This is a genomic window from Kitasatospora sp. NPDC005751, assembly GCF_040630835.1.
Lineage (GTDB): Bacteria > Actinomycetota > Actinomycetes > Streptomycetales > Streptomycetaceae > Kitasatospora.
On sequence record NZ_JBEXYC010000044.1, the window covers coordinates 1 to 55,457 of the forward strand.

A 55,457-nucleotide genomic window follows, 5' to 3' on the forward strand; every position below is an offset into this window, starting at 1 on the left:
CTCGGTCAGCCCGAGCTGGCGACGGCGGTCATCGATCCGCCGGGCGACGAGGGCCGGATCCACCCGCTGGGCGGCGTCAGGTCCGGAGTTCTGGTCCACATCGACTCCTCGGTGCCAAGGGTCACGCTCCGTGGTCATCAGCGACCTGGTCGCCCCCGTCGGGCGTGGGTGCCGGGTGGTTCCCCGCCCGGCCTTCCCCTCCAGCGTTGCCCCGACGGCGGGCAGCCGCCACAGGGGCCGCCCGGCCCGGCTGGCGTGGCGTGCCCGAATCACTGATGGTGGCAGGGGGAGTGCCACAGCTGTCGGAGGCATGCGATGGACCAGGAACTCGACCGGCGGAGCCGGTCCGTCACGGGCTGCCACGGCCGCGGCGGGTCCATCGGAGCCCTCCTCGGACGGGTGGGCCGGGAGGCTGACGGCTCCGCACCCGGCCCCCGTGCGGAGCCATGAGCCTCCCGGCCGTCGACTACCGCGCGGTGTTCCAGGCCCTGCCCGGCATGGTCGCCCTCCTCACCCCGGACCTGGTGTACGTCGACGTCAACGAGGACTTCGTACGGATGTCCGGCCGTACCCGCGAGCAGCTCGTCGGCCGGTACCTCTTCGACGTCTTCCCCGACAATCCGAACGATCCGGACGCCACCGGCAGCCGCAACCTAGGGGTCTCCCTGCAGCGGGTCCTGGCGAGCGGCGAACGCGACACCATGGCCCTCCAGCGCTACGACGTGCAGTCCGCCGGCAGAGCCGACGAGTGGGAGGAGCGCTACTGGAGCCCGGTCAACGCTCCCGTCCTGGCCCCGGGCGGCGAAGTGGTGCTGCTCGTCCACCGGGTGGAGGAGATCACCGAACTCATCCGGGCCCACGGTATGCCCGAGGGCAACCGCGCCCGCGTCCTGGAGGCGGAGCTCTACACCCGCGCGCGCGAACTGCAGGAGGTCAACGAGCGCCTGCGCGAGGCCCACGACCGCGAACGGGAGGTCGCGCTCGCGCTCCAGGAGGCCATGCTCCCGGGCCCCCGACCGCTTGAGCACCACCTCGCCGCGGTCCGCTACCGGCCCGCCGTCGGGGCGCTGAACGTATGCGGCGACTGGTACGACCTCGTCGAGCTGCCGGCCAACCGCGTGGCGGTCGCCGTCGGCGACGTGGTGGGCCACGGCCTCACCGCGGCGGGCGTCATGGGCCAGCTCCGCAGCGCCCTCAGCGCGGCCTCCCGGGTCGCCGTCGGGCCCGCCCAGGCGCTGGAGGTCCTGGGCCTCTACGCCCGCTTCGTCGACGGCGCCGAATCCACCACCGTCGCCACGGCCTTCATCGACTGCGACGCCCACACCGTCACCTACAGCAGCGCGGGCCACCCGCCGCCCGTCCTGCTGCACGGCGAGGGCACCGTCGAGTTCCTCGACCGGGCCACCGACCCGCCGCTCGGCGCCCGCCCCGAGCACCAGGCCCGGCCCCAGGCCGTCGCCGGCTTCACCCACGGCGACACGCTCGTCCTCTACACCGACGGCCTCGTCGAACGGCGGCGCGAGGACATCGACACCGGCCTGAACCGGCTCGCCGACGCGCTCATCCGCCACCGCCGGTTCGATCCCGACGCCCTCGCCGACCTCGTCCTCACCGAGCTGCTCCCGCCCGGCGGCGCGACCGACGACACAGCGCTCGTGATCGTCCGCCTCTGACCCCCGGCCCGGGGTGGATGCGCGGCACTCCACACCGGGCCCGGCCATCGACCCGCTGCCGCGCCAGCGCGTTCCGCCGCGGGAACGCGGTCACCGGCCGGGGACCGGCTCGCACTACAGTCTGATCCGCCGGGCGGACCCGGCACTCACGAGGGGGAACGGACTTGAGGCTTCATCACCATGGCCGGCGGCCGGGCGGCGGCGCGTTCCGGCGGCGGGCCCGCGCCGTCGTCGTGGCGCTCGCGCTGGTCGGCGGGCTGCAGGGGGCACTGGCCGGAGCGGCCGCGGCGAGCCCGGCGGTCGCGCTGTGCAGCTCCACCACCGGGCCGTTCGGCTCGGCGCTGGTGGGCGACGGCCGCTACCGGATCATGCCGGACGAGTGGAACTCCTCCGCCGAGGTCTGCATGAGCAGTGACGGCAGCGCGAACTTCACCGTCACCTCCAGCGCGCTCACCAACGCCACCAACACCAGCCCGGGCGCCCCGGGCGCGTACACCCGGATCGAGTACGTACCGCGGCCCGGTGAACTCCCCGCACCGGTGGCCACCCTGGGCGACACCCTGACCACCTGGAAGACCACCACCCATGTCGCGGGCCAGTACAACGCCGCCTACGACCTCTGGTACGCGGACACGGCCGGCGGGTGCGGTCCGGCCACCTCGCACGAGCTGATGATCTGGCTCGACCGGCAGGGCGGTCCCGTCCCCCTCGGCACCGCCGCCCAGCAGGTCACCCTCGGCGGCCGGACGTACCAGGTCTACCAGTACCAGAACGCCACCAACGGCAAGCAGGTCATCAGCTACCTGCTCGCCGGTTCGAGCAACTACGCCTACGCCCTGAACCTGCGCACGATCACCGCCGACGCCGTGGTGCGCGGCTACGTCCCCGCCGACGGGCAGCTCTGCTCCGTACAGGCGGGCTTCGAGATCTGGAACGGCGGCGCCGGGCTGGCCACCAACTCCTTCTCCTACCAGCCGGCCACCGGCCTACCGACCGGGAACGTGACCTCGGGCCTGCCCGGCAAGTGCCTCGACGCCGGGAACAACGCGGCCGACCCCACCGGCTACAGCATGCCCGTGGACATCTGGGACTGCGCCACCACGCCGGGGCAGAGCTGGACGGTCGGCAACGACGGCACGGTCAAGGCGCTCGGCAAGTGCCTCGACGTGACCGGCGGCGGACGCACCGACGGGACGCCCGTCCAGCTCTACCCCTGCAACGGCACCGGCTCCCAGGTCTGGACCCAGAACGCCAAGGGCCTGCTCAACCCGCAGTCCGGCAAGTGCCTGGCCGACCCCGGGGCGTCGACCGCCAACGGCACCCAGCTGGTCCTCTGGAGCTGCGGCGCGGGCGGCCAGGACTGGCGGTACCCGTACAGCGGGCAGCCGATCTGGAGCGCCTTCACCAACAAGGCGACCACCTACTGCCTGAGCGGCGGGGCGGAGAACAGCACCTCGGTCAGTCTCCGCACGTGCGCCGCCACCCCGCAGCAGAACTGGCAGCTGGTCAAGGACGGCACGCTCCGGGTCTCCACCGGCGCCTGCCTGGACGCGGGCACCGCCGGGACCGCCGGCAGCGCGGTCCTGCTCGCGCCGTGCTCGGGTTCCACGGCGCAGCAGTGGCTGCCGTCGCCGACCGGCTACCTGCTGAACCCCGCGTCCGGGAAGTGCCTGGACGACCCGCAGTCCACCGCCGTCCAGGGCGTTCCGCTGAACCTGTGGACCTGCAACGGGACCGGCGCCCAGGTCTGGTACTCGGCGGTCTGACCCGGCCGGGCCACGTTCGGCACGGGCCGGACGCCGATCCGGCTCACCGCGAGCCGGATCGGCCCGGGGCGGCCATGATCGGAGCAGGGCCGCCACGCCTGCCTCCCTCCCCCGGGGGGGCAGGCCGGCGCTCCTCCGCAGGTGGGCGGCCGGGAGCGCGGCCGCGGTCGGACAGGAGGACCGGATGGGCCAGGACCAGGCGCGTCCCGTGCGGCGCGCGACCCCCGAGGAGCGGGCGGCGGCCGGTCGGGCGGCACGCCGGACGACACCGCGTTCCGCCCACGCCGAGTACCGGCCGGGCCCGGAGCGGCCCGACCCGCTCACGATCCTGGCGGCCCAGTCGGCGCTGCGCGTGCCGGAGCTGGTGCCGATCCGGTACGCCCGGATGGCCGAGTCCCCGTTCCGTTTCTACCGGGGCGCGGCCGCGGTCATGGCGTCCGACCTCGCGGGCACCCCCGACTCGGGCATCCGGGTCCAGCTCTGCGGCGACGCCCACATGCTGAACTTCCGGCTGCTCGCCTCGCCGGAGCGGCGGCTGGTCTTCGACATCAACGACTTCGACGAGACGCTGCCCGGCCCGTGGGAGTGGGACGTGAAGCGGCTGGCGTCGAGCCTGGTGATCGCGGGCCGGGCGAACGACTTCGACGGGGCGCAGCGCGCCGACATCGTCGCCACGGCGGTCCGCTCGTACCGGGAGGCGATGCGGCGGTTCGCGGGGATGCGCAACCTGGATGTCTGGTACGCCCAGCTGGACTCGCAGCGGCTGCGGGAGCTGGCGGTGGGCCGGGTCTCCAAACGGGCCCGCCGGGGGCTCGACGAGGCGATGTCGAAGGCCCGCACCCGCGACAGCCTCCAGGCCTTCGGCAAGCTCACCGAGGTGACGGACGGCCTGGTCCGGATCGCCGCCGACCCGCCGCTGCTCGTCCCGATCGCCGACCTCCTGCCGGAGGTGGAGCGGACCGCGCTGATGGAGCTGTTCCACGGCCTGGTGCGGCGTTACGCGAGCACCATGCCCGCCGACCGGCGCACCCTGCTCTCGGCGTTCCGGCTGGTGGACGCGGCCCGCAAGGTCGTCGGTGTCGGCAGCGTCGGCACCCGGTGCTGGATCTTCCTGCTGCTCGGCCGGGACGGCGAGGACCCGCTGTTCCTCCAGGCCAAGGAGGCCGGCGAATCGGTGCTGGCGCCGTACGTCGGCGCGAGCCGGTACGACAACCAGGGCGAGCGGGTGGTCTCCGGCCAGCGGCTGATGCAGGCCACCAGCGACATCTTCCTGGGCTGGGAGCGGGTCGAGGGCATCGACGGCAGGCGGCGGGACTTCTACATCCGTCAGCTCCGCGACTGGAAGGGCATCGTCGTGGCCGAGCGGATGGTGCCGCGCGGCATGCGGGCCTTCGGCGAACTGTGCGGCGCCACGCTGGCCCGGGCGCACGCCCGGTCGGGCGACCGCATCGCCATCGCCGCCTACCTGGGGAAGCGGGACGCCTTCGACCGGGCCCTGGTGGAGTTCGCCGAGGCGTACGCGGACCGGAACGAGCGGGACCACCGGGCGCTGGTCGAGGCGGTCGCGGCGGGCCGGCTCCCGGCCGAGGCCGGCTGAGCCGTCGCGGCCCGCCGGGTCGCGCCGCCCGGGGCCCGCTGATCAGCCCTCGGCCGCCCGCGAACGGCCGTCGGCCCGGAGCCCCTCCCCGATGGCGCGCAGGAGCGCCTCCCGGTCCACCGCGACCGGCTCGGGGCCCGGCCGGGCGGGATCACCGACCCGGTGGACCGGCATCCGGGCCCGGACGAGGGTCCGGCCGTCACCCGTCGGGGGGAGCTGGACGATCTCCAGCTCGGCCGCGACGACCTCCTCCCCCTCCCGCCCGGGCCGTAGTCCGACACAGAGGTGGAAGTCGAGCGACTCGTCGTCGGCGATGTCGACGGCGTACTCGGTGACCCCGGGGCCGACGGGCTGCCCGCGCTCCGACAGGTCCTCGAACTGCGGGGAGACCTGCTTGAGGTAACGCACCCCGCCACCGTCGTACGTGGTGATCCGCAGGGCGAGGTCGCGCAGCCCGGCCCGACGGGTCCGGTCCACCAGGGAGGCCAGCTCCCGCTGGAGGCCCGGTGTCCCCGTGGGCGACGCGGGGGCGGGCACGATGTCGAGGGTGCCTCCCAACGCGGAGGTGACGGACCGGACCTGGGCCACCGACCACCGCTCGCCGATGCCCCGGGCGTGGCACGGGAAGCGGCCCGCGCAGGAGGCGAGGGCGGCGGCCAGGTCGTCGGCGCTCTCGGCCGCCGCCTCCAGGTCGGTCAGCAGGATCGCGGTGCGCGCCGCGTCGGCGTGGCCGGCGAACAGGCGGTCGGCCAGCCGGATCCAGCGGCCGAACGCCGCCGCGCCGACCGGCTCCAGCCCGGCCAGCGCCGCCCGCGCCCCGGCCTTGGCGGCCGCGGTCGCCCGGACCAGCCGCTGGGTGTCGGGGTAGAGCATCCGCGCGTACGCCGACCCCGCGACGACGGCGAAGGAGGCGTCCTCGTCCAGGCCGTCGATGACGGCCGCGACCGCCGCCCCGACCGCCCGGAAGTCCGCCTCGGGCAGCTCCGGCGACAGTCCGACCAGGAGGACGAGCGCGCGGGGCACGCCGGCCGCCGCACGGTCGGCGGCCCCGCTCGGGCCGGTCACCGTCAGGATCGTGTGCGCCTCCGTGGCGCCCGGGGCGAGGAACTCGTTGCGGTGCAGCTCCAGCCCGAGACCGCCGGAGTGCACCACGGCGGGAACAGCGGTGGGTACTGCGGCCGGAACGGCGGGCGTCCGCGGCTCCGGCGCGGACGGGCGGCGGCCGACCGCCCGGAGCCGCGCCACGACGGCTCCCGCGTCGGCCGGGCGGTCCGCCGGATCCTTGGCGAGCAGCTCCGCGACCAGCTCGTCGAGCTCGTCGGGGACCTCCGGCCGCAGCGGGGCGAGACGCGGGGCCGGGGTCTGGAGGTGCTGGACCATCAGGGTCCAGATGCCGCCGCGCGCCGGGAACGGCGGCCGTCCGGTGAGCAGCGCGAAGAGCACACAGCCCAGCGCGTAGAGATCGGCCCGTCCGTCGACCCGGGGACTGCGCCACTGCTCGGGGGCCATGTACTCGGGCGTGCCCATCACGCTGCCCTCCCGGGTGAGACCCGAGTCGGCCCGGACGTACCCGGCGAGTCCGAAGTCGCACACCTTGAGCGTGCCGTCGGGGAGCAGCATGAGGTTGGCGGGTTTGACGTCCCGGTGGACGATGCCCAGCCGGTGCGCGTAGGACAGGGCGCCCGCGAGTTGCGCGGTCAGCTCCACCGCCTCGTCGACGGGCAGCCCCGATGGCCGCCCGTGCAGGACCTCCCCGAGGTCGCGGCCCCGGAGCAGTTCCATCACCAGGTAGAGCCGGCCGCCCTGTTCGCCGCTGTCGAAGATCTGGGTGATGCCCGGGTGCTGGAACCGCGCGGTGACCTGTGCTTCCCGGTGGAACCGCTGCGCGGCCACCGCGCCGGCCGCCGACTGCGGGGCGAGGAACTTGATCGCGACCCCGCGGTCCAGTCGGGGATCGTGGGCCCGCCAGACCTCGCCCATCCCGCCGCGCCCGAGCAGTACCTCCAACCGGTACCGGTCGGCGATCCGCGTCCCCTCAGCGTTCAAGGCGCCTCGCAATCCCCCGTGTCGCACGGCCCCCGCCGCTTCCGCCACTCTACGAGACCGGTCCGACGGCTGTGCATTCCACGGGGCCCCGCGTCGGGGCCGTCCCGGCCGGCGGCCGACCGGCGGCGGCGCCCGCGCGGGTAGCATCCGAGCCGAGGCCGTCCGGCCACGACCGGTAGCCCAGCAGTGCGCCACCTCCGACACCGTCCGCTCCGTCGCCGCCGCCCGGCGGCGGCCCGCTCGACACCGCCCAGGGACCGACATGGCCTCCCCCTTCGCCGATCCGGCGTTCTACCGCGACCGCTACCCCACCTACGCCGCCCTGCGCGAGGCCGCACCGGTCCTGCGCATCCCGATGGAGGGCGGCGGCCCCGGCACCGCGACCGTCGTCACCGGCTACCACGCGGCCCGCCAGGCCCTCACCGCCCCGCTGTCGAAGGACACCGGCGCGTACTTCGCCGACAAGCCGTCCGAGCGGTCCCTGCACCCGGCCGTCGCCCGCACCATGCTCGCCACCGATCCCCCGGAGCACACCCGGCTCCGCCGCCTGGTCACCAGGGCGTTCACCACCGCCGTGGTCGACGGACTCCGCCCGTACGTCCGCTCACTCGCCGAAGAACTCGTCGACCGCTGGGCACCCGGTAGCGAGGTCGACCTCGTCGAGGACCTCGCCGGGCCCCTCCCGGTCACCGTCATCTGCCAACTCCTGGGCGTCCCACCGGAGGACCGCCCGGCCGTCCGCGGCTGGTCCACCGACCTGTTCGCCACCGGCGACCACGAGCGGATCGACTCGGCCTCGCACGCGCTGGCCGACTACCTGGCGGAGCTGATCGCCACCAAGCGGTCCGGGCCGGACGGTTCGCTGCTCTCCGAGCTGATCGCGGTCCGCGACAGCGACGCCGGCCGCCTCGGCGAGGAGGAGTTGCTGTCGCTGGCCGTGCTGCTGCTGGTGGCCGGTCACGAGACCACCACCGCGGCGATCGGCAACGCCGTCCTCGCGCTGCTCCGGCACCCGGACGACCTGCGACGCCTGGTGGCCGACCCGCACCGCATCCCGGCCGCGGTCGACGAACTGCTGCGCTACGACGCGCCGGTCAGCATCGCGACCTGGCGCTGGGCCCCCGAGGCGGTGCGCCTGGGCGACAGCGAAGTCCCCGCCGGCTCCCCGGTGTTCGTCTGCCCCGGCGCGGCCAACCGCGACCCCGCGCGGTTCGCCGACCCCGACCGGCTCGACCTCGACCGGCCCGACGCGGCCGGCCACCTGGCCTTCGGGCACGGGATCCACCGCTGCGTCGGCGCACCGCTCGCCCACGCCGAGATCGAGATCGTCCTGCGGGTCCTCCTGGAACGCTTCCCGACCCTGCGGCCGGCCGTCCCGCCCGACCGACTCACCTGGCGCCACTCCCGGCTGGTGCGCGGCCTCGTCGCCCTGCCGATCCGCCTGTAGGCGGCACCGCCGCGCTGTCCGCCACTGCGGTGTGCCGGGGGCGCACGGCACCGCGCACGCCGGGTCACCGGCGCGGGGCCGGGAAGTCGCGAACGCTCTGTGTTCATCCCAAGGTGGGGTTTGGCTCAACTCCCCTGTCCGGTAGCACCGATAGCCCTGGTGGCGAAGGTTCCGCCGCCGGCGGGCCCGCCACCACCGAAGGGGAGACGACCATGGTGCGTAGGACGCACGTGCTGGGAGCCGGACTGCTGGCGGTCGCGCTGGCGGCGGGCACGGGGTGGGTCGCGCAGGCGAACGACGACGGCGCCGCCGGGCAGGAGCGCCAGGCATCGGTGAAGGCCGTCGATGCCATCGACGGCTACCAGGTGGTCAAGCTGGGCAACGCCAACGTCGGCAACTTCCAGCGCCGGACGGTCAATTGTCCCGCCGGCAAGCGGGCGATCGGCGGTGGCGCGGAGGCCCAGGGCAACGAGGCGGTCCTGGTCGGCAGCTTCCCGACGGACGGCGCCAACGGCTGGGTAGGCATCGGCCGCCAGTCCGGCAGCAGCAGCGTGGGCATCAGCGTCTACGTGATCTGCGCGAACGGCTGACCTGCGGCACCCGACAGCGGACCGGCGGACCGGCCGGTCCGCCGCGGCACGTGGCTCCGGCCCCCGGGAATCGTCCCGGAGGCCGGAGCCTCGCCGTCGGTGCCGGCCGGTACACCGGCGGGCGTCAGCCGCCGGGCACCCGTCCGTCGGACCGCCGGGGATGAACCCCGTTGCGAGCCCGGGGCGTTGGGAGTTCGCCGTCAGTCGCCGGACGGCGGAGCCGGGGCCGCCGTCAGTCCGTCCAGGGTGAGGTCGAGGAGGCGTTCGGCCTGCTCGCGCTGGTCCGGCCCGGCCGAGGTGAGGGCGATGCCGGCGAGCGCGGCGAACATGTCGCTCGCGCTGATGTCGGACCGGATCGTTCCGGCCGCGTTACCGGCGTCCATCAGGGCGGCGAGGGCGCCCTGGATCAGCTCGCGGCTGTCAGCATAGGGGTTGCTGCCCGAAGCGACCACCGCCCGCAGGGCGTCGGCCAAGCCGAGCTTGGCGGTGGCGTAGTCGATGAAGCGGCGGGTCCACGCGCGCAGGGCCTCGGCGGGCGGCATGGTCGCGAGGAGTCCGGGGGCGGCGTCGCAGAGCCGGGCCACCTCGTTGCGGTACGCCGCCTCGACCAGCGCCTCCCTGGTCGGGAAGTTGCGGTACAGGGTGCCGGTTCCGACACCCGCCTCCGCGGCGATCCGCTCGAAGGTCGCGTCGAGCCCCTCCTCGGTGAACATGCGCACCGCGGTGGCCAGGATCCTGTCCCGGTTCCGCTGCGCGTCGGCCCTCAGCGGGCGCCCTGAAGCTCGGGTCATCGGCGGCCTCTTCCTCCTCCGTTGCTAAGTGGAGGATCCTCCGCTTAGTCTGGGCGAAGTGGCGGACCCTCCACTTTCAACTCTAGGGCACGGCCCGGCCTGCCCCCGCCCCCTGTTCCCCTGTTCCCCTGTTCCCCTGTTCCGGAAGGACGGTCCCGTATGTCGGGAATCGAAGGCAAGGTCGTGGCGATCACTGGCGCCGGCAGCGGCATCGGCGAGGCGACCGCACTCCTGCTGGCCGCGCGCGGCGCGAAGGTGGTCCTCGGGGCACGCCGCACAGAGCGCCTGGAGGCCCTGGCCGCCCGTATCGAACAGGCCGGCGGCGAGGCCGCCTGGATCCGCACGGACGTGACGCGGCAGGGCGACCTCACCGGCCTCGTCCAGCTGGCCCGCGACCGGTACGGCAGGCTCGACGTCCTCGTCGGCAACGCCGGGGTCGGGCTGATCTCCCGCCTGGACGACCTGCGCGTCGAGGACTGGGAGCAGATGATCGACGTCAACCTCAAGGGCGTCCTGTACGGGATCGCCGCGGCCCTGCCGGTCTTCCGGGAGCAGGGCTCCGGACACTTCGTCAACACCGTGTCCACCGCCGGCCTGCGCATCGTGCCGCTCCAGTCGGTGTACGCGGCGACGAAGAACGCCGTACGGACCGTCTCGGAGGGCCTGCGCCAGGAGGCCGGCGACAGCCTGCGCGTCACCGTCGTCTCGCCCGGCGCCGTCCGCACGGACTTCGCGGAGCACATGGACCCGTCGGTGAAGCCCCAGATCGACAAGCTGATGGAGATCGCCCTCCCGCCGGACGCGGTGGCCCGCGCCATCGCCTTCGCCATCGAGCAGCCGGACGGGGTCGATGTGGGCGACATCGTCGTCCGCCCCACCGCCCAGGGGTAGGTCCGCGCAGCCGGTGCGGCCGGCCCGGCCGGGGCCCGGGAAACACCTCGCCGACCGGTGCGAGCGGCGCACCGGTCGGCGAGAGGGGTGGATCAGGCCTGCGAGCGGCGGCGCGAGGCGACGACCGCGCCGGCGCCCAGGAGGACGGCCGCGCCGGCGGCGGCGGTGAGCTCCCCGAGCGGAGCGGTCGAGCCGGTGGCGGCCAGCGTGCCGGTACCGGTGCCCCGGACGGCCGCGGTGGCCGAGGTGGCCGAGGTGGCCGTCGTGGCCGTCGTACCGGAGGTGACCGCGGCGGGAACCACCGCGGGGACCGGCTGGGTGGTGCCGGAGGTGCTCTGCACCGCCCCGGTGGCGGGCTTCGCGGCGGCCTCGGCGGCGGCCTTCGCGGCGGCCTCGTCCTTGGCACGAGCCGTGAACCGGCCCTCGGCCAGGAAGGCCCGGACGTCCGCGGCGGTGCCTTCGAGCGCGGCGAGGCCGGCCTTCCGGACCTCGGGCGTCCCGGTCTCGACGATCTGGGAGACGCGGATCCGGTCGTCGCTCTCCCGCAGCGGCTCCAGCTGCGCCTTCAGGAAGCGCTCGACGTCCGCCGCGCTGCCGGCGAGCGCCTTCTCGGCCGCCTCCCGGACGTGACGGCCGGTACCCGCGTCGTCGAGGATCCGCCGGACCTCGGCGCGGTTCTCGTCCTCGGCCCGGGCGACGAACTGGCCGACCTTGAGGAAGGCACGGACGTCGTCGATGGTGCCGTCGAGCGCGGCGCCGGCGGCGGCCCGCACCGCCGGGCCACCGACGGCCATGATCTGGCCGAGCAGGACCCGGTCGTCGTCCTCACCGGCCTTCTTGAGGCCTACCGTGAGGAACTGCTCGACATCCGCGGCCGTCCCCGCGAGCGCCTTCCGGGCGCCCTCGCGCACACCCGGCCCACTCTTCGGGTCGTCGAGGATCCGCTGCACCTCGGCGCGCTTCTCGTCCTCGGCCCGGGCCTCGTACTGGCCCTGGTTCAGGAAGGCGCGGAACACCTCGATGTCGTCCACGTCGAGCACGGCGTTGGCGGCCTGCTTCACGGCCGGACCGCCGGCGCTCATGATCCGCAGGATCGCGATCCGCGCGTCGTCCCGGCGGATGCGGTCCACCTCCGACGCGAGGAAGCGCGCCCGGTCCTCGGGGGTGCCCGCGAGGGCCGCCGCCGCGTGCTCGCGCAGGTAGCTGCTCGGCGCCGTCAGCAGGTAGCTGTTCGGGTAGACGAGCAGCTTCTCGATCGCCGCCCGGTTCTCGTCGTCCGTCTTCGTCTCCGCCGGGTCCGTCTGCTCCTGCCCCGCCGGGGCACTGTCGGCGAACGCCGGGGTGCTGCCCAGGGCGACGGGCGCGGCGGCCGTGGCGAGGAGGACGGCGGTAGCGAGCGAACGACGGATCTTCAACGGTCACCTCAGGATCTGAATACGGACGACCCCGACGCGGCTGCGCGGTGGTCGGCCGGGTGATCGTATCCCGACACCACCCCTCACACGCGAACACATTTCCGTCACGTCCCGGACCTTGGGTCTCCGACGACCATCGCCCGCGACCACGGCCCGCGTCCGCAGCGGCGGCTGACGGACGGAGGGGAGGTCCGGAGCGGCCATGAACCGCTCTCCGGGCCTCCCCCACCACGATCCGGACGTGCCGGTACCGGCCGTTCCTAGTTGTGCCAGCCGTTCCAATTCCCGTTCTGGTCACGGTCGCGGGACCACAGGCGGTTGTCGTCGCCGCGCGCGGTAATGGTGAAGGCGCCGCCGAGGGTCTGCCGGGTGATCTCGACCTTGCTCGTGAAGGAGCCGCCCAGGGAGGTCCAGGAGCTCAGCTTGCCGGAGCTGTTGGTCGTCCAGCGCGTCCACACGGCGTGGTCGGTCCCGATCACGAAGATCTCGCTGGTGCCGTCCCGGAAACCGAAGTACGTCACGCCGTCGCCGTAGGCGCCGCCGCACAGGTAGGTGCCGCCGAACTGCCGGTCGCTGCAGTGTCCGGGGACACCGATGTCACCCGCCGACGCGGGAGCCGCGCCCAACCCGACTCCGGCGAGGGCGGCGGCGGCCACGACCGCGGCCTTGATCTTGTTCATGCGTCTGCTCCTGACTGGTCGGGACCGGGCCTCGTCGGCGCACCGGTCCACCCGGGCCGCAGCCCACCCGGCGCCCACCCGCCGGGCCCTCACCGGTACCAACGGGAGCCGCACCCCGTCGAGTTCACCGGAAGGTGCCGTCGACCCGGAACAGAACCGGACTCCCCTGTCAGACCGGCGCGCGTCCTTCCGGCCTGGTCGGCAGCGCCGGAGCCCGCGATTGCCGACGACAGTCGCGTTCCAGGGCTGACACGACTGGGTCTGGTCCTCACCGGCGCCCGGCCTCAGGGGCTGACCGACGCCACCGGCGTCAGGCTGGACGACGCCGTCCTCCGCGACCTCGAGCTCGACCAGGTCATCGGCTGGCCCGTCACCGGGTAGATCGGCCGAATTGCCCCACCTGGGGGGAGCGTTCACCGGAAGATCCGCTGTCCGGCCGCGGGAAGAGGCAGCAGCGCCTGGCAACGCCGCCCGGGAGCCGGGCGACTCCGGCGAACTTGGCGTCCGGCCGCTGTCACATCTTCCCGCCGCCGTCCGTCGAAGCAGCAGTGACCGTGTGAAAGCCCCGAGGAGGCACTTATGGAAACGCGATCGATCACGGCAGAGGTCCGGATGGCGCCGCGGATGACCGAGGACCCGGCGCAGCTCGTGCCCGAGCTGGCGGAGGTGTCGGCCGCGCTGTTCAGGGCCACCGGCAACGGTTCGGTGCCGCGCACCACCATCAGCCTGGTCCAGCTGCGGGCCGGCCAGATCGTCGGCAGCACCTACCTGACCGTGCTGCACACCGGCTTCCTGCGCAAGGCCGGGGAGTCCGAGGAGCGCATCACCTCGGTGGCGTCCTGGGCGGACTCGCCGTACTTCACCGGTGCGGAGCGGGCCGCGCTGGCGCTGGTGGAGGCCGTGCTCCAGCCGTCCGTCCACGGCGAGCGGGTCTCCGACGAGCTGTACGGCCGGGCGACCGAGCACTACGACGCCCGGGCGCTCGCCACCCTGATGTTCGCGATCGGCCAGGTGAACTTCTTCATCGCGGTGGCGCTCATCGCCAAGCCGGTACCGGGGCGGTCGTTCACCGACCCGTGGCAGTAGGCCCCACCGGGGCGCCCGGCCACGCGTGCGGCGTGGATCCGGGCGCCCTGCCCCGCCGTTCACCGCGCAAGCGCCGCCCGGGTGGTCGTGCGGCCCGGCGCCGGGGCGCCCGGGCGTGCCCCGCCCGGCGCCGGGGCGCCGACGCCGATACTGCGGCCATGACGGTTCACCGCGGACAGCTCGCACGACGCCCCCTGCTCAGGGCCGCCACCCTGGCGTTCGCCACGGCCTGCGGCGCGGGCGCCACCGTCGGCGCGGCGGGGCCGCGTCCGCGCCGGTCGCCCGGCGCGGAGACCGCGACCACAGGCGGGGCCCCGGGCGAGAGCACGGACGCGGACCCGGGCGCCCTCTCCGGGCCGCAGGAGTACGTGGACGCCGCACCGATGGCCATGGCGCTGACCTTCGACGACGGCCCCGGCCCCTACGCCACGGCCGAACTCCTCACCGTCCTACGGCAGTACGGCGTCACCGCGACCTTCTTCGTGATCGGCGCCAACGTGGAGAAGTACCCCCGTCTGGCCCGCCGCGTCGCCGAGGCGGGCCACGTCCTGGGCAACCACACCTGGTCCCATCCCCGCCTCGACGATCTGTCCGAGCCCCAGATCCGGGCGGAGATCGAGCGCACCACCGAGCTCGTCGTCGGCGTCACCGGCCGACGGCCGACGCTGTTCCGGGCCCCCGGCGGCCACTTCACCCCGGCCACCGTGGCCGTCTGCGCGGACCTCGGACTGCGGCCGGTCTCCTGGTCGGTGGACCCGGAGGACTGGTCGAACCCCGGTGCCGACGTCATCGTGGACCGGGTGCTCGCCGAGGCCCGGACCGGTTCGATCGTCCTCAACCACGACGGCTGCCTCACCCCCGGGTTCCTGCCCGCCCGGGGCGGGCCGGCCGACCGCTCGCAGACCGTCGCCGCCGTCCGGCACTACCTGCCCCGGCTCGTCGACGCCGGGTACCGGTTCACCGTCCCGACTGCCTGACCGGCGGCCGTCACCCGGACTCCGCCGTGGGCGGGACGACGCGCACGTCGCTCGACCGCACGAAGGCGAGCCGGTGGTCGAAGCGGATCGCGTAGTAGGTGTCGCGGCCGACCACCAGGATCCGGCTGTCGGGCGTGTCGGTACGGATCGTCCGCTGCTGGAAGAAGTCGGCCGGCCGGGGTGACCCGTCCGCCGCGACGTACACCTGGCCCGCCGGGAGGGTGGCCCGCAGGGCGACCACCGGCGGCGGGTCGACGGCCGGGTGGTCGGCGTAGGCGGAGGCCTCCGGATAGGCGCGGCCGTACACCGGGACCGAGGCCGGTCCGGGGCGCGGGGTGAGCAGCGTACGGCCGGCCGCTCCCACGCGGCGGGTGCTCAGGCCCGCGGGGTCGGGGAACCAGCACTTCTGCCCGTCGTACCAGATCGCCGTCCAGTCGCCCTCGCGCCCGGCCACCACGTAGCGGGCGCCGGTAACGGCGGTGTCGCTCCAGTCGTCGGGCCTGGTGGACCCGTCGTTGACGAGCGGCGCGTCGGCGGCCGGACCGGTGCGCAGCAGGACGGCGTTGCGCGCCTGCAGCTCCCGGGCCTGCGGCGGCAGCGGCCCGGTCGCCACGAGCGGCGCGACGACGGCCACCGTGTCACCCGGCCGCGGCGGACCGTCGGCCGGCCCGGGCGGCGCCCCCAGCAGTTCGAAGTAGTGCTCCCAGTCCCAGTACGGGCCCGGGTCCCAGTGCATGTCGGACACCGCCGCCTGGGTCGGCGCCGGGACTTCGTCGTGGCCGATGACGTGCTCGCGGTCCAGCGGCACGGCGAACCGGGCCGCGAGGTGGCGCACCAGCTCCGCGGAGGACCGGTACAACTGCTCGGAGTACCAGGTGGGCCGGTCGGTGGGGAGCGCGAAGCCCTCGTGCTCGATCCCGATGCTGTGCATGTTGACGGTCTTGTTGCCGGAGTGCCAGGCGATGTCGTGCGTGGCCACCAGCTGGGTGACGTGGCCGTCGGAGGCACGGACGAGGTAGTGCGCGCTGGCCTGGGCCCGGGGGTCCTGGAAGTACTCGATCGCCCCGTCGAAGCCGCCCTCGGTGTCGTGCAGCACGAGGGTGCGGATCCGCAGGCCGTCGGCGGGGCGGTCGGCCGGGTTGTAGTTCCCCCATGACGTCGGGTCCGCGGCGTCGGCCAGGGCGTACGCGGCGGGCACGAAGTCGCACCCGAGCTCGTCCGGGCACTCGGCGACCGGCCCGTCGGCCCGGCGCGAAGGCCGCGCCGAAGGCTGCTCGGCGGGCCGGTGCGGCCGGGCGGCGGGCGGCACGAGGTCCGGTTCGGCGGCGAGCCTCACCCGCGCCCCCTCGGAGGTGGTCCGCTCCGCGCCCACGCGCAGGGTCTCGAAGACCCGGTCCGCGAACCGACGGCCCGGCTCGTCCTCACCCGCCCCGCGCCCGAAGCGCGTCACCGCTTCGTACCAGCCGCCGGCGCCGTCGCGGACCGGTCCCGGCAGCGCGTTCCGGTATCCCGCCAACAGGGCCGCGCCGCCGCGGAGGTTCTGCAGCGTGTCCCGCTTCACCTCCTCGGCCGGGCGGTGGATCAGGGCGGCCGCCGCGCGGAGCGTGTGGAGCGCCGGGGAGTCCGTGACCCGGGGTTTCGCGGCGCCCGCCGCGCCGCGCCGGGCCGGGTGGTCGGCGTTGGCGGCGTTGGCGGCGTTGACGGCGGCGACGTCGACGTCGGTCAGCCCCAGCACGCCGTGGTTCCCGGTGGTACTCGGCCTGCCCTGGTGGGACTCCCAGCGGCTCTCCTGGTAGGCGAGTGCCAGGAGTACTCCGACCGGCACGCCGAACTCCCCGGCGGCGGAGATGAATTGCCGCTGCAGGAGGCGCTCCCGCGCGGGCCCGCCGTCGGCGCGGGCGGCGGCCGGACAGACCACGCAGGCCGCGGTGGCCAGGGCGGTCAGCACGGCCGCGCCCCGGTGCCGGGCCGGACCTCCGGAGCGCGGAGGACGGCCCGGCGGCGCCGGGGCGGCGGACCCGGCCGTGGCCGCCCACCGGCCGGTCGCGAGCGCCACCAGCCGCCGGGAGAGGGAGTCGTGGCCCATCGGGCTCAGAGGACCCGGACGCTGTACAGCTCGCCGACGATCTCCTCGCCCGGGGTGACGGTCCCGGTCCGACGGGTGCAGTCCGGCCGGTCGTGCAGCTCGATGTCGTGACCGGTGAGATTGCGCACGGCGTACGCGGGCGGACCGGGCGACACGAGGGTGCGGCACTCGCCGGGGCGCAGGCCGCTCTCCACGGTCTCCGCCTCGGCCGCTCTGTCCGGCGCGCCGGTGGGGTGCTGCCAGACGAGGGTGCCGGCGACCGCGTCGGCGGAGTCCTATTCCTTGCTCGCCGGCGCGGTGTCCCAAAGCTGCGGGTGCTCGACGGGGCGGACGGCGGAGGCCCGGTCGCGGTAGGCGCCGCCGGGCACGAGCGTGGCCGGGGCGAAGAGTTCGGGCACGGTGACCAGGGTGTAGCCGGCCCCGCGCAGACGGCGGACCAGCTCGGGCACCACGGCGAGCGTCTCGCGCTGGTTCTCGGTGTCGTGCATCAGGATGACCGACCCCGGTCGCGCACCGGCCTCGACCCGGGCGAGGACCTGCGCCGGATCGTGGTGGTCCCAGTCCCGCGTGTCGATGTCCCACAGCACCAGCGGGTGCCCGAACCTGCGGACCTCGGCGCTGAAGGAGCCGTACGGCGGTCGCACCAACTCCGGCCGCTCACCGAGGACTTCGGCGATCGCCTGCTCGCCGCCCGCCAGTTCGGCGCGCACCTGCGCGGGCGTCGACGCCCCGAGACGCGGATGGGTCAGGCTGTGGTTGCCGATCACATGGCCCTCCGCCGCCTCACGCCTCAACCGGTCGGGCCACCACCGCACTTGATCCCCGACGGCGAAGAACGTCGCCTTCGCCCGGGCGGCGGCCAGATCGTCGAGCAGCTCCGCCGTCGCCGCGGAGGGCCCGTCGTCGAAGGTCAGCGCCACACAGGCCAGGCGCTCGCAGTCCGGCCCCGCCGGCGCCGAACCGCCGGTCGGCGCGGTCGGTGCCGGCGGGGTGGGCATCGCGGACACCGGCCCCGGCGCCAGCAGCGCCGCACACACCCCCAGAACCACCGGCCACATCCGCACACCTCGTCGCATGCGCTCACCGTAGCCAGCACCACTCGCGCAGCGGCGCAGCGCGGACGAACCGCCATCCGATCGGCTCAACCACCGGAGCCGCCCCGCACGGACGCTCCGTCGACCGGGCCGGGGCGAGGGACCCCCACAGACGTGCGAGCGGGGCGACCCCGTCCGTGGCCGCCCGTTCGGGCCACCAGCCCGTGGCGGGGCCGCGGCCTGCTACTCCTCGGGGTCGGCGACGTTCAGCGTCAGCTCCGCGGTGTGGAGTTGCCCGGCGGTCTGGAACTGCAGGAAGACCCGCCAGTTCCCGGGCGCCCCGAGCAGGGCCATGAAGGTCAGCGTCGGCCCGCCGTGTTCGCCGTCGACCCGGTCCGTCGGGTGGAGGTGGGCCAGCGCCCGGTCGCCCTGGTGGAAGGCGGTGAGGTGGGCGTAGCTGTCCAGGTACGGCTGGAGGTCGGTGACCGGCCGGCCGTCCCGGCTGACGGTGGCGGTCAGCCGGTGCGCGCCGGCCATCGGCTCGCTCCGGAGGTCGACGGTGTAGCCGTCCACGGTGGTGCTGCCCGCCGGAGCGGGCAACGGCACCGCCGGGGCCGCGCCGGGCACGGTCACGGTGCGGCTGAGCACGAGTTCGCCGGCGCGCGGGCCGGTGTTCGGCAGGAACGACGTGTACAGCCGCCAGTCGCCGGGGGCGAGGGCGGACAGGTCGGCGGTCCAGGTGCCGTCGGCGGCCATCGTCGGGTGCAGGTGCTGGAAGCCGGTGAGGTCGGAGCGGATCGCGTAGAAGTGCAGCGTCTTGCTCTGGTGCTCGGCGAAGTCGGTGACCGGCCCGCCGTCCGGTCCGGTGATGGTGAACGAGCAGGCCGTTGCCCGGCCGGCGGGCAGCTCCGCGCTGCTGAGGTCCAGGCGGTAGCCGTCCTGTTCGGCGGCGAGGCCCCGCGCGGGCGCGGGCGTCCCGGGCACCCCCGGCATCGCGGCGGGCCCGGCGGGCATCGCTCCGTGGTCCATCCCGAGCATCCCGGGCATCCCGGGCATCCCGGGCATCCCGGCTGCGCCCGAGGTGTCCGAGGTGCCGGAGGCCACCGCCGGCCCGGCCTGCGCGGCGGGGCCGCACGCGACGAGCCCGACGAGCCCGGCGACCAGCAGCGCGGGCACGCAGGACGCCAGTGCCCAACCAGGGGAGAACGAACGAACAGCAGCGGACATCGGCGGGTCTTTCCGGGTGAGCGCGGGACGGCGCTTGGACGAGCGGGTGCGGGGCGGGTTCGGTCGGGCCTGGGCGGCGGACACCGGGGCGTCCGGGTCGCGCTCCGCGCCGCCGACGGTGCGGCCTCTCACGGGGCGCTCCCTCCTCCTCTCCGGCCGACGACACGGTGCCGTGCGAGCCGAGGGAACCGGCCGCACTGAACAGGAGACCGGCGAGGGGCGCCGGGATAACCGAAAGTTCGACCCGGGCGCGGAGGCCGGCCGGGACGAGCGGGCGGGCTCGTAGGGCCACGCAGCGCGAGCCCGACAGCACCGCGGGCCGTACCCGCCGATCGGCGGGTACGGCCCGGGTCCCGGACTGCTCGTCTGCGGGGAGGTGCTACGCGTCCCGCCCCGCCCGGGCGGTGGCGCGGACGCCGGAGAGCGGGGTGCGGAGCAGCTCCCTGAGCGCCTCGTCCCACGTTCCGCCGGTGACCACCTCGACGATCCGGCCGAAGACGTTCCAGGCGGTGGTGGAGTAGGACCTGGTGACGCCGGGCGGGTTGGTCAGGCCGGTCGTCCGGGTCACGTCGCGGTCGGTCGCTTCGAAATCCTGGCCACCTGGTGGTCGACGAGCTTCGACACGTCCCGGCGCAGGTCTTCCGACTCGCTCTCTCGCTCGTGGTCACGGTGGCCCGGCGCGCGGGGCGGTGTCGGCGCGCTAACCCGCCTTCCCGGCCCGGCGGCCGACGAGGCCGGTCAGCGCGCCGACGGTGCTGCGCGGCGCCTGCCGCAGGTCGCGGTCCGGGTGGAGCACCGTGCGGAACGCGGCCCAGGCGAGCGCCCCCAGGACGAAGCCGTAAGCGGAGACCAGCCCGTGGCCGTTCTCCTGGGCGAACCACATCGCCAGCCCCAGCGCGGGCACACCGAAGGCGAGCAGCCGGTCGATGCGGACGGCCTTGGCGGCCGCGGCCCGGTCGCCCTCACCACCGGCCCGGCCGAGGCGCTGGTCGGCCCCGCCGTGCAGCAGCAGGGCCGCGGCCAGCGTCGCGCCGAGGAAGTAGGTGGCGCCCGAGCTGCCGGCGAAGTTGCGCGGGTCGGTGCTGTGCGAGGTCTGGCCCCACAGCTTGTCGATCTGCTCGGGCAGCAGGATGCCCGCGGCGAACAGGCCGAGCGTCAGCGGCGCGCCCCAGAACCAGTCGGCGAAGGCCGCGACGACGGCGAGGGTCGCGATGTTCCAGGCCGCGCCGCCGATGCCGCCGTTCTGCATGAAGACCGAGGTGACCACGCGCCACCAGCCGGACTTCGCCGGGTCGGCGTCGAACGCTCCCATCGCCCCCGACCAGCAGAGCTGGAGGGCGACGCCACCGAGCGCGATCGCGGTCAGCGCGACCGCCGCCCAGGGGATCCGCCGCGCGGTCAGCGTGTTCTGGCCGACCAGGGCGAGACCGCCCTTGAACATCAGCACCATCAGTGCCGCCGTGGTCACGTTGAACAGAACGATGTCCATCGTCACCACCCCCCTCCGAGCCGTGTGCGATTTACTGATCATGACAATAGCGCGACCCAGGCCGGTTTCAAACACTGTTTGAAACCGGCGGCCCGGGCCACGGATGGACCGTTGCCCGGGCCGCCGCGCTCGCCGCCGAGGTCACCCCTCGATCGCGTCCGGGATCCACGAGCCGTGCAGCCCGGCGCTCACCCGGTGCGGCAGGTGGACGGTGGCGATCCGGTCCAGGCCGGAGGCGTCCAGGACCAGCAGCTGGGACGCGTCCTGCTTGAGGTCGGACACGACCGTCAGCAGGTAGCCGTCGTCCTCGCGGGTGGCACCGACGGCGGGCACGAAGACCGCCTCGCTCGGCAGCCGGGCGTCGCCGACCTGGTGGATCCGCCGGGCACCGGTGGTGCGGTCGTACTTGACGACGCCGTAGCCGCCGAAGCCCTGCTCGTCGGGGAAGGAGATGGCGTACTGGTAGCGGTTCTCGGCGCCGAGGTACCGCTCGTTGAGGGTCGGGAACTCCACCGCGAGGTCGTCGATGATCTGCTCGTCGACCGTACCGGCGGCCAGGTCGACCACCCAGCGGCGGGTGAGCGAGCGGGCGACCGGCTCGGTGCCGCGCCCGGGCGCGCCCACCCACCAGTTCCAGGAGAGCCGGAAGCCCTCGCGGTCCACCGTGGGACCCTCCAGGACGACGCGGCCCCGGCCGTCCTCGTAGGCGTTGCCGACGTGCAGCATGTTGCCCGGCTCGATGGAGAACCAGCGGACGTGGCGGGCCCCGTCGGCGCCGCGCGGCATGATGCCGATGCGGGAGAGCTGGGTGTCGCTCCAGCTGTAGGGGATGCCGGAGTGCTCGGCGGGGTCGAAGGTGACGTTGCCCTCGACGAAGACCACATGGCCGCTGGTGAGCGCGAAGTCGTGCTTGAGGGCGGCACTCGCGCCCGGGACCTCGGCGGTGTGGACGATCTCGCCCTTGGCGTCGGCGACGTGGTACGTCAGGAACGGCGGGAACGGCGAGGAGCCGAAGAAGTGCAGTTCCCCGGTGACCGGGTCCTCCTTGGGGTGCGCGGTCATCGCGGACGTCAGCTTGCCGCCGAAGTCGTAGGCGCCCACGGTGTCGAGCTCCGGGGTGAGTTCGAAGGGCAGGTTGGCCTCGCAGAGCGCGAGGAGGCGCCCGGCGTGCTCGATGATGTGGGTGCCGGCGGCGCTGGCGGTCAGGTCCGGGCCGTGCTCCGTCAGGTAGGGGGCACCCTCCAGGGCGGGGGTCCGCACCCAGCGGTTGCGGTACCACTCGGCGCGGCCGTCCCGCAGCCGGATGCCGTGCACCATGCCGCTGCCCTTGAACCAGTGGGTGGGGGTGACGCCGGGCTTGGGGTTGTGGCCGTTGCGGAGCAGCCGGCCGGTCAGCTCGGGCGGCAGGTGGCCCTCCACGGTCAGGCCGGTGGCGGTGACCTCGTCGACGACGGGGGTGAAGTGACCGGTCAGGTAGGGCTTCTCGGTGCTCATGGCGGGGTTCCTTCTCGGTGGTGGCGGGTGGTCGGGGGCTGTGCGGTGGTCAGCGACCGGTCAGCGGGAACGGGACGGCCGTGGCCGCCGGGGCGCGGACCGGGCGGCGGGCCAGGTACCCGGCGAGCGCCGCGCTGACGGCGAGGACGAGGGCGGAGACGAGGAAGGCGGCCCGGTACCCGCTGGTGAGGGCTGCCGCGTGCGACGCGTGGCCGGCGGCGCCGGCGGTGACCGAACCGGCCAGGGTGGCCAGGGCGGCGAGGCCGATCGCGCCGCCGACCTGTCGGGTGGTGTTGACCAGGCCGCCGGCCAGGCCCGCGTCCTGCGGCGGGACGCCGTCCACGGCGAGCGCGGTGAGCTGGACGAAGGCGACGCTCAGACCGAGGCCGACCAGGACGCTCGGGCCGAGGATGTCGGCGAGGTAGCTTCCGTCCGCATTGATCCGTGACAGCCACAGCAGCCCGGCGGCCTCGGTGAGCAGCGCCGCGGTGACGGTCGCGGTGGCGCCGAGCCGCCGGGCGATCGGGGGCGCCAGCGACGCACCGATCATATTGGCTGCCGCGAGCGGGAGTTGGCCCGCGCCGGTGACCAGCGGCCCGGATCCGAGCACCTGTTGCTGGTAGAGCGGCAGGAAGAAGAACAGCGCGATCCACACCGATCCCAGCAGCGCCATCAGCAGGTTGCCCGCGGCGACCCGGCCGGTGGTGAGCAGTCGGCGCGGCACCAGCGCGTCGGGGCGGCCGCGTTCGACCACGACGAAGGCCGCGAACAGCGCCGCGGCCGCGCCGAGCGCGCCCAGCACCCGGGTGTCCGTCCAGCCGGCGCCGCGTGCGGTGGTCAGGCCCCAGACGAGGCAGGTCAGCGAGAGGGTGACGGTGGCGGTGCCCAGCAGGTCGAACCGCCCGGTCCGCGCGCCGGCCTCCGACGGCACGAGCACGGCGACGGCGGCCAGGACCAGCGCCGTGCCGAGCGCGACCGAGTGGAAGATCCAGGGCCAGCCCCAGGCCTGGGTGAGGACACCGCCCAGCAGGACGCCGCCCGCTCCCCCCGCGCCGGAGACCGCGCCCCACACGCCCAGCGCCCGGCCGCGCCCGGGTCCGGAGGGGAACTGGCCCATCGCCAGGGCGAGCGCGGCCGGCGCGATCGCGGCGGCGGCGAGGCCCTGCGCCGCGCGGGCGGCGATCAGTACGCCCGGGGTGCCGGCCAGGCCGGCCGCCAGCGAGGCCGCCACGAACAGCCCGAGGCCGGACATCAGCACCCGGCGGCGGCCGAGGAGGTCGCCCGCCCGGCCGCCGGCCAGGAGCAGCGCCCCGAAGGCCAGGCCGTAGGCGTTGACCACCCAGGTGGTCCCGCCGTCCGACAGGCCGACGCCGGTGCGGATCTGCGGGAGGGCCACGTTCACGATCGAGGTGGCGAGCATGACGGTGAACTGGGCCGCCGCGAGCGGCGCGAGGGCGGCCCCCGGCCGGGTGGCCCGGGGTCCGGCCCGGTCGGTGTGCGTGTGTGCATCGGTCATGGGCACAGACTCGTGCGGAGCGTTGTCCACTCTCCAGGGCCGGCGGGGGCGGGGACTGTTCACTCCTGTCCACCGCTGTCCACCCGGGCCGAGCCGCGGCCGGGCCCGGACCGGCGCCTGGGCAGGGGCGCTCCCGTCCGAGGTCACGCGGTCGCGTCCCCGCGGGCGGGGGCGCGGGAACGCGCGGGCACGGGAACGCGCGGGCGCGGGGATGACGTCGGACACCGCGATGGTCGGCGGGTATCCGCCAAGCTGTTCAGCCCCGGCGACCGCCGACCGCACCGGGATGGCGCGGCTAGGCCGCCTCCCCGGGGTGGCCGAGGTCATCCGGGCGAGCACCGCGCTGGCCCTGTACGGCGCCCTCGACGGACGCCCCGGCGGGCCCGGCGCCCCGGGTGGCCGCCCCGTGACGGCCGCCCTGCCGGGCCTCCCCCTCCCCCGCACAGTCCACGACGCCGACGTCCTGGTGATCGCCGCCGTCCATGGTGGGCGGGGTGGCGGCCGGACCGGCGCTGGGCAGGACCATCGAGCTCTTCGAGGTCCGGATGGTGCCGGTCGTCCTGTTCGTCCTGGCCGCGATCTGCCTGGCCGCCACCTGGTGGCTGACCGGGGCGACCGGGAAGGCCTCCGGCCGGAGCGCTACCGGATCGTCGTCCTGACGGCGGGTGACAGGACCCGGCGGGGCCCTGTCACCCTCGCTCGCGGCGGCCCTACAGCAGTGCCTCCGAGCCGTGCAGCTCCACGAAGCCGACGACCTGCCGGAGCCGGTCGAAGCTGGTGACGTTGTTCCCGATCAGCCGCACCGAGGCCGGCTGGCCCTGGCGCCAACTGTGCGCGGCCCGGGACAGCGCGCCCCACTGGTTCTCCATGTCGGCGTAGTCCCGGCTCAGCTGGTAGTTGGTGAACCCGTTGATGTTCCCGTAGACCCGGTTGAAGATCGGCCCGAAGCGAGCGGCTTCCGAGAGGATGGTGATGGCCATCAGCATGCCCCGGTCGACGCGCGTCTCGTCCCACTGCGAGACGGCGTGCAGGTCCCGCATCGCGTTGAAGATGTTGGTGGACCCGAGGTACAGGTTCTCCCGGGTGGACCCGCCGCCGATGGCGAGGTAGCTGCCGTTGCGCGGCATGAAGCGCACCTGCACGCCCAGGTCCTGCTGGAACTGCTGCTGGCGGCCGTCCTGGAAGGCCCAGTGCTGGTTGGCGCCGGGCGAGTAGAAGCCCGCGACGTAGAGGTTGTCGGCCCAGAGGTAGAGGGAGACGAGGTCGCTGCCCTCGTTCCGCACCCGCACCTGGATCAGCCGGTTGGTGTTGCGGGTGGTCTGCTGGACGAGACCGCTGTCGGCGTCGGTCGAGTCGCCGTAGCTGTTCCGGTGGATCGCGTCGATCAGGTTCCAGTAGCGATTGGCGTGTTCGCCCCGGCCTGAGGTGATGTCGGTGATGTCCCAGTCGATGATCGGCCAGTTCTGCAGCGCCGCCGCGCTGTTCCCGGCGGCGAGCCGAACCGGGCTCACCGCCGTCGCGGGTGCGTCGGTGACGGTCGCCGCGGCGGCCGTGCCGGCCAGGGGTGCCAGAATCGCGGTGGCGGCTGCGAGCGACAGCAGCCCCAGGTGGGTCCTCTTGAACACGGGTTCCTCATCGAGGGAGCGGGGCCGGCCGGTTGGGGCCGGCCCCGAGGCGGAAGGGTGGACGACGACGCCCGACCGGTGCCGCGGTCCTGGCGTCCCGATCAGCATGCGGGTCACTCCCACGACCCGTTTGCCGTCCCGTGCATGCCGGTCGACCTGTCCGCGCACGGCGGCCCGGCCACGTCCGCGCCCTCGGAGCAGCCGCTACCCGGCCGTCGCTTCGGCGGCGGACGTGCCCGTGCCCCGGTCCGCGACCCGGGCCCGGCGGATCCCCCAGCCCACGAGCAGCGCGGCCACGGCGGTCAGCGCGAGACCGGCGCAGCCGACCGCGTCCAGGAACCCCGCGGTCCGGTGGGCGTCCCGGTCCGGGGCGGCGAGGTCACCGGTGACGAGCGCCGCGAGAACGGTGCCGCCGACCGCGACGCCGACCGCGGCGGCGACCTCACCGGCGCTGTCCACCAGCGCCGCACCGACCGTCGTCCGGTTCCGGGGGAGGCCGCGCATCACGTTGGTGCCGGCGACGACACCGACCACGCGCATGCCGGCCGCGGCGAGGGCGAGCGCGACGGCGACCCACGGGTACCCGAAGCGGCCCAGCAGCCCGTAGACGGCCAGTCCGCACACCACCGCTCCGGCGCTCAGCCAGGCGGCCCGGTCGAGACCGACGCGCTTGATCAGCGGGCCGACGAGGGCACCGCCGGCGATGAGGACGACGACCTGCGGCAGCATCCCGAGCGCCGCCTGCGCCGGCGTCCAGCCCAGGTCGAGCTGCAGGTGCAGCGTCACCAGGTAGCCAAGCCCGGCGGTCGCGAGTCCGGCCGCGCCCTTGAAGGCCAGGCCGCTCGACACCAGCGGGCGGGCGACCAGTTCGAGGTCGAGGAGCGGGTGGCGGGCCGACCGCTCGCGGACCACGAAGAGGACCGCCGCCGCGGCCGCCACCGCCGAGGTCAGCCACGGGAGGGGCGAGCGGGCACCCAGCTCGACGAAGAGCGTCGGTGCGACCAGCGCCAGCACGACCGTCGCCGTGCCGAGCAGCGCGCCGGCGGCGTCGACCGGGTCGCGGTGCAGGTCGTCAGCCCGGTCCGCCGGGATGCCGCGCCGGATGCCGAGGTAGGCGAGCGCGGCGATCGGCACGTTGACCAGCAGCAGGGTCTGCCACGGGGCGACGGCGAGGACGAGACCGCCCGCCGTGGGTCCGATCGCGAGTCCGACCAGCCCCACCGTCGAGATGAGTGTCGTCGCACGGACGCGCAGGCCGTCCTCGTCGAACAGACGGAACGCCAGGGCGAGCGAGCCCGGCGTCGTCATCGCGGCCGCGATCCCCATCGCCGAGCGGACGGCGATCAGCTGCTCCACCGTGGTGACGAACGCGGTGGCCAGGCTCGCCGCACCGAGCAGCACCAGCCCGACCAGCATGACCCTGCGCCGGCCGACCCGGTCGGCCAGCGCCCCGAGGGCGAGCATGAGCCCGCCGAACACCACGGCGTACGCACTGGTGACCCACTGCAGGGCCGTCGCCGAGGCGGACAGCTCGCGCCCGATGGTGGGCAGGGCGACGTTGAGGACCGAGTTGTCGAGCATCTCGAAGAGGAACACGGCGGAGAGCCCGGCGAGGGCGGTCCAGGCCTCGCGGAGGGAGCGCGGCGAGCGGGGACGTTCGGCGGGGGCAGCGAGGCTCTCGGCGGCTTCACGGGGACGGCGGGTGGGCACGGCGCACTCCTTCGAGGTGAAGAAGTGGCGGCTCGTCGGAGACCGCGTATGTGCGCGAGTGGCTCGCGTTTTTACTCCCGGTGCCGCCACCGTAGCACGCGGCCCGGCGCCCCCGGCACGCTCGTCCGGCACCCCCGGGAGGCGGTCGGTCAGGTCAGCGCGAGCAGGCTGACGGCGACGGCCGCGGCTGCCAGCCCGACGAGTTGCAGGCGGTGGATCCGTTCGGCGAGCACGGCCCGGGCGAGCAGGACGGTGCCGGCCGGGTAGAGGGCGGTGATGACGGCGACGACGGCGAGGTCGCCGCTGCGGGCGGCGAGCAGGAACAGCAGGTTCGCCAGGGAGTCCAGCACCCCCGCGGCCGCCGACATCCCGTACGCGGGCCGTTCGCTGCCCAGCCGCCGGTACAGCAGGCCGGCCGCCGTAAGGGTGGCGGCCGAGGAGACGGCCCGGCCGGTGAGCAGCGGTGCCAGCCCGCTGTCGGAGGGCGCCTGGTGCAGACAGATCAGCTGCAGGGCGATGGCCGCGCCCGCGCCGAACGCGAGCAGCAGGGCGCCGCGCGAGGGCCGGACCGGGCCCTCGCTCCCGGCGCTCACCAGAACGACCGCGACCAGCGCGAGCGGCAGGCCGACCAGCCCGGCCGCGGAGAGCCGCTCCCCCTGCACCAGGCCGACCCCGACCGGCAGCACGGCGGACACCAGCGCGGTCACCGGCGACAACACGCTCATCGGGCCGATCGCCAGGGTCCGGTAGAGCAGCACGAACGCGGCGGCCGAGGCGATGCCGGAGGCGGCGCCCCAGCCGACGGCGGCGGCGCTGAACGAGGCGCCGAGGAAGGGCCACAGCAGGAGTTCGACCGCCAGGCTGGCGGGGGCCGCGATCATCACGGTGCGCAGGACGTGGGCCTTGCGGGCGCCCATACCGCCCAGGAAGTCGGCGCAGCCGTAGGCGAGGGAACTGCACAGGGCCAGCAGCAGAGCGGTCACAGCACGTCCTTCGGTGCACTTCGTTAATCAGTGGAACGACTTCACGGTACAACAGAATGACCCGGGTGGGTTACCGGAACGACCGCGGGGTACATTTGAGTGGACCGAGGGACGAGGAGTGGTAACCGGTGGTCGAGACAGCGGCGGCTCTGCGAACGGTGGCGCGCAACGTGAGGGCGGCCCGGCAGCGGGCCGGCCTCTCCCTGGAGGAACTCGGCCGCCGCGCCCAGGTCAGCAAGGGCGCCCTGGTAGGCCTGGAACGAGCACAGGGCAACCCCAATCTCGCCACCCTGGTGCGGCTGGCCGACACCCTCGGGATCTCGGTGTCCGCCCTCATGCAGGGCCCGTCCGAGGGGCGGGTCCGCGTCGTGGCGGCCGACGCGGTCGCCCCGCTGTGGACCGGCGAGCACGGCGGCTCCGCCCGGCTCATGCTGACCACCTCGGGCCCGGCCCCCGTCGAGGTCTGGCGCTGGCACCTCGAACCCGGCGAGGACTACCCCAGCCACCCGCACCAGGCCGGCGTCGTGGAGACCGTCAGCGTCACCGCGGGCCGGATGACCCTGGTCGTCGACGGCACCGAGCACACCGTCGAGGCCGGCCAGACCGCCACCTTCGACGGCGACGCCCCCCACACCTACCGCGCCTCGGACACCGGCCCCTGCGACCTGATCATGACCGTCCACCTCCCACCGGGCCCCACCCCGCCCGCCGGCGTGACCGCGTGAACCGGGGCACTCACCGGGATGCGGCACGGCGGTTCGCTCTGGCCGGGGCGTCCGCCTGTCACGTGGCGGTCGGCTGCGGGCTCATCGCACGCTCGTACAGCGCCTCCCGCGCCCGCTTGAGCAGTTCGGCGGCCTTCTTCCGCGACGCCTCCTCCGCCTTGTCGAGCGCGCTCGGGTAGTCCGCGGACATCTCCGAGCCCGCGCCGTAGTCGACGGTGACCGTCAACCGTAGATTTCCGTCGCAGAAGGCCGACCTGAAGCTCAGTTGGTCGACCGGCCCCGGGATGGTGTCGGTGAGCGGGTGCCGGACCGACGACTGGTAGCCCTCCTGGCCGAGCCCCCCGCCGTCGGTCGTCTCGAACTTCCGGGTCTCGGTCGGCTTTGGTCCGCCGAGCGGGGACCTCGCGATGTCCGCCTCGACCTCCAGCCAGTGGCAGCCGCGGGCCGCCTCGAAGACCGTCGCGTCGACGCTCACCCGCCAGTCCTCGGTCGCCGGACCGCCGTCGTAGCCGCAGCTGAGCGACGTGGACGGGTCGCTCGCGATCCCGTCGCTCGTCACCGGTATGGAGCTCCTCAGCTGCCCCGGCAGGCCGGGATCGCCCACTACGGCGCAGAGGTCGCCGACCGTGCGGTACCAACCGACTTGCTTCGCCTTGCTTTCACCACTGCCGCCCCCGCCGCCACACGCGCTGAGGAGAACGAGGCCGGCGGCCACCAGGGCGGCCGCGCCGGTAGGGGAGATTCGGTTTCGACTCGTCACCGCGCCAGGTTAGAGCCCCCGTCGAAGTCGCGGGCCGGAAAGCGTCAGCAGCACCCGTACCGGCTCCCATCGACTCTCCGGCACCTGCGCCCCGGTTCCGATCCTGGCCGGTGGCCGCCGGCGATCAGCTCCGGCACAACGGCCTGAAGCGGCGATGGGCCCGAGATCACGCGAGAGCACGCTCAGCGGGCCACCGTGGAGGGGGTGAAGTTCGGCTGCGGGGGGATGGTCATCGGGGGGAGGGTGATCACCGGGCCGATCGGGTGGCAGCCGTCCCAGCTGGGGAGTTGGAGGGGCGGGCAACTGGTCGGGGGCTTCGGGAGGGTCGGGGTGGGTCGCGGGCCGGGGCTCCACGCGGCGGGCGGGTTCTCCTGGTCCAGGGTCGGCGACGGGGCGGGCACGCGGGTCGGCGCCGGCTTCGGGGCGGCCGCGGTCTTCGAGGGGCGCGGCGGTGCGGCGACCGTGGACCGGGCCGGCGCCGGGGCTGCCGGGGGCTCGGTGGGCGCGGGGGTCCCGACCGGCGGCGGCGTGCTCGTGGCGGCGAGGACGACCTCCGTCGGCGGGGCGGGCTCCGAGGGCGTGGGGCTCGCCGAAGCGGTCGGGCTCGGCGAGGTGTCCGAGGCGCCGGAACCCACCGGGGACCCGGCCGGGACCGGATCGTGCGACCCGCGCAACGCCAGGCCCCCGGCACCGGCCAGGCCCAGGAGACACACCCCGGCGGCTATTACGCCGACGAGCCTCCGCCGGTTCACCGGCTTCGCGTCCTGCTCGTCCCTCTCGCCCTGCATTTCCGGCCCCACCTCTGTCTGAGAGTTCCTAACAAAGGCGTTGGACGTGGCGGTGGGTGATCAGGCAGGTGGCGAGGCCGAGGAAGGCCTCGTGGATGTCGTCGCGCCGTTCCCAGCGGATGCGCAGGCGGCGGAAGCCGTGGAGCCAGGCGATGGTCCGTTCGACGACCCAACGGTAGACGCCCAGGCCGGAACCGTGGGGCACTCCGCGGCGGGCGATCATCGGTTTGATGCCCTGCTTCCACACCAGTCGCCGGTACTTGTCGTGGTCGTAGCCGCGGTCGGCGAACAGGAGGTCGGGGCGGCGCCGGGGTCGGCCGACGAGGCCGGCCACGGCGGGAACCTTCGCCAGCAGGGGCAGCAGCTGGGTGACGTCGTTGCGGTTGCCGCCGGTCAGTGACACCGCGAGCGGGATGCCCTGGGCGTCGACGAGGACGTGGTGCTTGCTGCCCGGTCGTGCGCGGTCGACCGGGCTCGGTCCGCTTTTGGGCCCCTTCGGGCAGCCCGGACGTGGCTGGAGTCGATCACCGCCCGGGACCAGTCTAGGTGCCCAGCGGCCCGGAGCTTTCGCAAGAGGACCAGATGGAGCCGGTCCCACACGCCGGCCTCGTTCCAGGCGGCCAGGCGCCGCCAGCAGGTCATGCCCGAGCCGAAGCCGAGCTCCTGGGGCAGGTACTCCCACTGGATGCCGGTGTGCAGCACGAACAGGATCCCGCACAGCGCCTGCCGGTCCGGAACACGAGGTCGCCCCTGCTTCAGCTTCGGCGCCGGGCCGGGCAACAACGGCTCGATCAAGCCCCATAGTTCGTCCGACACGACCCACGGACGAGACTCCCTCTTCCCCACGGACGGACCAACGAGCACATCAACCGACAGTCACGCGACTACGACTTTTGTTAGGGCCTCTGATACAGCGTCTGAACTGCGCGGATCGTAGCAGCGGGCCCCGCAGCCGGAGAGGACTGGGACGGCGCCCCCACGCGAGGGCCTCCCGCGCGGTTTGCCGGATCGGCAACAGAACTGGCCCACCCGGTGGGCGGCGGGCGAGCGTGGGGGCATGACCGACGACATCGCAGCAACCTCGCCCGCGGGCGAGTACCTCGGGGACCCCGCCGTGCGGGCCGAGTGGGACGGCCGGTACGCCGACCGGCAGCAACTGTGGAGCGGCCGCCCCAACGGCGCGCTCGTGGCCGAGGTCGAAGGGCTCGCCCCCGGGCGGGTGCTGGACGTCGGCTGCGGCGAGGGCGCGGACGCCGTCTGGCTGGCGCGCGGAGGGTGGGACGTGACCGCGCTGGAGGTCTCCGGCGTGGCGCTGGAGCGGGCGGCCGGGCACGCCCGGGACGCCGGCGTCACCGTTCGCTGGGTGCACGCGGAACTGGTCGGGGCGGCGCTCCCGCCGGCCTCCTTCGACCTGGTCTCCGCGCAGTACCCGGCCCTGCTGCGCACCCCCGGCGCCGCGGCCGAGCGGGCGCTGCTCGCGGCCGTCGCACCCGGCGGCGTGCTCCTGCTCGTGCACCACGCGGGCATGGACACCCAGGAGGCGCGCGGGGGCGAGTTCGACCCCGCCGACTACGTCTGGCCCGCGATGGTCACCGCGCTCCTCGACGAGGACTGGCGGGTCGAGGTGGACGAGCAGCGGCCGCGCGTGGCGCCGGAGGGCGGCGCCGGCGCCCACCACACCGACGACCTGGTGCTCCGCGCCCGCCGGCTGCGCTGAACCCTCCCGACGCGACCGCTCCCGGCCATGGCACGACCGGCGAGAGGGGGACGCCCGCGTCGCGGCGTCTGTGCCGGGGGCGACCACCCGGTCACCCGGTGCCGCGAGTCCGTCGTGCGCGATATTTCGTGGTGGCGAGATTCGTCCGGCGAGGAGGGGGAGACCATGGTGAGCTGCTGCTCCGCCACGATCTCGCCGGGAGGCCCTGCCTCCATCCCTTTTCGACAACGTCCTTTTCAGGCAGGGGTGTTGGTTTCCTCCACCGGCATCCGCCTGAAAGGATGCCGATATGACCCATCACCCCGCGGAGCACCGCTACACGTCCATGTCCTACCGGCGGGCCGGCCGCAGCGGTGTGCTGCTCCCCGCCGTCTCGCTCGGCCTGTGGCACAACTTCGGTGACACCCAGCCGCTGGAGGTGCAGCGCGCGGTGCTGCGCCGGGCCTTCGACCGCGGTGTCACGCACTTCGACCTGGCGAACAACTACGGCCCGCCGTACGGCAGCGCGGAACGCAACTTCGGCCTGCTCTTCGCCCAGGACTTCAAGCCGTACCGGGACGAGCTGTTCATCGCGTCGAAGGCGGGCTACGACATGTGGCCAGGCCCGTACGGCGTCGGCGGGTCGCGCAAGTACCTGCTGGCGAGCCTGGACCAGTCGCTGGAGCGGATGGGTCTGGACTACGTCGACGTCTTCTACTCGCACCGCTACGACCCCGCGACGCCGCTGGAGGAGACGATGGGGGCGCTCGACCGGGCGGTGCGCTCCGGCCGGGCCCTGTACGCGGCGGTCTCCAACTACCCGGCCGCGCAGCACCGTGAGGCCGTGGAGATCCTGCGCGACCTGGGCACTCCGATGCTGATGAACCAGGTCAGGTACTCGATCCTGGACCGCGCCGCCGCCGAGGACGGCCTGCTGGACGCGGTCGGCGAGACGCGGACCAGTCTGATCGCGTTCTCCCCGCTGGCGCAGGGCCTGCTGACGGACCGCTACCTGTCCGGCGAGGTGCCGGCCGGCTCGCGGATGTCGGTCGGCCGCTTCCTCCGCGCGGAGGCGCTGACCGGGGAGAAGCTGGAGCAGCTGCGCTCACTGAACAAGATCGCCGAGCGGCGCGGCCAGACCCTGGCCCAGCTGGCGCTGTCCTGGGTGCTGCGGGACGAGCGGGTGGTCTCGGTGATCATCGGCGCGTCCAGCACCGCCCAGCTCGACCAGAACCTCGACGCGCTCGACGGCGGTCCGTTGACCGCCGAGGAGCTCGCCGAGATCGACCGGCTCAGTCGCTGACGCCCGCCGCCGGCCGCCCGCGGTGCCGGGCGGCCGGCCGCCGGCGGCGGCGCCGGGTGACCGCCACGGCGGTGCCGGCGGCGGCGAGGAGGAACAGGGCGCCGGCGAGCAGCCACGGCACCTGGGTGAAGTCGTCGGAGCCGGTGGCGGTGACGCCGTTCGCGGTGGCGGTGACGGTGACGTCGCCCCAGCCGGTGGGGGCGCCGGACCAGGCCTCGGTGACCTCGACCTGCTGCCCCGGAAGCAACTCGGCCGGCACGTTGGCCAGTTGCCGGCTGGCGGGACCGCCCGCGAACACCCCGCCGACGTACAGTTCGGCGCGGGGGTCGAGCTTCACGTTCCCGGTGTTGTGCAGGGTGTAGGAGACGGTCGAGTCGGTGCGGCCGGTCCAGGGCACCCGCGGGTTGTGCGCGGCGAACCGGACGTTCTCGACGGCGAGCGCCGGCCGCTCCGCGCCGTCGACGCGCAGGTAGATCCGGGCGCCGACGCCGCGCTGGATGCCGATGAAGGAGCCGGCCGCGGTCGGCACGCGATCGTCGACGGCGACCAGGGCGCCCACGTGGTCCCCGGGCGAGGCGTCGGCGGGCACGGTCAGGGTGAGGCCGACCGGCAGGGCGGAGCGGGCCGGGACGGTGACGACGTCCCGCTCCGGCTTCCCCCAGGCCCCGACGTCGTGCTGGGCCTCCTCGCGGCCGCGCACCGCCAGACCGCCGTCGCGCTCGGTGTTGTAGGCGTCGGCGACGTAGAGGTGCAGGGTCAGCGGTCCGTCGGTGGTGTTGGTGACGACGGCGCGGTCGGTGAAGGTCGCGCCGGGCTGCGCCGAGAGCTGGAACGCCGCGCGCGGTGTGATCACCGAGTCCGCCGGCTTGACCGACCATTCGCCGTTGTCGGCGGCGTGGGCCTGGGTGGGGAGGAGGGCCAGCAGGCCGAGGAGGAGAACGGTGACGACGGGTGCTCTGCGCATGGCGGACCAGCTTTCGGGGTGCCGCGGGCCGGACGCCTCAGGCGTCCGGCCCGCGAGCACGGTCACAGGAGGGTGAGGGTGAGCGTTCCGGAGTAGTTGCCGACGGGGGTGAACTTCGCGATGTCCAGGGACACGGCGGCCCCCGCGGTGAACTCGCCACCGGTCAGCGCGGCGTCGGTGACGGACGCCAGGGTGGCGCCGGCCTTGCCGATGGTCCCGGGGCTGCCCGCCTGGCAGGAGCTCGGGCTGTCGGCCTTGGTGGCGCAGCTGGGGGTCCAGCTCAGCCGTTCGGCGTCGATCCTGCCGCGCGGCCCGGTGAAGTCGGTGACCTTGCCGGTGAGCGACCAGCCAGCGGTGCCGCCGCGGAAGTCCTTCACGGTCACGGTGTTCAGGGAGCCGGTCGAGGGCGCGCCCGAGCCGAAGGCCACCGCCGGGAGGCGGACGGCGTCGGTCGCGGCGGCCATCGAGAGCACGCCGGCGTCGACCGAGGTGCTGATCTGCTGGTCCACCGTGCCGGGGGTGCCGGTACCGGGGTCGGTCGGGTGGGTCGGGTCCGTCGGGTCGGTGGGGCCGGTCGGGTCGGTCGGAGCGCCGGCGACGGCGACCTTCCAGTCCTGGCCGGGGCTGCCGTCGCAGTCCGACTGGACCAGCTTGGCACCCGGCGCCAGGGATCCGCCCTGGAGGTCCAGGCACTTGTTGCTGTGCTTCACGATGATGCGGACCGGACCCTCGGCCGGGCCCTCGAAGCGCCAGCGCTGGTTGTTGCCCGAGCCGCAGTCGTACTGCTTGACCTCGGCGCCGTCGGCGGTCGAGTTGTCCGCCACGTCGAGGCACTTGCCGCTGTGCTGGGCGAGCACCCGGACGTAGCCGTTGTCGTTGTTGGTGAACCGCCACTCGCTGTTCAGTCCGCCGTCACAGGCGCCCTGGACCACCGGCACGTTGTTGTCGGAGAGGCTGTCGGCCACGCTCGCGCAGAGACCGCCGGCCTTGTTGGTGAGCGTGTTGAGGGGGTCGCCGCCGGAGCCGGCCACCCGGCCGGTCGCCGTGTCGATCGAGACCTCGGGGTACCACGGGAGGTCCATCGTGGTGGCGGTCGGGAACTGCAGCGGCAGCCAGACGTAGGTGGAGTCGTTGACCCGGTTCGGGTTGGCCCCCTTGCCCGCCCACCGGTCGCCCAGGTAGAGGAAGGAGGTGGTCTCACTGCCCTCGACCGGCAGCACGAACGCCGTCTGCGAGCCGTGGCCGTAGTTGTCGCCGACGTCCTTCATCTCCGTCCACGGCCCGGTCGGGCTCGGGGCGGTGGCGTACTTCTGCTGGTTCGGGTCCCAGTAGCTGGTACCGGAGGTCAGCATGAAGTACACGTCCCCGCGCTTGAACATCGCCGGAGACTCGCGGTGCCGGCCCGGCCAGGGGTTCGCCGGGACGCCCGTCACCTGGGTGTAGTCGTCGTTCAGCTGATAGATCATCAGGTCGGCGTTGTTGTTCGCCGAGGAGATCATGTACGCCTTGCCCGTGCCCGGGTCCTCGAAGGCGGTGGTGTCCCGCGACATGTACTCGTTGCCCTCGGCGTCCTTCGGGCGGAACGAGCCCTTCCACTGGTACGGGCCGTCCACCGTCGAGGAGACCGCCACGGCTGCCCGGGCCTCGCCGTAGGAGTCGTCGGCCTCCTTGTGCATCCACATGACGAACTGCTTCGTCTTGGCGTTGTACAGGACCTTCGGACGCTCGATCAGCGCGTCCTTCAGCTCCGGGTCGGTCTCCTGGGTGAGCACGTGGCCCCGGGGCTCCCAGGTCTTCAGGTCCGTGGAGCGGTACGCCGACACGTAGCGGAACTTGTTGTCCTCGCCGCGGTCCTCACCGAACCAGTAGTAGTAGGCGTCGACCTTGATCACGCCGCCACCGTGGGCCTGCACCCCCGCTCCGGTGGTGTCCGGGAACTGGGTGCCTGCGGTGGCGGTGACCGGCGCGGCCTGGGCCGGTGACGGCCCCGCGATCACAGCCAGGAGCAGGCCGAGAAGGCCTGCGAGAACGGATCCCACTCTTTTCATACGGGTTCCTCGATGTCGCCCGCGCTCGTCCTGACCTCCGGGTCCAGCCACCGGAGCGCTGTTCATTACTGAACAGAATCAAACGTGATTACGCGGAATTCAACAGATGGGGGACCCTCAGGCTTACCGAGCGCGTCCAACAAGTCAACACGTCGAAACATTACTGATACCTGGCGGCCATCCTCCGGTGACTTCGGCGGAGGCGATCACCAGCGGTCACCAGCCCCATCCGCCCCGCCCCTGGCCCCCGCCGTGTTCCGTCTCCGCCATGCCGTACTCCCGGCGCCGCTCACCGCCCCACCGGGTCGGTGACGACGGTCGGGCCGCTGAACACCGCCAAAGTACAGCCGCCGCCGGACGCGGTCGCTCCTACGCCGTCAGGGGACGGCGACCGGCTCGGGAGCCTCGTTCCTACTCCGTCAGGGGACGGCGACCAGCTCGGGGGCCTCGTTCCAGAACGAGGGGCGCGGTATCTCGACGACCCGACACCCGGCCTCCTCCAGCCTGCGGACGGCCGCGCCGGCCTCCGCGTCGTCCAGGGAGAACACGAAGGGGCCGGGGATCAGCACGGTGGTGCACAGACCCTCCTCGACGGCGCGGGTCAGATCGGCCAGCGCCGTCAGGTCGTCGGTCGAGCGCCGGCCGTTGTCCATGAAGACGGTCGCGTCGCCCAGCCCGGATTCGGCGGAGTAGCGGGCGAGGAGCCGCCAGTAGTCCAGCAGGTACACCGTGTCGTACGGGTAGCAGCGCAGGTAGCTGGCGGTGGAGCGGCTCGCGACCGGCCGGATGCGGTGGGTCATGGTGTTCTTCCCTCTCGGACGTCGCCCGCTCACTGCGCGGGCGGTACTCCTGGACCCAGCAAAGGTCGGAGGCGGGGGCGGGGCCCAGCGCCGAGGCCACCCAACTTCCCCCGAATGCGCCGAACCGTAGGTACCCGCCCCTGGAGTCATGGGTAGTCGGGGGCGTCCCGGGCCCGCGGGTCCGTACGTCCGTGACCGGGTGTGCGGGGGCGGCGGAGCCGCCTCCTCCCGCGTCGGATCACGATCGGGTAACAGGGCGGGACGGCGGCGCCGATCCCGACTCCAACGTTCACAACGCCTCCGGGAGCGGCAGGCTCGCGGGCCGTCCGCGACCGCCGCCGGTCGACCTCACCGAGGACCCTCATGTCACCTTCCCTCGCCTCACTCACCGACGCGGAGCTCGGCGAGCTCCTGCTCTCCGGCTCCGCCCGGCGGACCGCCACCCGGGAGCTGACGCGCCGCTACGGCGACCTGGTGCTCGCCTACGCGGGCACGCTGTGCGCGACCCCCCGGGCGGCGCACGGCCTCGCGGAGGAGGTCCTCGACCGGGCGCTCGACGCCCCGCACCGGGACCGGCTCCCCGGTGGCTCCTGGAGCTGCCTGCTGCTCGGCGAGGCGCGCCTGATCGCCGCCGGGTGGGCCGCCGCGGGGCGGGGTGACGACCTGTCACCCGGCTTCCGCGCCTGGCTGTCCGTGCGCCGGGCACCGCAGCAGGACCCCCGTGACGTCGTCGCCACCGTCGAGGGGAGCAGTCCGCTGCTGGCTGCGCTGGGGCAGCTCCCGGACCTCCCCGCCATGGAACTGTGGCGCGCCCTCGCGGCGGACCCGGCCACGGTCCCGACTCCCGCGCCGGCGGCCCGCCGAAGGCTCGCCGACGCGTACATCCGGGCGCACGCCCTCGGGGCGCCCGAGCGGCAGTGCCGGCACCTCGCGGCCCTGCTGGGGGAGACGGCCGCGACCGACGCGCCGACTCCCGTCGAACTCGCCGCCCATCTGCCGCTCTGCGACCGCTGTCACCGGGCGATGACCGACCTGCGGGCCGTCCGCCGCTGGGAGGCCGGTCACCTGAGCGAGGGCCTGCTGGCCCGGTTCCGCCCGGTGTCCGCCGATCACCGGGCGACCACCGCCCCGGTGGGCCCGGGGCCGGACCACGTGCGGGTGGCGCCCCGGGAGGAGCCGCCGGTGGAGATCGTCATCGGCCCCGCCCACCGCCGGACCGGACCGAACCGCCACCTCGCCCGCCGGCGCCTCGCGATCGGCGCCGCGGGCATCGGCACGGTCGCGCTGGCCCTCGGGCTGGCGATGGCCGAACCGCCGTCGAGCCGGGTCACCGGGTCGCCGACGCCCGACGGGACCTCGGCCACCGTCCTGGACACGATCGCGCCGGACCCGACGGATCCGAGTGCCGCACCGGTGCCCCCGGCCCGCGAGTCGCCGTCGGCCCGGCCCACCGCGGCAGCGACCCCGAGCAGGTCCAGGACCGTACCGGCGACGCCCTCGTCCGCCCCCGCGCTCGCTCCCCCGGCGACCGTCCCCGGGCCGACGGCGGGCCGGCCGACGACCGCCGGCGCACCGGCCCCGGTGAGCACGCCCAGCACACCGGCCGCGGCACCGACGCCACCGGTCGCCCCGGCCCCGACCGCCTCGCCGTCCGCCCCGACGCCACCGCCCGCCCGGCCGCTCCGACGGGGCGACAGCGGGCCGGAGGTGACGGCACTGCAGCGACTGCTGATCAGGGCCGGGTGCACGCCGGAGCCGGGATTCGTGCAGGGGCGCTTCGACGCCGTCACCGAGCGCATGCTGACCGGATTCCAGCAGGCCGCCGGCATCCGCGGCGACGAGCGCAGCTTCTCCGTCTTCGGCGACCGGACCAGGGCCGCCCTCGAACAGCCGGCCGCCGGGCCCCGGTGCCGGCCCGGGCCGGCGGCCCAGGGCTGACGGCCGGTGGCCCGGGGCCCGGCGGCGCCGCTCACCGCCGCCTGCGCCGGCCGGTCCCCCGGTGACGGCGGCGGACCACCCCGCCGACGCACGCGAGGGCGGTGAACGCGGTCGCGCCGCCGATCCACGCGGCGGTGGGCGACGGCTCCTCGGCCGGGGCGGCCGTCGTCCCGACCGAGACCGGCAGCGCGGCCTCGGCCTCGGCGCGGGTCATCGCGTCGTCCGGCTCCGGCGACGACTGCGAGGCGGGGGCCGCCGTTTCGCCGGAGGGCGTCGGGCTCGGGGTCGCCGTCGGAGCGGCGGTGGGCGAGGGCGAGGGCTTCGGCGAGGCCGTCGGAGCGGGTGCGGACGGCGCAGCGGTGACGGATTCCGGCGGTGGCGTGGTCCTCGCCACCGGGGAGGGCGGCGCGGCGGCGCCCGCGGTCACGTCCGTGATCGAGACGTCGTCGACGTACAGGACGGCGTCGGGGCCGCCGACGGAGTGCGTCACCTTCTTCTCCGGCCGCCAGGTCGGGCGGTAGATCCCGATCCGGAAGTGCGGTGCCTCCCCTCGGTGGTAGTTGTTCTCCCCGGTGTGCGATCCGACCTTCACGCCGTCCCGGACCACCACGACGGAGCCGGGCGACGACGGGGTCGACCAGGTGATGTCGACGACCCACCGGTTCCAGTGGCCGAACTGCACCGTCCCGAGCGGGACGACCGTCTCCCGGACCTCCACCCCCTCCAGCCAGTGCACCTTCAGCAGCCAGGCCTGGCCGTTCAGCGAGAGTGCGACGACGGGCTTCACCCCGTCGTTGTCGTCCCCCTGCGTGCTGAACCACTGGGCGACGATGGTGCCGAAGTCCTCACGGGGCCAGTCGTTCGGCAGGTAGTTGCCGAAGGAGAAGCGATGACTTCCCGCACCGAGGTTCTTCATCACCAGCTCGGTCTTGAACGAGCGCCCGTCGTTGGGCACGTTGAACCGCGCGGCCCGTCCCGAGCCGCCGGCCGGCGCGGGGACGGCGGAGACCCGGCCGAAGCCGTTGAGCGCCATGTAGGGCCAGCCGTCGGAGGATTCGAAATCGTAGGCCACCGACGCGGCGGCGGCCTCCGGCGCACCGACGAGGCCGACGGCCACCAGGGCCGTGAGCACGGCACCGGCCAGATTCGGACGAGATAGCACGATGATTCCTGTCCTGTCAGGGCGTTCGACGTTGTCCGTCCCGGGGACGGCTCGGGGCCGTCCCCGGGCCGGCCTCCCCGTGGGCGGGTACGGCACGGCCGGGCCGGCGGCGCGCGCGGGAGGGCGCCACCGGCCCGGGTTCCACGGCGTCACACCGTGGGTGCCGCGACCGCGCCGCTAGCCGTGCCGGGCCGCCCGGCGGCGGCGCAGGAGCAGCAGGACACCGGTGCCCGCGGCGAGGGTGGCGACACCGGCTCCGGTGATCAGCACCTGGTGGTCACCGCCGCCCGTCTGGGCCAGGTTCCGCTCCACGGCGTCCGCCGTGGTCGTCGCCTGGACGACCGCCGCCGGCTGGATCCTCAGCGGCGCGATGGTCGGGTTGTCGATGGGCACCGGCAGCGGCAGCGGGCCGTCGCCCACCGGATCGGCGGACGCGGACGGCGCTGACACGGACGGCGCGGGCGCCGGGGCGGAGGACGAGGTGGACGGCGTCGTGGGACGGGTCGTCACGGCGGGAGTGGTGGCCGGGGCGGTGACGGCCGGGGCGGTGACGGTCGGGACGGCGACGGTCGGGACGGCGACGGTCGGCGTGGGCGAGGGCGCGTGGGTCGGCGAGGCGGTCGGGCGACTGACGGTGGCCGAGGGCGTCGCGGACGTGGTGGGCGTGGTGGGCGTCGCCACGGGGGTGGCGGCGGGAGCCGGGGCGGTGGGCGCCGCACTGCTGGGCGCCGGGGTGGCCGTCCGCCACGGCGTGACCGCGGGAGCCGTGGGCGGCGTGGTGACGGTGGGCGGCGCGGTGGCGGGGCGCGACGCCGTCGCGGAGGGCGACGGCACCCGGGTGGGGGACGCCGTGGCGACCGGTGCCGGCGCCTTGATCCGGAAGCCCGCGCACCCCACCCCGCACGCACAGCCGTAACTGCCCTTGTCCACCGGCTGCCCGGTCGCGTCGTCGAGCTGCGCGGCGAAGAGCACCGGAGCCACGCCGGCCCTGCCGACCGGCGCCTGGGCGGAGAAGGAGACCCGGACCTTGAGGGCGACGGACTTGCCCTTGCGGACCGCCACGAGCGCGTCGTCCGCGACGTTGTCGCCGTCCCTGCCCCCGAGCACCACCAGCACGCCGTCGTCCACGCCCTCGCTGCCCGGGGCCTGTGAGCCCCTGAGCCAGTCGGTGCGCCCCGGCAGCTGGTACTCGACCCTGAGGTCGGCCGTGCGGAGGTCACCGGTCGTGTTCTTGAACTTCAGCAGCGGGAAGGCCACGAAGTCGTGCGTCGACGGATTCTCGATCGTGTAGCCGAACTCCTCTGCCGCACCACCGACTTCGAAGTCCTTCGGGACACCGGACACCGACGGCTCCAGTCCTCGTTGCAGCGAGCCGTCGAGGCGCGGGGCGGAGGCCGACGGACCTGCCGGGGAGGCGCTCGCCGAGGCCGCTCCGGGCGACGGCGTGCCGGGCGCTGCCGTACCGGCGGCGCCCGCTGTCGCGAGCGGGAGCGTGGAGAGGACGAGTGTGGTGGTACCGGCGAGGATCAGACTGCGGCGGGTGGACAAGTGATCACCTTCTGGCGAGCGCGGAGGAACCTGACACCGTGTCGATGTCTGCCGGTATGGAGACGGGGGCCGCGAACCCGTCCCGCGGGTATGCCGATCCGTTACCTCGCACCCGGCCCGGTGCCTGCGCCCGCCGGTGATCAGGCCTCGGACAGCCGGCCCGGGCGGGTCCGCGGCTGCGCGGTGTTCTCCTCGACCCAGGCGCGCAGCATGCTCAGCGGGACGGCGGCGCTGCGGCCCAGCTCGGTGAGCGCGTACTCCACGTGCAGCGGTACCGCCGGGTAGACGGTCCGGGTCAGCAGTGCGGCGTCCTCCAGCCGGCGCAGGGTCTGGGTGAGCACCTTGGGGCTGACCCCCTGGAGGCGCCGCTGCAGCTCGCCGAAGCGCTGCGGCCCCTGGCCGAGGGCCCCGATCGCCAGCGCCGACCACTTGTTCGCCAGCAGGTCGAGCATGGCCCGGCAGGGGCACTGCGCCGCGTAGACGTCATGCCGGTCGTGCTGTCCGGTCACGCATTCCGACACCTTGAACCACTCCTCACCAGGACACTTCCCATCAGGAAGCAGTAGACCTTGCGGGTAACTATATGCCGCTGGATAGCGTCGAGGGCATCAGCAGGGCGGGCCCACCGAGGGCCTCCCGCCGTTCTCTTCCTACGGAGTCGATCATGTCCGTGAACTCGATGCGCGCGGTGACGCAGGACCGCTTCGGCGGCCCGGAGGTACTGAAGGTCGAGCGGGTGCCGCGCCCCGAACCGCTGCCGACGGAGGTACTGGTCCGGGTCCGGGCCGCCGGCGTCAACCCGGTGGACTGGAAGACCCGGGCCGGCGGCGGGATGGCCGGGGTGCTGGGTGAGCCCCCCTTCGTCCTCGGCTGGGACGTGTCCGGTGTGGTGGAGGAGGTCGGCTTCGGGGTGAGCACGCTGCGGCCCGGCGACGAGGTCTACGGGATGCCGTGGTTCCCCCGGGCCGCCGGCGGCTACGCGGAGTTCGTCACCGCGCCGGCCCGCCAGTTCGCCCGCAAGCCCGCGACGCTGAGCCACGTCCAGGCCGCGGCCGTCCCCCTGGCGGCCCTCACCGCCTGGCAGGCCCTGGTGGACACCGCCGGGATCCGGCCCGGTCAGCGGGTCCTGGTCCACGCCGCCGCCGGCGGCGTCGGGCACTTCGCGGTGCAGATCGCCAAGCACCTGGGCGCCGAGGTGATCGGCACCGCCCGCGGCGGACGGCACGAGTGGCTGACCGGGCTGGGAGCGGACCGGCTCGTCGACTACACCACCACCCGGTTCGAGGACGTCGTGACCGACGTCGACGTGGTCCTCGACCTGGTCGGTGACGAGCACGAGGGCACCAGCACGCGCTCGCTGCGGACGCTGCGCCCCGGTGGCCTGCTGGTCGCCGTCCCCTCCGGGGTCTCCGCCGAGCTGCACGCCGCCGCGGCGGAGCTCGGGGTCCGCAGCAGCGCCTTCCTGGTCGAGCCCGACGGCACGGGCCTGACCCAGCTCGCCGAACTCATCGACGGCGGTGCGCTGGCCGTCGAGGTCGAGCAGGTCTTCGGCCTGGCGGAGGCCGCGCCGGCCCACGCCCAGGGCGAGACCGGCCGCACCCGCGGCAAGCTCGTCCTGGACCTCAGCTCCTGAGCCGTCGCCGGACCCGCCGCCCACCGACCCCCCTTTTCCGAGGAGCACCCGCGATGTTCTACGAGATCCGCCACTACCTCACCAAGCCCGGTCGGCGGGAGGAATGGCTGCGCTTCATGGAGCGGACCGTCATCCCCTTCCAGAGCTCGAAGGGGATGGTGATCACCGCGTCCTTCGTCGACGAGGAGCACCCCGACGGCTACGTCTGGATCCGCCGCTTCGAGGACGAGGCGCACCGCGTCGAGGCGTACGCGGCCGTCTACGAGAGCGACCGCTGGGTCGCCGAACTCGGCCCGGCCGTGGCCGACCTGCTGTTCCTCGACAAGTCCGTGGTCACCCGGGTCGTGCCGACGCCCCGGTCCCTGCTGCGCTGACGGATGTCCCCCGGGCGTGCTGCCCGAACGCCCGGGGAACGGTTACAGCTGGAACGCCACCTTGCCGTTGCACGCGGCGTCCGCGCCGCACGACTGGGGGTAGAGGCGGAACAGGTCCTCGGCGGCCCCCGTGCCCGCGGCGCCGACGAGCTGACCGGACTGGCGCTGCTGGAGGCCCGTCCCGCCGCCGGGCAGGCTCACCGTCTGCCAGACCTGGCCGGGGCCGCTGCCGCACGGGTGCTGCACGACCTGCGCGGCGGCGCCACCGGTCGAGTCGAGGCAGCCGCCGTTCCCGGCGCTGATCACGGAGTACCCGGTGCCCGACGGCTGGGGCCGCAGGTACCAGCTCTGGGTGTTCCCGGCGGCGCAGGCGTCGCGGTACGGCAGTTCTTCGTCGACCGTGTCGACGTCCTCGGCGTCCACGCAGCTGTTCAGCGCCGGCAGCCGCAGCCGCACCACCCGGTCCCCCGGCGCGGGGGTCGGGCCGTTGGCGTCGGTGTAGACCCCGGCCGACGGGCCGCCGCCCGTTCCCTTCGGCGCCTTCGACGCCGTGGACTTCGTGACCGGCGCGGAGGCCCGGGCGGTGGCGCTCGCCCGGTCCGCCGCCGACGGGGTGCCGGCGGTGGCGGGACCGGTAAGCGGGGAGGCCGGGCCCGAGACCGGGGCGGCCGGGGTCGGCGTCGGGCCGGCCGGCGTCTGAGTCGGGGCGGAGTCGGCGGTCGGCGGTGCCTCGGCGGCCGCGGTGCCGAGCGGGGCGGCCGCCCCGATCCGCGCCTGCGGCGGTGAGGACGCGCCCGGCCGGGAGCCGACCGGGCCGGAGCCGGTGGCGATGGTGACCAGCACCGCGGTCGCGGCGACCCCGGCCACCGCCGCACCGATCGCCGCCTTCGCCCCGACCCCGACCCCGGTGCCGGCCCCGTGCCCTGTGGCGGCCAGCGCGCCGCCGCCTGAGCCCAGCGGGTGACCGCCGTCCCACAGGACGAAGAAGCCGAGCCCCACCGCCCGCAGGCGCCCGTTGACGTCCCGCATCTCGGCCAGGCACGAGCGGCAGTCGGCACACTCGTCGAGGTGGCGGGCCAACCTCTTGGTGGTCCGCTTCGACGGGCGCTGGGCCAGGCCCGCGATCTCCTGGGAGTGCGCCGCGCAGTCGGGGGACGCGGCGCGGCGGACGTGCGCCACCAGGTAGGCCTCCCGCAGCCCCTCACGGGCGCGGAAGGCCAGCGAGGAGACGCCACTGGGAGTGAGACCGAGCAGCGGTGCGATCTCCTCCGGCGGCCGCTGTTCGATGACGGTGTGCCAGAGCACCGTGCGCCAGCGCTCCGGCAGCGACCGGTACGCCTCGGCGACCAACTGCCGCTCGGCGGTGGCCGCGAAGAGCTCGTCGGGCGAGAGCACCTGCTCCTGCCGGTCGGCCCAGTCGCCGAAGTCCGAGGTGAGCAGGGTGCGCCGGTCTGCCGTCGACCAGGCCATCGCCGTGTTGCGGACCACGGCCAGCAGGTACGGGCGCCAGTTCTCGTCCGGCCCCGCGCCCGCCCGCACCGCCGCGAGGGTCCGGGCGAAGGCCTCGCTCGCCAGGTCCTCCGCGCTCTCGGCGCGGCCGGTGACGATCCGCGCGTAGTGCAGGGCCGCCCGGTGGTGGCGCTCGTAGAGTTCCGCGACCACCCGGTCGTCGCCGCCCCGCAGCCGCGCCGTCAGCCGGGCGTCGCTCTCGGCGGCCGGGTCGTCCGCGCCGGGCTCCTCCGCTGTGTCGGGTTCGGACGTCGGCGGCTGGTCCGCGAGTGCGGCGAGCGGGCGTGAGCGGCGTGGCATGAGGGTCCCTTCGGGGTGAGCACGGCAGTTCCCGGCGCCGGGGAGGGGGCGACCCCCGGGGCCTGTTTCGCTCCGGGGCGCCCGCCGGGGCCGCGGCGACGGAGCGGGTGCGTGCGGAGTCGGTTTCGGGTCGGATCGGTCACGGAGTCGAAATCGGACACGGGGGTCGGATCGGTCACGGAGTCGGATCGGTCACGGGCGCGCACCCGCGCCGGGGGGGTACCGCGTGCGACAGTGCATCCGCCTCACCGGGGGCTCGGCACGCGCCGCGGTCGAGGAGGCCGCCCGAGGGCGACGGCCGGTGGGCCACCGAAGGCCCGGGCGGGAGCGTCCGCGATCACTGGACAGCCCAAAGCGGAATCGTCTATCTGACACCCCTTCGGAGCTACAGCACCCCAGCAGGGGGCCAAACTACCGAAAGGCCGCACGAAATCGTATACCTGATGCCTCTTCGGAACTGCGCCCCCACCCCCGGCGGCCCTACGTCACCGCGGGTCCGTGGCGGTGGGACTGCCCGCCGGAGGCTCCGGAGTCGACGGGGGTGTGCCGACCGGACTGGGCGGGGCCGACGACGGTACCACCACCACCGGCACGGACGGGCTCGCGGGCACCAGGGTGGTCGGCAGCGTGGGCGGCGGCTCCGAGGCCGGCCTGCGCGTCCCGGTGGGAGTCGGCCCGGGCGAGGTCCGGCCCGCCCGGGGCTCGGTCGGGCCATCGGACGCCGGACCGCCGGACGGGGGGCCGGTGGGTGCCCCGGATCCGGACGCCTGCGGCCCCGTGGCCACCGGGGCCGCGGAGGTCTGCCCGGTCGCGGACGGCTTCGGGCTGCCGGGCCCGGTCGGCCCCGAACCGGCGAGCCCCTTCGTCGGCCCCGCCGTCCCGCGCTCCGCCGTCCCGCTCTCCCCCGCCCCGCCGCCCGCCGTGCTCCTCACCCCGGGAACGGCCGGATTCGCCGTCGGGCCGGGCGGGGCCTCCGAGGTGGTGGCACCGGGCACCGAGGCCGTACCCGGTCTGGGTGCCTCCCGGCCCTCCTGCTGGATGGCGACGGTACCGCCGACCAGCGCGGCGGCCGAGAGCGCCAGGCTCCACCACGGGACGCGGCGCGAGTCGCGGCCCGGGCCGACGACCGGGGCCGATGACAGGGCCGGCCGTTCGGCGCGGGCCACGGTGCGGACTCGTTCGAGGACGACCGTGGGTTCGTCGTCGCCTCCGTACATCGCCCCCGGCCGCGGTGGGCGCCCGCCGACGGAACAGGAGGGACAGGACGGCGCGGGTGCCCCGGGCGGCGGGGAGGACGGCCCGTCCGCGCCGCCCTGCCGAGCGGCCAGGTACCGACAGGTCCGGACCGCGACGGCGACGGCGCGGGCGCGGCGGACGTCCGCGGAGTCGTCCTGGGGCGCGGTCACGGCGGCGGCGGCCGCGGACGGCAGCTCCCGCTGTCCTGCGGCCCGCACCACGGCCCGCAGGATCTCCCGCCGGCACTCCTCGGGCAGCGACGGCAGCGCGTCCGCGGCCGCCTGTTCGCCTGGCTGGGGCAGCCGGCCGCGAGGCTCGAAGGCGGTCCAGGGCGCTGAGGGCTCTCTCACTGTTCTCCTTGCGTGCGACTCGGCAGGCGACCGTCCACCTGCGGCGGTCGTGAGGGGTGGAGCGCCGTCGCCCCCGACCGTCCCGGGGGTTTACCGAAGCGTTACCGCCGGATCCGGACCGGGCGACCGGGCACGACCGGTCCGGATCCGGGATCGCCCGGCGAAACCCCGGCTGACCCGCGGGGCTTGCCACCTGGCTGCCCGTCCCGTCCGCCCCGCCACCGGCCGCACGTCACAAGGTGGTCTCGACCCCGCCGCACCCTTGACGTGGTTTCCGAAACAGAGGTGTCATATCCCCATCGCGTTCGGAAGTGTTTGTTTCTGGCAGTCTACGTTCGATTGACTGGCCAAGGCGGGGCTCCCGGCCTCAAACCACCACCCGGTCGGCGCACCGCCGCACTCCACCGCTCGCATTCCACCAGCAAGTGCACCACTGCCCGACTCCCTCGCACCCGTTCCGTCCCTGCGGCTGGTGCGCCCTCGAAGGAGCTCCCCCATGTTCCGTCCCACCAGCCGCGCCGCCGCCGCAGCCGGCCTTCTCCTCACCCTGGGCCTGGCTACCGCCTGTTCGACCGGTCAGGAGTCCGTGAAGTCGGGCGACGCCTCGGTGGCGCCGGTCTCCGGGAAGATCTCGATCACCTACCTGCAGAAGCAGGGCGACCAGGAGTACTTCGTCGGGGAGGCGGCGGGCGCGAAGGCGAAGGCCGCGGAGCTGGGGGTCGACCTGAAGGTCGTCAACCTCGGCAACGACGCGAACAAGACCATCAGCGAGGTGCAGTCCGCGGTCGCGCAGAAGACCAACGGTGTGATCATCGTGGTGCCGGACCCGGCGGTGGGGCCGCAGGTCGTGCAGACCGCGCGGGATGCCAAGGTGGCGCTGCTGACCTCGGACGACCAGATCTGCGCCAGCGGTCCGGACCCGGCGGCGTGCTCGAAGGACGACCTGGTCTCGCGGATCGGCTTCAGCGGTGCCCAGATGGGCGGCGAGGTCGGCAAGCGGGCCGGTGAGGAGTTCAAGAAGGCCGGCTGGAACCCGGCGGAGACCCGGGTCATCTCGGCGTGGAAGCAGGACGTGACGGTCTGCGGTGACCGGGTGAAGGGCGCGAAGGAGGCGTTCGCGGCCGCGGTGCCCGGGGTGCAGAACATCGACGTGGCGACGGACAACACGCCGACCGGCGCGCAGGACAAGATCGCGGCGACGGTGACGGCCAACCCGGGTGTGAAGAACTGGGTGCTGTGGGGCTGCAACGACGAGAACGTGCAGGGCGGGGTGACGGCGCTGCAGAACGCGGGCATCTCGGCGGACCACGTGATCGGGGTCGGTCTGGGCGCGTACCTGGCGTGCAAGGACTGGAGCGGCGGCAAGCCGACCGGGATGAAGGCCGCGCTGTTCATCAACGGCAAGGACGTCGGCGCGCTGGCCGTGCAGACCATGTACGACAAGCTCAAGAACAGCAAGGACTTCCCGAAGGAGGCCTTCGCGCCCACCACCATGGTCGACGCCACGACCTGGCAGAGCGCCGGAGTCACCTGCAGCTGACCCCGTTCGGGCCGCGTCCCCCGGCCTGCCGCAGCGTTCCCCGGCCCGGCCCCTGCACCGCCGGGCCGGGGACGCCCCGCCGGCCGGACCGCCCGAAGCTCCACCCCCACCCGGTCCGCCACCGACCCCGTCCCACCGGCCGCGGACCGTCCCGACCCTCCCGCACGACCTCAAGGTGACCCCGATGAGCCCAGCCCCTGCCGTGAACCCGGAACCCCGCCCGCCCACTGCCCAGCCCGCCACCGGGAGCGTCGGTGTCCATCAGGTCACCAAGCGGTTCGGTGCGGTCCAGGCCCTCGGTGGCGTGACCCTGGACTTCCCCGCCGGTCAGGTGACCGCGTTGATGGGGGAGAACGGGGCGGGCAAGTCGACCCTGCTGAAGATCCTGACCGGTGACCACCAGCCGACCGAGGGCCACGTCGTCCTCGACGGCCGCCCGCTGGCCCTGTCCTCACCGACCGACGCCCGCCGCGCCGGGATCCGGATCATCCCCCAGGAACCCGAGATCATCCCGCACGTCTCGGTCGCCGAGAACGTCTACGCCGGCTCCCTGCCCCGCAGGGCCGGCCGCCGCCTGGACCGCGCCGAACTGCGCCGGCGCATCACCGCCGACCTCGACCGCCTCGGCTTCGCCGGCGTCCTGGACCCCGACCTGCTCGGCTCCCAGCTGACCCCCGCCCAGCGCCAACTCGTCGAGATCCTGCGCGCCCTGACCGGCGACGCCAAGGTCATCGCCTTCGACGAACCCACCTCCTCGCTCTCCGAGCACGAGGTCGACGCCCTGTTCGCCCTCATCCGCCGCCTGCGCGACCAGGGCGTCGCCGTCATCTACGTCTCCCACCGCATGCAGGAGATCTTTCAACTCGCCGACCGCATCGCCGTCCTGCGCGACGGCACCCTCGCCGGCGTCCAGGACGCCCACGCCACCACCGAGGGCGAACTCGTCCGCCTCATGGTCGGCCGCGACCTCAGCAGCATGTTCTCCCGCCAGGACGTCGCCACCGACCGCGTCGTCCTCGACGTCCGCGGCGTCACCACCGACGCCGTCCACGACATCACCCTGCGCGTCCACGCCGGCGAAGTCCTCGGCCTGGCCGGCCTGATCGGCGCCGGACGCTCCGAACTCGCCCTCGCCCTCGCCGGCGACCTGCCCATCCACTCCGGCACCGTCACCCTCGACGGCGAGCGCCTGCCCTCCGGCAACCCCGGCGCCGTCATCCGCGCCGGCCTCGGCCTGGCCCCCGAGGAACGCAAGGCCCAGGCCCTGTTCCTACAGCGCTCCATCCGCGACAACACCTCCCTCGTCGTCCTGGAACGCCTGCGCCGCCTGCGCTTCGTCCGCCGCGGCGCCGAACGCGAACTCGCCCAGGACTACACCGACCGCCTGCGCGTGCGCACCCCCTCCATCGAGCACGAGGTCCGCAAACTCTCCGGCGGCAACCAGCAGAAGGTCGTCCTCGCCCGCTGGCTCGCCCGCAAGCCCAAGGTCCTCATCCTCGACGAACCCACCCGCGGCATCGACGTCGGCGCCAAGGCCGAGATCTACCAGATCATCGCCGACCTCGCCCAGGAAGGCATCGCCGTCCTGGTCATCTCCTCCGAACTCCCCGAAGTCCTCGGCCTCGCCGACCGGATCGTCGTCATGCAGAACGGCCGCATCACCGGCGAACTCCCCCGCGCCCGAGCCACCGAGGAAGCCATCCTCGCCCTCGCCATGGCCGACGACATCACCCACGACAAGCCGACCACCGCCCCCACGACGACGACCGCCCCTGGAGCCCGCGCATGAGCACCACCACCGCCCGGCCGACCGCCGAGAACGGCGCACCACACCGGCCCACCAAGAACCGCGCCTCGCTCCTGGCCTCCATCGGCGGTCAGAACCTGAGCCTGATCGGCGCCCTCGTCCTGGTCCTGGCCCTGTTCGGCATCCTGAACGACAACTTCCTCAGCATCACCAACATGCAGGTCATCGCCGAGGCCGCCACCATCACCGGCCTCCTCGCCGTCGTCCAGACCGTCGTCATCATCTGCGGCGGCCTCGACATCTCCGTCGGCTCCCAGGTCGGCATCGCCTCCGTCGTCTCCGCCATGGCCTTCACCTCCGCCGGCTCCAACGCCCTCGCCGGCATCGCCGCCGCCATCGGCATCGGCATCACCGTCGGCATCCTCAACGGCGTCATCATCGTCTACGGCCGCGTCAACCCCACCATCGCCACCCTCGCCGGCCTCGCCGCCTACAAGGGCATCGCCCAACTCGTCTCCAACGGCCGCGCCCAGGGCTACGTCCTCAACAACGACCTCTTCGTCTTCCTCGGACGCGGCAAGATCGCCGGCCTGCCCGTCATGGTCTGGCTCCTCATCCTCGTCGCCACCACCGTCCACCTCCTCCTCAAGTACACCGACATCGGCCGCAACATCTACGCCATCGGCGGCAACGACACCGCCGCCCGCCTCGCCGGCATCAACATCAACAAATACCTCGTCTCCGTCTACGCCCTCATCGGCATCGTCGCCGCCCTCGCCGGCATCCTCCTCACCGCCCGCACCGGCTCCGGCCAACCCACCTCCGGCAGCGAAGGCCTCGAACTCAAAGCCATCACCGCCGCCGCCCTCGGCGGCTGCGCCCTCAAGGGCGGCAAGGGCGGCATCGGCGGCACCCTCCTCGCCGTCGCCCTCCTCGGCTGCCTCGAGAACGGCCTCACCGTCGAAGGCATCAACTCCTTCTGGCAGAACGTCGCCCAAGGAGCCCTCCTCGTCGCCGCCGTCGTCATCCAGCAGCGCCGCAACGGCGAACGCGCCATCGGCCTCCCCGCCTAGACACCGGGCCCGGGCCTCCGGACCGATCGGCCCGGAGGCCGTGCCGGGTCGGCCGACTTCCGCACCCGCCCGGACGGCGGCGCCCGTTCGACGAACGGACCGCCCCGGTCGCGCCCGTGGGGAAGGGCGAGGGCCGCCGAGGGTCGGCCCGCTCGCCACAGACTGCCGGTGGTACCCGACTGGACCGGGTGCCACCGGCGGTTCCGTACCGGCCGCTTGGCCTCCGACTCACCACCGGGCCCGTCCCGGAACCGCGTTCGACGGAGCCGTCCTCGACGGGACCGTCTCGATGGAGCCGTATCCGATCCGCCCGAGGGAGCTGACCACAGTATGGTGATGCCCGATCAGGGGCTGCTCGCCCAGCAGCGCCGCGCCCTCATCCTGGAGGCGGTCCGGCGCGACGGCGCCGTGCGGGTGTCCGACCTGTCCGTCGCGTTCGGGGTCTCCGACATGACGATCCGGCGCGACCTCGACGCCCTGGCGCGGTCCGGGGCGGTGGAGAAGGTCCACGGCGGCGCGGTCACCGCCGGCACCGCCCAGGAACTCGGCTTCGAGGTGAAGTCCACCCTCGAATCGGCGGCCAAGGCCACCATCGCCGAGGCGACCGCCGCCCTGGTCGAACCCGGCACGGTGGTGGCCCTCAGCGGCGGTTCCACCACGCACGCCGTGGCGACCCAGCTGCTGAACGTCCCGGACCTGATCATCCTCACCAACTCGCTGCCGATCGAGCGCCTGGTGCGCGGCGCCCCGGACACCGCCCAGCGACCACCCGTCGTGCTCCTGACCGGCGGCAGTGCGACGCCCTCCGAGGCCCTCGTCGGGCCCATCACCGACCAGGCCATCGCCTCGCTCCACGTCGACCTGCTGATCCTCGGCACCCACGGGGTCACCGAGAACGAGGGGCTCACCAGCCCCAATCTCGCGGAGGCCCAGGCCAACCGGATGTTCATCTCGCGCGCCCGCCGCGTCGCGGTGGCGGCGGACCACACCAAGTGGGGCGTCACGGGGCTCAGTACCTTCGCCGACCTGGACCAGATCGGCTGGTTCGTCACCGACGACGGGATGCCGCCGCAGGCCCGTGCCGTCCTCGCGGAGCGGGTCGGCAAGCTGATCATCACCACCCCCGGCGCCCCGGAGAACGACGGCAGGAAGCCGGGCCCGCTCCCGCGGGGGCCGCGGCCGCCGGAGTGACCGCCGTGGACCGGCGGTGGCACGGCCGGTCGGCCCTCGGGAACGGGTCAGTCCTTGGGAACGGGTCGCCCCTCGGGAACGGGTCAGTCCTCGGGAACGGGTCAGTCCTTGGGGACGGGCGCGACGACGAGTTCGCCGACCGTGTCCGCCAGCACCGCGCGGGCCTGGCCGGAGATCCCGTCGTCGGTCACGAAGCAGTCCACGTCGGCCAGCGTGGCGAAGGAACTCAGTGCCACCACACCCCACTTGGTGTGGTCCGCGACCACCGCCACCCGGCGCGCGGCGGCCACCAGGGCCCGGTTGGTCTCGGCCTCGGCGAGGTTGGGGGTGGTGAGCCCGGCCTGCTCGGAGACCCCGTGCGTGCCGAGGATCAGCAGGTCCATGTGGAGGCTGCGGATCGCCTGGTCGGCCAGCGGCCCGACCAGCGCCGCCGAGCGCGTCGGGCTGCCGCCGGTGACCAGCAGGGTCGGCGCCGCGTCGCCCAGCTCCCGGCGGGCGGTGCGCAGCAGCTCGGCGACGGGCAGGGAGTTGGTGACGACGGTCAGGCGGGGGACGGTGAGCAGTCGCGAGGCGACGGCGAAGGACGTGGTGCCGGCGGAGAGCGCGACGACGGTGCCGGGCTCGACCAGGGCGGCGGCCGCGTCCGCGAGGGCCGCCTTGGCCGCGGACTCCCGGGTGGACTTGGCCTCGAAGCCGGGTTCGTCGGTGGTCGCGGTCGGTCCGGTCACCGCGACGGCGCCGCCGTGGACCTTCTCCACTCCCCCGCTGCGGGCGAGCGCGTCGAGGTCCCGGCGGATGGTCATGTCCGAGACGCCGAGCTCCTCCACCAGGTCGGCGACCCGGACGGCGCCGTCCCTGCGGACGTACTCCAGGATGAGCGCCCGACGCTGCTGCGCCAGCATGCCCTGATCCGCCACGACGCTCCCCGTTCCGGTCCCTGTCCCGCCCACGGCCGCGCGCGGCGCGCCTGTGCGCCGTCGGCCGGGTCTGCCGGCCACCAACGTAGCGCAGGGGAGAACAGGATCGAACGGCGGAGCGCCTCCTTCCGGTCGTGTCCGGGGGCTCGCCCGCCCGCTGCTGGTGGAACGTGTTGACCTGGCCGTCCTCGACCCGCTGCTGCGGCGAACCGCGGCCCGGGCACGTCCTGGGGCGGCCGCCGGGCGCGCCCGGCGCGGTCCGCGCGCCCCCTCGGGCACCGTCGCGACCCGCGAAACCGCCTGGACCCGCGCGCTTCCCCGGCGTCCGCCCGGCCCCGCGGCACCGGCCCCTCGGGCCCCGCGTGTCCGTCCTGGCGCGACCGTCGCCCGCCGTGCCAGGCTCGCCATAGGTTCCCGATTCACCACCGTTGCTTTTTGCTCATTTATGTTTGATTATGTGGTGCCACAGTCCGTTGGCGGAGCGAGGCACTCGCCGCCCGGGACCCCCGCCGAGAGGAAGCCGTGATCAGGACGACCAGCAAGCTCGCCGACGGGCGCGAGCTGATCTATTTCGACAGCGACGTGCCCGCCCACCGCGGCACCGCGGACCTCCGCCCCCTGGAGGCCCCGGCCAACCGCTCGGAGATCCGCCGCGACGCGGTGACCGGCGCCTGGGTGACCGTCGCCGCCCACCGCCAGGCCCGGACGTACCAGCCGCCGGCCGACGAATGTCCGCTCTGCCCGTCCCGCGACGGCCGGTTCAGCGAGATCCCCGACGCCGACTACCAGGTCGCCGTCTTCGAGAACCGCTTCCCCTCGCTCGCCGCGGACAGCCCCGCCCCCGAGGGCGCCGCCGGCGACCCGCTGCGCACCGCCCTGGCCGGCACCGGTCGCTGCGAGGTCGTCTGCTTCACCTCCGACCACCAGTCGTCCTTCGCCGCCCTGGACGAGGCGCACGCCCGGCTGGTCCTGGACGCCTGGACCGACCGCACCGCCGAACTCTCCGCGCTGCCGGGCGTCGAGCAGGTCTACTGCTTCGAGAACCGCGGCGCCGAGATCGGCGTCACGCTCGCCCACCCGCACGGCCAGATCTACGCCTTCCCCTTCGCCACCCCGCGCACCGCCCGGATGGTGGAGCAGGCCGCGAAGCACCGGGCCACCACCGGCCGCAACCTCTTCGAGGACCTGCTCGACGCCGAACGCGGCGACCCCCGGCGCACCGTCCTCACCGGCCGGCACTGGACCGCCTTCGTGCCGTTCGCCGCCCGCTGGCCCTACGAGGTGCACCTCTACCCCAACCGCCGGGTCGGCGACCTCACCCAGCTCACCGAGGCCGAGCGCGCCGAGTTCCCCGGTGTCTACCTGGAGCTGCTGCGCCGCTTCGACCGGCTGTTCACCGCACCCGGCGCCGACGGGCCCGCCGCGCCGACCCCGTACATCTCCGCCTGGCACCAGGCCCCCGCCACCAACGGCGCGGAACTCGCCCTGCACCTGGAGCTGTTCACCATCCGGCGGACCGCCGACAAGCTCAAGTACCTGGCCGGCGTGGAGTCCGGCATGGACGCCTTCGTCAACGACGTGTCGCCCGAGACGGCCGCCGAGCGGCTGCGCGAGGTGGCGTCATGAGCGCCGCCCGCAAGTACCTGGTCACGGGTGGCGCCGGCTATGTCGGCAGCGTGGTCGCCGCCCACCTGCTGGAGGCGGGACACCAGGTGACCGTCCTGGACGACCT

General features: G+C 74.3%; 45 protein-coding genes and 3 pseudogenes. 21 read left to right on the plus strand and 27 right to left on the minus strand.

Features of this window, described 5'->3' with window-relative positions:
• The first annotated feature begins 446 nt into the window (after positions 1 to 446).
• The 3 genes from ABZ497_RS27825 to ABZ497_RS27835 all read left to right on the plus strand — a co-directional run bounded on the left by ABZ497_RS27825 (position 447) and on the right by ABZ497_RS27835 (position 5,036).
• Complete coding sequence (locus ABZ497_RS27825; RefSeq protein ID WP_359809117.1) at positions 447 to 1,673, plus strand: SpoIIE family protein phosphatase; 1,227 nt, start codon at positions 447 to 449, stop codon at positions 1,671 to 1,673.
• A 164-nt stretch (positions 1,674 to 1,837) separates the two neighbouring features.
• Positions 1,838 to 3,439, plus strand: a complete 1,602-nt coding sequence (locus ABZ497_RS27830) for a ricin-type beta-trefoil lectin domain protein (protein WP_359809119.1) — start codon at positions 1,838 to 1,840, stop codon at positions 3,437 to 3,439.
• 184 nt (positions 3,440 to 3,623) lie between these two features.
• A complete protein-coding gene (locus ABZ497_RS27835) occupies positions 3,624 to 5,036 on the plus strand; it encodes a DUF2252 domain-containing protein (RefSeq protein ID WP_359809121.1) in 1,413 nt (470 codons plus the stop codon).
• Between the two features lie 42 nt (positions 5,037 to 5,078).
• Here the strand turns inward: ABZ497_RS27835 and ABZ497_RS27840 are convergent, their stop codons facing one another.
• On the minus strand, positions 5,079 to 7,082 hold the full coding sequence (locus ABZ497_RS27840; RefSeq protein ID WP_359809123.1) for a serine/threonine-protein kinase: 2,004 nt from the start codon (positions 7,080 to 7,082) through the stop codon (positions 5,079 to 5,081).
• A 262-nt stretch (positions 7,083 to 7,344) separates the two neighbouring features.
• Here ABZ497_RS27840 and ABZ497_RS27845 point away from each other — a divergent pair, with 262 nt between their 5' ends.
• Positions 7,345 to 8,529, plus strand: a complete 1,185-nt coding sequence (locus ABZ497_RS27845; protein ID WP_359809124.1) for a cytochrome P450 — start codon at positions 7,345 to 7,347, stop codon at positions 8,527 to 8,529.
• A 212-nt stretch (positions 8,530 to 8,741) separates the two neighbouring features.
• Complete coding sequence (locus ABZ497_RS27850; protein ID WP_359809125.1) at positions 8,742 to 9,119, plus strand: hypothetical protein; 378 nt, start codon at positions 8,742 to 8,744, stop codon at positions 9,117 to 9,119.
• Between the two features lie 200 nt (positions 9,120 to 9,319).
• On the opposite strand, the gene ABZ497_RS27855 is transcribed toward ABZ497_RS27850, so the two are convergent.
• Positions 9,320 to 9,910, minus strand: coding sequence for a helix-turn-helix domain-containing protein (locus ABZ497_RS27855; protein ID WP_359809127.1), 591 nt, complete (start codon positions 9,908 to 9,910; stop codon positions 9,320 to 9,322).
• Between the two features lie 159 nt (positions 9,911 to 10,069).
• Here ABZ497_RS27855 and ABZ497_RS27860 point away from each other — a divergent pair, with 159 nt between their 5' ends.
• Entirely contained in the window at positions 10,070 to 10,801 is a 732-nt protein-coding gene (locus ABZ497_RS27860) for an SDR family oxidoreductase (RefSeq protein ID WP_352286426.1), read from the plus strand.
• A gap of 92 nt (positions 10,802 to 10,893) precedes the next feature.
• On the opposite strand, the gene ABZ497_RS27865 is transcribed toward ABZ497_RS27860, so the two are convergent.
• Together ABZ497_RS27865 and ABZ497_RS27870 are read right to left on the minus strand one after the other, a co-directional pair.
• On the minus strand, positions 10,894 to 12,216 hold the full coding sequence (locus ABZ497_RS27865; protein ID WP_359809129.1) for an ALF repeat-containing protein: 1,323 nt from the start codon (positions 12,214 to 12,216) through the stop codon (positions 10,894 to 10,896).
• A gap of 260 nt (positions 12,217 to 12,476) precedes the next feature.
• Positions 12,477 to 12,896 (minus strand): hypothetical protein, encoded by a 420-nt coding sequence (locus ABZ497_RS27870; RefSeq protein ID WP_359809131.1) that lies wholly within the window; start codon positions 12,894 to 12,896, stop codon positions 12,477 to 12,479.
• A gap of 579 nt (positions 12,897 to 13,475) precedes the next feature.
• Here ABZ497_RS27870 and ABZ497_RS27875 point away from each other — a divergent pair.
• Positions 13,476 to 13,982, plus strand: coding sequence for a carboxymuconolactone decarboxylase family protein (locus ABZ497_RS27875; protein ID WP_359809133.1), 507 nt, complete (start codon positions 13,476 to 13,478; stop codon positions 13,980 to 13,982).
• A 158-nt stretch (positions 13,983 to 14,140) separates the two neighbouring features.
• On the plus strand, positions 14,141 to 14,959 hold the full coding sequence (locus ABZ497_RS27880; protein WP_359809135.1) for a polysaccharide deacetylase family protein: 819 nt from the start codon (positions 14,141 to 14,143) through the stop codon (positions 14,957 to 14,959).
• Positions 14,960 to 14,969: 10 nt separating this feature from the next.
• Here ABZ497_RS27880 and ABZ497_RS27885 read toward each other — a convergent pair whose 3' ends face one another.
• The 8 genes from ABZ497_RS27885 to ABZ497_RS27920 form a co-directional block, all read right to left on the minus strand.
• On the minus strand, positions 14,970 to 17,045 hold the full coding sequence (locus ABZ497_RS27885; RefSeq protein WP_359809137.1) for a peptidoglycan recognition family protein: 2,076 nt from the start codon (positions 17,043 to 17,045) through the stop codon (positions 14,970 to 14,972).
• 5 nt (positions 17,046 to 17,050) lie between these two features.
• Positions 17,051 to 17,239 carry a hypothetical protein gene (locus ABZ497_RS27890; protein WP_359809139.1) on the minus strand — a complete coding sequence of 63 codons (189 nt, stop codon included), beginning with the start codon at positions 17,237 to 17,239 and terminating at the stop codon, positions 17,051 to 17,053.
• Positions 17,240 to 17,320: 81 nt separating this feature from the next.
• Entirely contained in the window at positions 17,321 to 18,121 is an 801-nt protein-coding gene (locus ABZ497_RS27895; RefSeq protein ID WP_359809141.1) for a polysaccharide deacetylase family protein, read from the minus strand.
• A 201-nt stretch (positions 18,122 to 18,322) separates the two neighbouring features.
• Entirely contained in the window at positions 18,323 to 19,438 is a 1,116-nt protein-coding gene (locus ABZ497_RS27900; protein ID WP_359809142.1) for a hypothetical protein, read from the minus strand.
• Between the two features lie 247 nt (positions 19,439 to 19,685).
• On the minus strand, positions 19,686 to 19,874 hold the full coding sequence (locus ABZ497_RS27905) for a serine hydrolase (RefSeq protein WP_359809144.1): 189 nt from the start codon (positions 19,872 to 19,874) through the stop codon (positions 19,686 to 19,688).
• 132 nt (positions 19,875 to 20,006) lie between these two features.
• Positions 20,007 to 20,795, minus strand: coding sequence for a hypothetical protein (locus ABZ497_RS27910; protein ID WP_359809146.1), 789 nt, complete (start codon positions 20,793 to 20,795; stop codon positions 20,007 to 20,009).
• A gap of 141 nt (positions 20,796 to 20,936) precedes the next feature.
• Positions 20,937 to 22,289 (minus strand): carotenoid oxygenase family protein, encoded by a 1,353-nt coding sequence (locus ABZ497_RS27915; RefSeq protein WP_359809148.1) that lies wholly within the window; start codon positions 22,287 to 22,289, stop codon positions 20,937 to 20,939.
• Between the two features lie 49 nt (positions 22,290 to 22,338).
• Positions 22,339 to 23,805, minus strand: coding sequence for an MFS transporter (locus ABZ497_RS27920; protein WP_359809150.1), 1,467 nt, complete (start codon positions 23,803 to 23,805; stop codon positions 22,339 to 22,341).
• A gap of 494 nt (positions 23,806 to 24,299) precedes the next feature.
• Here ABZ497_RS27920 and ABZ497_RS27925 point away from each other — a divergent pair, with 494 nt between their 5' ends.
• Positions 24,300 to 24,464, plus strand: a complete 165-nt coding sequence (locus tag ABZ497_RS27925; RefSeq protein WP_359809152.1) for a hypothetical protein — start codon at positions 24,300 to 24,302, stop codon at positions 24,462 to 24,464.
• Between the two features lie 51 nt (positions 24,465 to 24,515).
• Here the strand turns inward: ABZ497_RS27925 and ABZ497_RS27930 are convergent, their stop codons facing one another.
• From ABZ497_RS27930 to ABZ497_RS27940, 3 genes are all read right to left on the minus strand, one after another.
• Positions 24,516 to 25,430, minus strand: coding sequence for a ribosome-inactivating family protein (locus tag ABZ497_RS27930; protein ID WP_359809154.1), 915 nt, complete (start codon positions 25,428 to 25,430; stop codon positions 24,516 to 24,518).
• A gap of 204 nt (positions 25,431 to 25,634) precedes the next feature.
• The gene (locus ABZ497_RS27935; protein WP_359809156.1) at positions 25,635 to 27,140 is read right to left on the minus strand and encodes an MFS transporter; all 1,506 of its coding nucleotides are present in this window, start codon (positions 27,138 to 27,140) and stop codon (positions 25,635 to 25,637) included.
• Positions 27,141 to 27,289: 149 nt separating this feature from the next.
• Positions 27,290 to 28,123 (minus strand): EamA family transporter, encoded by an 834-nt coding sequence (locus ABZ497_RS27940; RefSeq protein ID WP_359809158.1) that lies wholly within the window; start codon positions 28,121 to 28,123, stop codon positions 27,290 to 27,292.
• Between the two features lie 128 nt (positions 28,124 to 28,251).
• Here ABZ497_RS27940 and ABZ497_RS27945 point away from each other — a divergent pair, with 128 nt between their 5' ends.
• On the plus strand, positions 28,252 to 28,848 hold the full coding sequence (locus tag ABZ497_RS27945) for an XRE family transcriptional regulator (protein WP_359809160.1): 597 nt from the start codon (positions 28,252 to 28,254) through the stop codon (positions 28,846 to 28,848).
• Between the two features lie 58 nt (positions 28,849 to 28,906).
• Here ABZ497_RS27945 and ABZ497_RS27950 read toward each other — a convergent pair whose 3' ends face one another.
• The 3 genes and pseudogenes from ABZ497_RS27950 to ABZ497_RS27960 form a co-directional block, all read right to left on the minus strand.
• Positions 28,907 to 29,407: a hypothetical protein gene (locus tag ABZ497_RS27950; protein ID WP_359809161.1), complete on the minus strand. Its 501-nt coding sequence runs from the start codon at positions 29,405 to 29,407 to the stop codon at positions 28,907 to 28,909.
• Positions 29,408 to 29,790: 383 nt separating this feature from the next.
• A complete protein-coding gene (locus ABZ497_RS27955) occupies positions 29,791 to 30,009 on the minus strand; it encodes a hypothetical protein (protein ID WP_359809163.1) in 219 nt (72 codons plus the stop codon).
• A gap of 415 nt (positions 30,010 to 30,424) precedes the next feature.
• Positions 30,425 to 31,260, minus strand: a pseudogene (locus ABZ497_RS27960) (IS5 family transposase).
• Positions 31,261 to 31,453: 193 nt separating this feature from the next.
• Between ABZ497_RS27960 and ABZ497_RS27965 the strand changes: the two are divergent.
• Positions 31,454 to 32,113: a class I SAM-dependent methyltransferase gene (locus ABZ497_RS27965; RefSeq protein ID WP_359809164.1), complete on the plus strand. Its 660-nt coding sequence runs from the start codon at positions 31,454 to 31,456 to the stop codon at positions 32,111 to 32,113.
• Between the two features lie 289 nt (positions 32,114 to 32,402).
• Entirely contained in the window at positions 32,403 to 33,395 is a 993-nt protein-coding gene (locus tag ABZ497_RS27970; protein ID WP_359809166.1) for an aldo/keto reductase, read from the plus strand.
• On the opposite strand, the gene ABZ497_RS27975 is transcribed toward ABZ497_RS27970, so the two are convergent.
• The 4 genes and pseudogenes from ABZ497_RS27975 to ABZ497_RS27990 form a co-directional block, all read right to left on the minus strand.
• Entirely contained in the window at positions 33,385 to 34,359 is a 975-nt protein-coding gene (locus ABZ497_RS27975; protein ID WP_359809168.1) for a DUF916 domain-containing protein, read from the minus strand. The two genes, ABZ497_RS27970 and ABZ497_RS27975, sit on opposite strands and share 11 nt — an antisense overlap.
• 62 nt (positions 34,360 to 34,421) lie before the next feature.
• A pseudogene (locus tag ABZ497_RS27980) lies at positions 34,422 to 34,934 on the minus strand (WxL domain-containing protein); the annotation flags it as partial.
• Positions 34,935 to 34,961: 27 nt separating this feature from the next.
• A pseudogene (locus ABZ497_RS27985) lies at positions 34,962 to 36,473 on the minus strand (RICIN domain-containing protein); the annotation flags it as partial.
• Between the two features lie 353 nt (positions 36,474 to 36,826).
• Entirely contained in the window at positions 36,827 to 37,207 is a 381-nt protein-coding gene (locus ABZ497_RS27990) for a hypothetical protein (RefSeq protein ID WP_359809169.1), read from the minus strand.
• A gap of 363 nt (positions 37,208 to 37,570) precedes the next feature.
• On the opposite strand from ABZ497_RS27990, the gene ABZ497_RS27995 reads away from it, so the two are divergent.
• Positions 37,571 to 39,145, plus strand: coding sequence for a peptidoglycan-binding protein (locus ABZ497_RS27995; protein WP_359809171.1), 1,575 nt, complete (start codon positions 37,571 to 37,573; stop codon positions 39,143 to 39,145).
• Positions 39,146 to 39,176: 31 nt separating this feature from the next.
• Here ABZ497_RS27995 and ABZ497_RS28000 read toward each other — a convergent pair whose 3' ends face one another.
• From ABZ497_RS28000 to ABZ497_RS28010, 3 genes are all read right to left on the minus strand, one after another.
• Positions 39,177 to 40,307, minus strand: a complete 1,131-nt coding sequence (locus ABZ497_RS28000) for a heparin lyase I family protein (RefSeq protein ID WP_359809172.1) — start codon at positions 40,305 to 40,307, stop codon at positions 39,177 to 39,179.
• Positions 40,308 to 40,484: 177 nt separating this feature from the next.
• On the minus strand, positions 40,485 to 41,855 hold the full coding sequence (locus tag ABZ497_RS28005) for an LPXTG cell wall anchor domain-containing protein (protein ID WP_359809174.1): 1,371 nt from the start codon (positions 41,853 to 41,855) through the stop codon (positions 40,485 to 40,487).
• Between the two features lie 140 nt (positions 41,856 to 41,995).
• Entirely contained in the window at positions 41,996 to 42,307 is a 312-nt protein-coding gene (locus tag ABZ497_RS28010) for a helix-turn-helix domain-containing protein (RefSeq protein ID WP_359809188.1), read from the minus strand.
• A 212-nt stretch (positions 42,308 to 42,519) separates the two neighbouring features.
• Between ABZ497_RS28010 and ABZ497_RS28015 the strand changes: the two genes are divergently transcribed.
• Together ABZ497_RS28015 and ABZ497_RS28020 are read left to right on the plus strand one after the other, a co-directional pair.
• Positions 42,520 to 43,488 (plus strand): NADP-dependent oxidoreductase, encoded by a 969-nt coding sequence (locus tag ABZ497_RS28015; protein ID WP_359809176.1) that lies wholly within the window; start codon positions 42,520 to 42,522, stop codon positions 43,486 to 43,488.
• 53 nt (positions 43,489 to 43,541) lie between these two features.
• Positions 43,542 to 43,862 carry an NIPSNAP family protein gene (locus ABZ497_RS28020; RefSeq protein ID WP_359809178.1) on the plus strand — a complete coding sequence of 107 codons (321 nt, stop codon included), beginning with the start codon at positions 43,542 to 43,544 and terminating at the stop codon, positions 43,860 to 43,862.
• Positions 43,863 to 43,904: 42 nt separating this feature from the next.
• Here the strand turns inward: ABZ497_RS28020 and ABZ497_RS28025 are convergent, their stop codons facing one another.
• Positions 43,905 to 45,671, minus strand: coding sequence for a sigma-70 family RNA polymerase sigma factor (locus ABZ497_RS28025; RefSeq protein WP_359809179.1), 1,767 nt, complete (start codon positions 45,669 to 45,671; stop codon positions 43,905 to 43,907).
• A 2,082-nt stretch (positions 45,672 to 47,753) separates the two neighbouring features.
• Between ABZ497_RS28025 and ABZ497_RS28030 the strand changes: the two genes are divergently transcribed.
• The 4 genes from ABZ497_RS28030 to ABZ497_RS28045 all read left to right on the plus strand — a co-directional run bounded on the left by ABZ497_RS28030 (position 47,754) and on the right by ABZ497_RS28045 (position 52,808).
• The gene (locus ABZ497_RS28030) at positions 47,754 to 48,797 is read left to right on the plus strand and encodes a substrate-binding domain-containing protein (RefSeq protein ID WP_359809180.1); all 1,044 of its coding nucleotides are present in this window, start codon (positions 47,754 to 47,756) and stop codon (positions 48,795 to 48,797) included.
• A 184-nt stretch (positions 48,798 to 48,981) separates the two neighbouring features.
• On the plus strand, positions 48,982 to 50,586 hold the full coding sequence (locus tag ABZ497_RS28035; protein ID WP_359809181.1) for a sugar ABC transporter ATP-binding protein: 1,605 nt from the start codon (positions 48,982 to 48,984) through the stop codon (positions 50,584 to 50,586).
• Positions 50,583 to 51,617 (plus strand): ABC transporter permease, encoded by a 1,035-nt coding sequence (locus tag ABZ497_RS28040; protein WP_359809183.1) that lies wholly within the window; start codon positions 50,583 to 50,585, stop codon positions 51,615 to 51,617. Before ABZ497_RS28035 ends, ABZ497_RS28040 begins: the two co-directional genes overlap by 4 nt.
• Positions 51,618 to 51,953: 336 nt before the next feature.
• Positions 51,954 to 52,808: a DeoR/GlpR family DNA-binding transcription regulator gene (locus ABZ497_RS28045; protein WP_359809185.1), complete on the plus strand. Its 855-nt coding sequence runs from the start codon at positions 51,954 to 51,956 to the stop codon at positions 52,806 to 52,808.
• A gap of 101 nt (positions 52,809 to 52,909) precedes the next feature.
• On the opposite strand, the gene ABZ497_RS28050 is transcribed toward ABZ497_RS28045, so the two are convergent.
• Complete coding sequence (locus tag ABZ497_RS28050) at positions 52,910 to 53,710, minus strand: DeoR/GlpR family DNA-binding transcription regulator (RefSeq protein WP_359809190.1); 801 nt, start codon at positions 53,708 to 53,710, stop codon at positions 52,910 to 52,912.
• 537 nt (positions 53,711 to 54,247) lie between these two features.
• Here ABZ497_RS28050 and galT point away from each other — a divergent pair.
• Entirely contained in the window at positions 54,248 to 55,351 is a 1,104-nt protein-coding gene (gene galT / locus ABZ497_RS28055; RefSeq protein WP_359809186.1) for a galactose-1-phosphate uridylyltransferase, read from the plus strand.
• Positions 55,348 to 55,457: NAD-dependent epimerase/dehydratase family protein (locus ABZ497_RS28060; protein ID WP_359809192.1), on the plus strand; the 110-nt coding region annotated here is incomplete at its 3' end. The genes galT and ABZ497_RS28060, both read left to right, overlap by 4 nt.

Bases quoted from the DNA above. Each gene is read 5' to 3' on its own strand.
- ABZ497_RS27825 (WP_359809117.1), top strand. From the start codon at position 447: ATGAGCCTCCCGGCCGTCGACTACCGCGCGGTGTTCCAGGCCCTGCCC.
- ABZ497_RS27835 (WP_359809121.1), top strand. From the start codon at position 3,624: ATGGGCCAGGACCAGGCGCGTCCCGTGCGGCGCGCGACCCCCGAGGAG.
- ABZ497_RS27845 (WP_359809124.1), top strand. From the start codon at position 7,345: ATGGCCTCCCCCTTCGCCGATCCGGCGTTCTACCGCGACCGCTACCCC.
- ABZ497_RS27850 (WP_359809125.1), top strand. From the start codon at position 8,742: ATGGTGCGTAGGACGCACGTGCTGGGAGCCGGACTGCTGGCGGTCGCG.
- ABZ497_RS27855 (WP_359809127.1), bottom strand. From the start codon at position 9,910: ATGACCCGAGCTTCAGGGCGCCCGCTGAGGGCCGACGCGCAGCGGAAC.
- ABZ497_RS27860 (WP_352286426.1), top strand. From the start codon at position 10,070: ATGTCGGGAATCGAAGGCAAGGTCGTGGCGATCACTGGCGCCGGCAGC.
- ABZ497_RS27870 (WP_359809131.1), bottom strand. From the start codon at position 12,896: ATGAACAAGATCAAGGCCGCGGTCGTGGCCGCCGCCGCCCTCGCCGGA.
- ABZ497_RS27875 (WP_359809133.1), top strand. From the start codon at position 13,476: ATGGAAACGCGATCGATCACGGCAGAGGTCCGGATGGCGCCGCGGATG.
- ABZ497_RS27880 (WP_359809135.1), top strand. From the start codon at position 14,141: ATGACGGTTCACCGCGGACAGCTCGCACGACGCCCCCTGCTCAGGGCC.
- ABZ497_RS27885 (WP_359809137.1), bottom strand. From the start codon at position 17,045: ATGGGCCACGACTCCCTCTCCCGGCGGCTGGTGGCGCTCGCGACCGGC.
- ABZ497_RS27895 (WP_359809141.1), bottom strand. From the start codon at position 18,121: ATGCGACGAGGTGTGCGGATGTGGCCGGTGGTTCTGGGGGTGTGTGCG.
- ABZ497_RS27910 (WP_359809146.1), bottom strand. From the start codon at position 20,795: ATGGACATCGTTCTGTTCAACGTGACCACGGCGGCACTGATGGTGCTG.
- ABZ497_RS27915 (WP_359809148.1), bottom strand. From the start codon at position 22,289: ATGAGCACCGAGAAGCCCTACCTGACCGGTCACTTCACCCCCGTCGTC.
- ABZ497_RS27920 (WP_359809150.1), bottom strand. From the start codon at position 23,805: ATGACCGATGCACACACGCACACCGACCGGGCCGGACCCCGGGCCACC.
- ABZ497_RS27965 (WP_359809164.1), top strand. From the start codon at position 31,454: ATGACCGACGACATCGCAGCAACCTCGCCCGCGGGCGAGTACCTCGGG.
- ABZ497_RS27970 (WP_359809166.1), top strand. From the start codon at position 32,403: ATGACCCATCACCCCGCGGAGCACCGCTACACGTCCATGTCCTACCGG.
- ABZ497_RS27975 (WP_359809168.1), bottom strand. From the start codon at position 34,359: ATGCGCAGAGCACCCGTCGTCACCGTTCTCCTCCTCGGCCTGCTGGCC.
- ABZ497_RS27990 (WP_359809169.1), bottom strand. From the start codon at position 37,207: ATGACCCACCGCATCCGGCCGGTCGCGAGCCGCTCCACCGCCAGCTAC.
- ABZ497_RS27995 (WP_359809171.1), top strand. From the start codon at position 37,571: ATGTCACCTTCCCTCGCCTCACTCACCGACGCGGAGCTCGGCGAGCTC.
- ABZ497_RS28010 (WP_359809188.1), bottom strand. From the start codon at position 42,307: ATGCTCGACCTGCTGGCGAACAAGTGGTCGGCGCTGGCGATCGGGGCC.
- ABZ497_RS28015 (WP_359809176.1), top strand. From the start codon at position 42,520: ATGTCCGTGAACTCGATGCGCGCGGTGACGCAGGACCGCTTCGGCGGC.
- ABZ497_RS28020 (WP_359809178.1), top strand. From the start codon at position 43,542: ATGTTCTACGAGATCCGCCACTACCTCACCAAGCCCGGTCGGCGGGAG.
- ABZ497_RS28025 (WP_359809179.1), bottom strand. From the start codon at position 45,671: ATGCCACGCCGCTCACGCCCGCTCGCCGCACTCGCGGACCAGCCGCCG.
- ABZ497_RS28030 (WP_359809180.1), top strand. From the start codon at position 47,754: ATGTTCCGTCCCACCAGCCGCGCCGCCGCCGCAGCCGGCCTTCTCCTC.
- ABZ497_RS28035 (WP_359809181.1), top strand. From the start codon at position 48,982: ATGAGCCCAGCCCCTGCCGTGAACCCGGAACCCCGCCCGCCCACTGCC.
- ABZ497_RS28040 (WP_359809183.1), top strand. From the start codon at position 50,583: ATGAGCACCACCACCGCCCGGCCGACCGCCGAGAACGGCGCACCACAC.
- ABZ497_RS28045 (WP_359809185.1), top strand. From the start codon at position 51,954: ATGCCCGATCAGGGGCTGCTCGCCCAGCAGCGCCGCGCCCTCATCCTG.
- ABZ497_RS28050 (WP_359809190.1), bottom strand. From the start codon at position 53,710: ATGCTGGCGCAGCAGCGTCGGGCGCTCATCCTGGAGTACGTCCGCAGG.